Here is a 56561-nt window from a genome sequence, read left to right on the forward strand (position 1 = left end):
CCGCCCCGCCCCGCCTCCCCGAGCCCCCGCCTCCGCCCGCGCCCGGTGCACCGCCTGCGCGCGTCGAGTACCGTGACCGCTGAGCACGAGCGGCGGGAGGCACGCACCATCGACGATCGCTACCGCGACTGGGAGACGGCCTACCTGCTCGGAATCCTCGATCCGGCCGCTCGACGTGACTACGAGCGGCACGTGGTCGGCTGCGACGAGTGCGACGCGGCGCTGCGCGACCTGGCCCGGCTGTCGGGCGACGACGTGGAGTCGGCGCGCGCCGCCTACGACCGAGCGGAACCGCCGCTCGAACTGCGCACGGCCGCCGAGCACGCCCCCACCGCTACTCGGCGGCGGATGCGGCGACGCGTCTCGGTCGTGGTCGCCAGCTCCACGATCCTGGCGCTGCTGCTCGTGGGGACGGTGTTCGGATCGGTGCTGCCGCTCGGTTCGGGCGTCCCAGGGCCTGCCGCGGACACCCGCCCGATGCAGGCCGTGGGGCCGACCACGATGACCGCCCGCGTCCGCATCATCGCGGCCGACTGGGGAACCCAGCTGGCCTGGTCCGTCGACTACGGCGCCACCCTCGACGGCACGACCGACTACGAGATGGTGGTCGTCACCGCCGACGGCCAGTCCACGAGCGTCGCCACCTGGCGCGGCACCGGCCAGCGCGCGCTGGGGCTCGCTGCTGCCGTCTCCGCGCCCGTGGCCGACATCCGCCAGGTGCAGATCCAGGTGCAGGGGGCCTCGACACCCCTGCTGCAGGTCACGCCCTGACCGCGCCGATCGCCCTGATCGCGCCGATCGCCCTGACTGCACCGATCGACGTCGTGGCCGGGCGCCCGTGAGCAACCGGCTGGCGCAGTCGCTCAGCCCGTACCTGCGCAGCCACGCCGACAACCCGGTCGACTGGTACCCGTGGGGCGAGGCCGCCTTCGCCGAGGCGGCCCGACGCGACGTGCCCGTGCTCGTCTCGATCGGCTACTCCACCTGCCACTGGTGCCACGTGATGGCCAGGGAGAGTTTCAGCGATCCCGCGCTGGCGGCGTCGCTGAACGCCCGCTTCGTGGCGGTGAAGGTGGACCGTGAGGAGCATCCCGAGGTCGACGCGGCATACCTGGCCGCCGCCGGCGCCTTCACCCAGCACCTCGGCTGGCCGCTGAACGTGTTCGTGACCCCCGCCGGCCGTGCCTTCTATGCCGGCACCTATTCGCCGCCCCGCGCCGTCGCCGGCCAGCCGTCGTTCGCCCAGGTGCTGAACGCGGTGGCGGAGGCATGGACGCAGCGCCGCGACCAGGTGGAGGGCAGTGCGGCGCAGGTGATCGAGGCGCTGCGCGCGGCGGCGGAGGAGGCGACCGACGCTGCCGGGACGAGCGGACTTGCTCCGGCCGACTTCGCCCGAATCGCGCAGGACCTGGTCGGTTTCGAGGATCCCGTGCACGGCGGCTTCGGCGGCGCCCCCAAATTCCCGGTGGCGCCGGTGCTGCTGCTCGCCCTGGCACTCGACCGATCGCCGCTGGTGCACGGCGTGCCGCTGACCAACCGCTCGGTGAGCGGGGCGGCCCGGCCGGACGAGCCGACCGGCGCGGTGGGCGACGTCGCCACCCGTGCGCTGACCGCGATCCGCGACGGCGGCCTGCGCGACCCGGTCGAGGGCGGCTTCTTCCGGTACGCCACGCGCCGCGACTGGAGCGAACCGCACTACGAGCGGATGCTCACCGACAACGCCCTGCTGCTCCGCGCGTATGCCGAGGCGGGCGACCGGGCGACCGCCGCCGGCGTCGTGCGCTTCCTCGACCAGGTACTGCGCCGGCGAGAGGGCGGTTTCGGGTCGGCGCAGGACTCCGAGAGCACGGTCGACGGGGTGCGCGTCGAGGGCGATTACTACGGTCTCGACGCGGCGGCGCGCGCGGGCCAGCCGCCGCCCGCGGTCGACGGCAAGGTGTTGACCGGCTGGAACGGGCTCGCGATCGGCGCCCTGGCGCACGCGGGCGCGCTGCTCGGCGACTGGTCCTGGGTCGCGCTCGCCGCCGATACGGCCGACGCACTGCTCGCCCGGCATCGCGGCCCGGACGGCCTGCTGATCCGCGCCTCCCTGGACGGGGCGCCCTCGACCGCTGCGGCGACGCTGGAGGACTACGGGCTGCTGGCCGACGGCCTGCTCGACCTGGCGCTCGCCGCCGGCCGGCCCGAGTACGCCGTGGCCGCCCGTGAGCTGGTCACGGCGTGCTCGCAGGGCGCCGGGTTCGCCGTGCCCGGCGGGGGCGACGCCACCCTTGCCGCGTTCGGTCTGTCCGCGGAGGCGGACCTGAGCGAGGGCGCGGCGCCCTCCGGCCTCTCCGGAATCGCCCGCGCCGCCTGGCGGCTGTGGGCGCTGACCGGCGACGCCGCCCTCGACGCCCGCTCCCGCGCGGCGATCGCGCCGCACCTGCAGCGGGCGATCGAGCGCCCGATCGGGTCCGCCGCGCTGCTCGGGCTGGCGCTGCAGCAGGCCGAGCCGCTGACGCAGCTGGTCGTCGTGTCGGCGGACCGCGAGGCGCCGCTGGCGCAGACGGCACGCGGGGTGCGCGCCGCCGTGACTGCCGTCGTCGACGAGGCGGCGGCGCGGGCGTTCGCCGCCGCCGGGTTCGAACTGTTCGAGGGCCGCAGCGTGCATTCCGGGACGGCGACCGCCTACCTCTGCCGCGACTTCGTCTGCCGCCTGCCGATCACCGACCCGCGGGCGCTGGCCGCCGCCGGCTGAGACGGCGCCCATCGGATCAGCGGCCGGTCACCGCTCGCCGCACGCGCCGCCGGCTCGGCGGTCGGATCAGGAGCTATCGCAGCAGCGCCCCGCCGTTGATGTCGAGCCAGGTGCCCGTGACGTACGCGGCTTCGGGCGAGGCGAGGTAGTGCATGCCCTGCGCGATCTCCCGAGCGGTCGCCTGCCGCCGCACGGGGATGCCGCTGTCGCGCTCCGCTCGCAGATCCTCGACGGAACGGCCCGTCTCGGCCGCCGCGCGCTCCAGGGCACTCTGATTGATCGCGGCTTCGACGTGTGCCGGAGCGACACCGTTGACGGTGATGCCCTCCGCTGCCACCTCGAGCGCCAGGCTGTGGGTGAACGCGCGCAGTGCGCCCTTCGACGCGCTGTACGCGGCCAGGTACGCCTGCCCGATCTGCCCGGTCGCGGAGCCGGTGAAGACGATCCGGCCGCCCGGCCGGGGGAGCACGCGCAGCGCACTGCGGCTCAGCAGGAACGGGCCGCGCGCGTTCATCGCCAGCACCCGGTCCCAGTCGTCCGGATCGGTGGTCTGCACCGGTCCCACCTGCTGCATGACCGCGGTGGCATGGATGACGATGTCGAGCGAGCCGTGCTGCTCGACCGCGCGGGCCACGAGCGCGTCGCACGCTGCGGGGTCGCTGAGATCGGTCACGACCGACACCGTCTGCGACGACGGGAACGCCGCGGCGATCTCGGTACCGACCGCGTGCACCGCGTCCGTCAGGTCGGAGAGCACCAGCCGTACGCCGTCCTCGGCGAACACGTGGGCGGCGGCTTCGCCGATCCCCTGGGACGCTCCGGTGATGATCGCGACGCGTGACTGAGCCATGAGTTGTCCTTTCGACGGGCATCTCCAACGGTGGAGTTGCTGATGACCCTATGCTTCGCGGCGAGCAACTGCAACTTTACAGTTGGAGTTTGGCTAGGCTGCCCGGCATGGCATGGGACACGGAGGGTACGAGGAGCCGGCTGCGGGACGCGGCGGCGATCGAATTCGCGGCGCACGGGCTCGACGGCACCACGATGGCGAACATCGCGGCGCGCGCGGGCATCAACAAGGAGCGGCTCTACAACTACTTCGGCGACAAGCGGACGCTGTTCGACACGATCCTCGCCGAGGAGATGGCGCTGCTGTCGCGCTCGGTGACGCCTCCGACCGGCGGCTTCGAAGCGGTCGGCGAGTTCGCGGGCCGCACGTTCGACTACTACGCGGAGCACCCGCAGCTCGCGCGACTGCTCCTCTGGGAGGGCTTGGCCGACGGGCCGATCGCCGATGTGGAGCGCAGGACCGGCCACTACCGCGACAAGGTCGCGACCTATCGAGCGGCGCAGCGCGAGAGCAGCTCGGGGACGTTCCTCGACGCCGACCACCTGGTGTTCGTGGCGATCGCGCTCGCGGCGTGGTGGTTCAGCGTGCCGCAGCTCGCCTTCATGCTGACCGGAGCCGGCCCCGACGACGTCGACGAACGGGCGCGCCGACGAGCGACCGTGGTGGCGGCGGCCGAACGACTCGCACGCCCGGACGACCCCTCCGGCGTCGCGCGGTAGGTGTGCCCTCCCGCGGGGGGCGGAGCGGCGGGCGTGAGAGGCGCGGCCTGCGCTCAGCGGAAGAGACGCGCCAGGGCGAAGGCGACCGCCACGATCAGCAGCCGCACCACCAGGCGCTTCAGCTGCCGGCCTTCAGTGCGGCGAGGCGGGCCTCGACCTCGGACTGCTTGCCCAGGTCGTCCAGGCTCTCGAATTGGGCGTCGAGGCTGGAGGAATCGAGCTCCTGCTGACCGATCACCTTGGCCTCCTCGCGGCGCACCTTCTCCTCGAAGCGGCCGATCTCGCTCGTGGGGTCGAGCACGTTGACGCTCTTCATCGCGTCGTGCACCTGCGACTGCGCCGAGGCCAGCTTCTGCCGGGAGAGCAGCTCGTTGCGCTTCGCCGTCAGCTCGCCGAGCTTGCCGCGCATGCCTTCGAGGCCCGTCTTCAGCTTCTCGACGACCTCGTTCTGCGACGCGATCGTCGGTTCGGCCGTCTTCGCCTCGCGCTCGGACTGCAGCTGCTTGCCGATCGCGACCTTGGCCAGGTTGTCGAACTTGTCCGCGTCGGCGGCCTGACCCGAGGTGCGCAGCTGGTCGGCCTTGGCGCTGGCCGCCAGCGCCTTGCGGCCCCACTCGGCCGCGTCGGAGACGTCTTCGGCGTGGTCCTGCTCCATCATGCGCAGGTTGCCGATCGTCTGGGCGATCGCGTCCTCCGCCTCCGCGATGCTGTTCGTGTAGTCGCGCACCAGCTGATCGAGCATCAGCTTGGGGTCCTCCGCCTGGTCGATGAGGTTGTTCACGTTCGCTCGCACCAGCTGCGAGATGCGGCCGAAGATCGACTGCTTCACCATGGGATCCTTGTCCTTCATTCGTGTGGGTGTTCGTGTCCTGCGTGTGCACCTGGCCTGTGGCCGCCCGCCCACGAGTCTGCCGATCAGAAGCCTCCGCCACCACCTGAGTCGCCGCCTCCGAAGCCGCCTCCGCCCCCGTCGAAGCCGCCTCCGCCGCCATCGCCGCCGCCCCAACCGCCGCCGACGTCACCGCCCCAGCCGCCTCCGCCGCCCCAACCTCCGCCGCCGTGCCCACCGGAGAGGACCCCGCCGAGCACGCCGGCCAGCAGGGCGCCGGCCACGATGCCGCCGCCGCCTCCACCACCGATTCCACCGCCGCCGAAGGGTCCGCGGCCGCCACGGAAGTCGTCGACGTCCTGCTGCGCCAGTTCGTACGCCTCGGTGGCGCGCGCCTGGGCCGTCTGCGCGGCGGACAACGCTGCGACGGGGTCGCTCTGCTGCGCCTGCACGGCCAGGTCGAGCTGCCGCTGCGCCTCCGTGATCCGGGTGCGCGCGTCGGCGCCGACACCGCCGCGGCGGCTGTCGATGAAGCGGCGGGTCGCGTCGACGGACCGCTCCGCCGCGTCGAGCACGCGCGGCAGGGTCTGCGCCGCGCGCTGCAGCTGGGCGTCGCGGTCGCGGACGCGCGACAGGATGCGATCCAGTGCCGCGTTCGCCTTCTCGACCGCGGCGAGCGCCACCGGCGGTGCCTGCGTGTCGACGTCGGCGATCGCGGACCGTGCCTCCCGGACCGCGGTGTCGATCGCGGGGCCGTCGTCGCCGGCGCGACCCGATGCCGCCTGCGCCTCCGCGATATCCGACCGGGTGTCATCCACGGCCGCGTCGAGGCGCCGCTTGATCGCCATGAACTCCTCCGGCGCGGCGGTGATCCCCGCAAGCAGCGTGCCGGCCTGGGCGATCGACTGCTGCGCGGCGCGCAGGGCGACCGCGCCCTGGCCGGTGGTCGTGGCTGTGGCAGTGCCCGCGGTCCCTCCTGCGGCGGCAGTGGAACCGGCGGCGGTGGCACCGGGGCGGCCGGGATCGGAGGGTGTCCCACCGCCGGGTGCGGCGTCGCCGAGCGCGGAGCCCGCCAGCGTCAGCAGTTCTCGGGCCTGGTTCAGGTCGTCGGCGGCGCCGCGCACCGCATCGTCGCCGTACTGCGAGCGCAGCCGATCCAGGGTCGCCGCCGACTGCGCGGCCCGCGACTGCAACCGCTGTCGGTCGGCGTTCGCGGCGGCGACACCGGCCGGCAGCTGCTGCTCCAGCTTGCGCAGGTCGTCGAACGCCGCCTTCTGCGCGTCGAGCGCCCCGCGCGCGGAGCCGCACAGCTGGATGATCTGCTGCGTCATACTGCGCCGCTGGTCCGGCGTCTCCGGGATCTCGTCGTCCAGTTGCTGGCGGAGGGCGAAGGCCTGCTTCGCCTGTTCGCGGGCCGTGGCGAGCGCGGTCGTGAAGTCCGCGGTCGCCTGGTCGCCGAACTCCGCCTGGGCGAATCCGAGTTCCTGCTCACTGGCGGTCAGGGCGTCATCCAGGCCGATCAGGTCGCGGCTGGATCGGGTGTCCAACTCCTTCTGGTCGACCGGGGGTGGGCCGACGGGGCTCGGCTCGCCCGCACCGATACCGGCTGCGGCTCGGGCCCGCTGGCGGCGACGCAGCACGGCCACGACGATCAGTACCGCGGCGAGCACCGCCACCAGCAGCACGAGCAACCCGAGCCCGCCGCCGGCGGACTGGCCCGCGGCGGCAGTCCCGTTCGAGGTGCTTCCGTTCGAGGTGCCGCCGTTGGAGCCGGCGCCGTCCTCGGCCTGCCGCAGACCGGTCGCGAAGGCGGTCGCCGCCGTCGCCCAGTCGGAGTTGCTCAGCTGCGGCCGCACGTCGTCGTCGACGACCTGCTGCACGTCGGCGCGCGACAGAGCGAAGTCCGTCGATCGCGCGAACCCGTACTGCCGGCTCTGCACCGCGACGGCCAGCACCACGTCGCCGCTGCCCAGCCCGCTGCGTTCCGCGGTGGTCGTGGCCCACTGCTGGTCGTCGCTCGGGTTGGTGAACGTGTCGACGAAGACCACCGCCACCGTGCCGCCGACCGAGTCTGCGGCGGACGACAGTGCGGAGCGGACCGTCGCCTCCTGGCTGCTGGTGAGTGCGTCGGCCTGGTCGACCACCGTGGCGCCGTTCAGGTTCACCGGGTCGGCGGCGAGCGCGGCGGCCGAGGGGGCGAACAGCGCCAGCGCCGCGGCGAGCGCCAGCCCGGCGGCGACAGCACGCCCTCGGGCGAGTCGCAGACGCATCGAGCGGTCCTTCCGTGCGGCACCGTGCGGCGATGGAGCGGCTCCGGTGGATCAGGGCGATCGTACCGAGGCCCACCCCGGTACGAGCTATGAGCCCGTGCTGCGCACAGGAGGGTCGGTCGTCACAGCGCGGTCGTCACGACCCCACGCGCACGCGGTTCGGACACCGTATTCATCCAGCGACTGTTCACCGGATCTTCACCTCGACGGGCTGCGAAGAAAACGGCGCATTCCGAGTTCGGAGCGGTCGGGAACCTGGATTGGGGCGGGCCGGAAATCCGCCGAAATACTATTCGCTATTCGCTTCACGACGACGTACGGTGCGAGCAGGGCACCCACCGAACGGGGTGCCGGCGACGAGGCCCCGGGGGAGGTCTGTTCGCAAACCCAACGAACAGGAGACACCGTATGTTCACCAAACAATTCCTGACGACCGTGATCGATCGGAGTGCTGAGACGCCGCTCGACCGTCGCAAGCTGCTCACCATGACCGGGCTCGCCGGCGCCGGTACCGCCGCCGCGATGCTCGTTCCCGCCACCGCCGCATCCGCCGCCGACGCACCGAGCGACGCATCGATCCTGAACTTCGCGTTGAACCTGGAGTACTTGGAGGCCGAGTTCTACCTGCGTGCCGTGACGGGCCGCGGCCTCTCGGCGATCGACGGGAACGGCACCGTCGGCGGCGTGACCGGCGGTCGCGAGGTGCACTTCCGCACCAAGGCGATCAAGAACTACGCCCGCGAGATCGCGCAGGACGAGCGTGCCCACGTCGCGTTCCTGCGGGGAGCGCTCGCCGGCGCCAAGGTGGCGCGGCCGGCCATCAACCTGCGCGACTCCTTCACCGCGGCGGCGCAGGCCGCCGGTGTGGTGAAGAAGGGTCAGAAGTTCGACGCGTTCGCGAACGAGACGAACTTCCTGCTGGCCGCCTTCCTGTTCGAGGACGTCGGGGTGACCGCCTACAAGGGTGCCGCCGCGTTCCTCTCGAACAAGACCTACCTCGACGCCGCCGCGGGCATCCTGGCGGTGGAGGCGTACCACGCCGGCATCATCCGCTCCACGCTGTACGCGGAGGGCTACCACGCCTCGTCGATCTACCACACGGTGCAGAAGCTGTCCGACGCCAGGGACAGCCTGGACGGGCACAGCGACGACGACCAGGGCATCGGCAGCAAGAAGACCGGCAACCTGGTCCCGACCGACAAGAACAGCATCGCCTTCGGCCGCACCACGGGCCAGGTGCTGAACATCGTCTACCTGAACCCGGCCCCGGTGACCAAGGGCGGGTTCTTCCCGGCGGGCGTGAACGGCGACATCAACACGAGCGCCGACTCCCGCTAAACACGTTCCGATTCACGACGGAATACCGCACGCACCATGCGCGTGCGGTATTCCTTCGTACCCGGATGGGAGTTGCGCGTATTCTCCGCTGACGTACTGGTGCGCTTTCTCGCGACCCTTTGCTTCGACACTCGATATCCCCGATGCCGGATCGTCCTGATGCGGATCGCAGCAGGACATCGCGGCGCGTGCGGAACGGCGCGTGCGGAACACTGGGCGGATGCAGGGGCGGCGGGCGGAGGCGGGCTATCTGCTGGCCTCGGTACCGCTGCGCCTGGTCTCCAGCGGCACGGAACTGGGGCTGACCCTGGTCGCCGTCCGCTCGCTGCACGACCTGGCCCTCGGCGCCGCCCTGATCGCCGTGCTCACCGCGCCGAGCGTGATCGCGGCGCCCGCGGTGGGCGCCGTCCTAGACGCGGTGCGCTCACCCGGTCGGGCTATGACCGTCGCGGCGGTCCTGCTGGCGGCGGCGCTCGCGGTCGCCGCGTTCGCCGGATCGGTGCCCCTGCCGGTGGTGATCGTCACGCTCGGCACCGGCGGACTGGCCCTGCCGGTGTTCCTCGGCGGGCTGTCCAGCTTCGCGGGCGACCTGATGAGCCACGACGCTGCCCGCGGGTTCGCGATCGACGCCCTCTCGTACAACGTGGCGAGCGTCGCGGGACCCGCAGTCGTCGCCACGGCGGTCGCGGTCGCCTCCCCTCGGGACGCGATGCTGCTGCTCGCGCTCCTGGCACTCATCGGCGGCGCGCTGCTCGCCCTGCTGCCCATCCATCGGCGCGTCGGAACGGACGGCGGATCCGCGTCTGCACCCGCACCGACGCTCGGCGTACTCGCCGGGATCCGCGCCGGCGTGACGCACCTGCTCACCCATCCACCGCTTGCCCGGGCCACCGCCTCCGCGACGCTGACGCAGGTCGGTGCCGGCGCGCTGCCCGTCGTCGCCGTGGCGTTCGCGCTGCAGACGGGCGCTGCGGCGTCCGGAGGCGGGGTGCTGCTCACCGCGTTCGCCGTCGGCGGGCTCGCCGGCGCGGGGCTCGCCACCCTGCCGGCGATCGCCCGGCGTCTCTCCGCAGCGCGCGCCGAGGTCGTCATGGGCGCCGGCTTCGCCGTCATCGGACTCTGCACCCTGCTGGCGGCGGTCGCTCCGACCCTGCCGCTGGCCGTCGTGGCGTACGCGCTGTCGGGGTTGCCCGACGCGGCCGCGATCGCCGCCCTGTTCCGCATCCGCCGCTCCGAGAGCCCCGCCGCCGTGCAGGCGCAGGTCTTCACCGTCGGTTCGGGACTGCGCACCGCCGCCGCCGCCCTGGGCGCCGCGCTGGTCGGCCTGGTCGTGCACGCCGACGCGCGCCTGCTCACCGTGGGCGTCGGGGTCGTCTGGGTCGCCTCCGCCCTGCTGCTGGTGCGGCGACGCGTCCGCACGTCGGTGCGGCCGAACCCTGGGACGTGATTTCGCGGCAGCCCGTGCGGCCTGAGCCTGCAGCCCGACCCTGCAGCCCGAACCCGGAGCCTGATCCGGAGGGCGAGCGCGCCGCCCATACTGGGAGGATGGCCGATCGACCCCGCCGTGTGCTCGTCGCCCGGATGGACAGCATGGGCGACGTGCTGATGGCCGGGCCCGCGATTCGCGCAGTGGCCGCCCGGCCCGACACGGAGGTGTGGCTGCTCGCCGGCCCGCGCGGCGAGGCCGCCGCCCGACTGCTGCCCGGCGTGGCGCAGGTGCGGGTGATCGGCACACCCTGGATCACGGCCGTCGACCGGCCGGTCGACCGACTGCTGGTCGACGAGGTCGAGGCGCTCGTGACGGAGTGCGACCCCGACGAGGTGATCGTGCTCACCGCCTTCCACCAGTCGCCGCTGCCGATCGCGCTGCTGCTGAAGCTGGCCGGCGTCCAGCGGATCACCGGCGCCTCCGTGCAGGCCTCGGCCGGGCTGCTCGACATCCGGCTGCTGCCCGGCGACGACTTTCCCGAGGACATCCCCGAGCCGGAGCGCAACCTGCGCATCGTCGCCGCGGCCGGGTACACGCTGCCCGACGGCGACGACGGAGCGCTCGCCGTCATCGCGATCGACGACCCGCCCGCCGTGCTGGCGTCGCTCCCGCCGCGATACCTGGTCGTGCACCCGGGCGCACAGGTGCCGGCGCGGGAGTATCCGGCGCAGCAGCACGCGGCCGCGGTCGAACAGCTGACGGCGCTCGGCCACCCGGTGGTCGTGACCGGCGGGCGCCACGAGCGCGACCTGACCGCGCTCGTGGCGGGGACCACCGGCATCGACCTCGGCGGCCGGCTCGACCTGCGCGGCATGGTCGCGGTGATCGGCGGCGCCCGCGTGATGGTCGTCGGCAACACCGGCCCGGCGCACCTCGCCGCCGCCGTCGGCGTGCCGATCGTCGGCCTGTTCTCCGCCGTCGTCCCCGCGGTGCGCTGGGCACCGTACGGGGTCCCGACCGTGCTGCTCGGCGACCAGCACGCCGCCTGCCGGGGTACCCGGGCGCAACTCTGCCCGGTCCCCGGGCACCCCTGCCTGACCGGCGTCCCACCGGAGGCCGTCGTCGCGGCCGCTCAGCGACTCCTCGCCGAAACGGCCTGATCACCGCTCCGAGGCACGGGGCCTCCGAGCGGTCCTGGGCTCAGACGAGCCCGAGTTGCTGCAGGATGCCGAGCTGGTCGGTGGAACCCCAGCGTTCGGACATGCGGCCGTCGACGAACTTGGCCACCTGCACGTTCCGCACGGTGAACCGCTTGCCGGTGGCCGCGTGGCCCAGGAAGTCGCCGGTGTGGGTGGCCGTCAGGTTCATGACCGTGATCAGGTGCTCCGGTGTGGCGATCGTCTCGACGACCTCGCGCTCGATGTCCGAGAACGACTCCGCGAACCGGCCCCAGTACCACGCGAGCCCGCTGCCGTCCTCGGGCTGGCCGGGCGCCGGGTCGTGATCGACGAAGCCGGGGACGAATTTCCGGTCGAGTGGCAGCGACTGATCGCCCAGCGTGCCCATCAGGTCGAGCGTCGCCTGCCCGCCCTCCGTTACCTCGATCGCCATGGGCCGGCCTCCCTGTTCGGCTGCCCGTCGTCCGACTGCCCGTCGTCCGACTGCCCGTCGTTCGGCTGCCCGTTGTTCGGCTGCCCGTCGTTCAACTGATCGTCCAGTTACTCGTCGCCGAGCTTGCCGTCTGCCGCGTCGCGGATCTTGTCGATCTGCTCCTCGTGCGAGTCACCGGCCTTCGCCGAGGCCGCGCCTGCGGCTTTGTCGAGGGCGGAGTCGCTGATCTGCTCGCCCTTGTCGCTGTTCAGGAAGTTGCCTGCCACGTCGCCGAGACCAGCCATGAGTGTGCTCCTTCGTTCGCGTGATTCGTTCGCATGATTCGTTCGCACCGCAGTCTGCTGACGCTGGATGAACGTCGTCTCCACGCTCCCGTGAGCGCCTCGGCGGGTGGGCGCGGTCAGTCGCCCTGCGAACGGTACGGCGCCGCCACGGTGCCGAAGGTGACGGTCTGCTCGAAGATCGTCTCGACGGTCGTGTCCTCGACCACCTGCGCGACCCGGTCGCGCCAGTCGGTGCGGACCAGCTCGCCCAGGGCGTTCAACACGTCGTCCCGGTCTCCCTCGAACTCGAACACGGTCACGGTCTCGCGCTCGTGCACGGTGGAGTGCGACACGCTGACCCGGGCCCGGTACTCGTCCCGGTCGACCCCCTCCGGCATCCACGCCTGGATGTACTGATCGTCCGTGACGCCGGGCTTCAGCGTTCGGACGTAGACGGCACGCAGCATGCGGTGACTCCTTCGAGTTGGCTCGGTTCTGACCAGGCACGGTCCAGACCAGGCACGGTCCAGACCAGGCAGGTCCTTACCAGGCGTAGTCCTCAGGGGCGGTCTTGTGGCCGGGGAAGATCGCGTCGAGGCGGGCGAGGGTGTCGTCGTCCAGAGTCAGGTCGAGCGCGCGGAGTCCGGCTGCGAGCTGCTCGCCGGTGCGCGGCCCGATGATCGGCGCGGTGACCGCGGGCTGGTGCAGCAGCCAGGCGAGCGCGACGTCGCCGGGCTCGGCGCCCAGCTCGGCGGCCAGATCCTCGTACTGCTGGATCGCGTCGCGGTGCGCGTCGAGCGACTCCTTCGCCCGGCCCGACGTGCGCCTGGACCCGCTGCGCTCCTTGCCGAGCACGCCGCCGAGCAGCCCGCCCTGCAGGGGCGACCACGGGATGACCCCGATGCCGTTCGCCTGCGCGGCGGGCAGCACCTCCAACTCCACGTCGCGCACCAGCAGGTTGTAGATCGACTGCTCGCTGACCAGGCCGGTGAAGCCGCGGCGCCGCGCGTGCTCCTGCGCGGTCGCCAGGTGCCAGCCGGCGAAGTTGCTGCTGCCGGCGTACAGGATCTTGCCCTGGGCGACGGCGGTCTCCATCGCCTGCCAGATCTCGTCCCACGGGGTGTCCCGGTCGACGTGGTGGAACTGGTAGAGGTCGATGTAGTCGGTCTGCAGGCGGGTCAGGCTGGCGTCGAGCGCGCGCCGGATGTTGAGGGCCGAGAGCTTGCCGGTGTTGGGCCAGTCGTCGCGGCCGTTCAGGGGCATCCCGCCGTAGAGCTTGGTGGCCAGCACGGTCTTCTCGCGGCGGGCGCCGCCCTGCGCGAACCAGTTGCCGACGATCGTCTCGGTGCCGCCCGGACCGGTCTTGCCGCCGTAGCGGTTGGCGGTGTCGAAGAAGTTGATACCCGCGTCATGGGCGGCGTCCATGATCGCGAAGCTGTCGGGTTCGGTGGCCTCCATGCCGAAGTTCATGGTGCCGAGGCAGAGCCGGGAGACGGACAGGCCGGAGCGGCCCAGGTGCGTGTATTCCATCTGATCAGCCTGGCCCGCCCCCCTTGATCGGACCTGAGCGATGCTCCCCGGACCGGAGCCCGGACCGGAGCCCGTCCCGGACCGCACGGGCCAGTTCGGCGGCACGCGCGGAGGTGATGACGTCGTCGAGCAGGACCGGGCGGCCGTCCGGCCCGGCGAGCGGCACGCGCCAGTTCGGGTACTCGTCCTCGGTGCCGGGCTGGTTCTGCGTGCGACGGTCGCCGATCGCATCCGTCAGGGCGATGCTGAGCAGCCGCGCCGGCGTCAGGGTCAGGTACCGATGCAGGGCGGTGATCGTCTGCACCTCGGACGGGGACTCGGACGGGGACTGGGACTCGGACTCGGCGAGCAGTCCGCGCGCCGTCAGCTCCGCGAGCCAGGCCGCGCGCTCCGCGGTGTCGGCGGCCAGCTCCTGCTCCACCGGCTGGGTCAGCAGATGCAGCCGCTCCCGCAGCCGTACGTGGTCGCCCGCCAGGTAGCCGGCCGTCGGCGGTAGGTCGTGGGTGGTCACGGCCGCCAGGCACGCCTCGCGCCACCGCTCCGCCGGCAGCGGCCGGCCCTCGTCCCGCTCGAACCACAGAATGGAGGTGCCGAGCATCCCGCGGTCGCGCAGCACGTCGCGCACGACCGGCTCGACGACGCCCAGGTCCTCGCCGACGACCACCGCTCCGGCGCGATGCGCCTCCAATGCCAGCACGCCGATCATCGCGTCGTGGTCGTAGCGCACATAGACGCCCTCGGATGCGTCGCGGCCCTCCGGCACCCACCAGAGGCGGAACAGGCCGATGATGTGGTCCACCCGCACGCCGCCCGCGTGGCGCAGCACGGCGGCGATCAGATCCCGGAACGGCGCGTAGGCGGCCTGGGCGAGGGCATCCGGACGCCAGGGCGGCTGGCGCCAGTTCTGACCCAGCTGGTTGAAGGGGTCGGGAGGAGCGCCCACGCTCACGCCCGCGGCGTAGGCCTGCGGCGACCGCCAGGCGTCCGCGCCGCCGGGGTGCACACCCACGGCCAGGTCGTGCATCGTGCCGAGCGCCATGCCGGACTGCACGGCTTTCGCCTGCGCCGTCTGCAGCTGCTCGTCCAGCTGCCACTGCAGCCACACCGCGAAGTCGACCTCGCGCGCATGCTGCTGCGCGTATGCGGCGACCTCGGCGGAGGACGGGTCCCGCAGAGGCGGCGGCCAGGTGCGCGCGTCGCTGCCGTGCGCCACGGCGATGGCGCTCCAGACGGCGAAGTCCGTCAGGGCGTCGCCCTGGCGCTGCCGGTACGCCTGCAGGTCCAGCTCGCGGCCGAGGCTGCGGGGCACCGCGAAGATCAGCCGCAGCGCCGCCCGCTTGGCGGTCCAGGCGCTGTCGCGGTCGATCCGGTCGGCGTCGTCCGGCAGCTCCTGGCTCGGGGTGTGCTCCGGCTGCTCCTCGCGCCGACCGTCCGCCGGCACGTGGCTCCGGCCGTCGTCCCGCACGCGCCTCGCGAGGGCGTCGATCTCCTCGCGGGCGTCGAGTCCCAGGTCGGCGTACTCCGGGATGCGCTCGGGCCGCAGATACAGCGGGTTGAAGAAGCGCCGCGACGACGGCAGGTAGGGCGACGGTTGCAGCGGCGCGACCGGCTCGGCGGCGTGCAGGGGGTTCACCAGCACGAAGTCGGCGCCCAGCCGGGAGCCCGCCCAGACAGCGAGGTCGGTCAGGTCGGTCAGGTCGCCGACGCCCCACGAGGCGCGGGAGCGCACGCTGTACAGCTGCGCGGCGACGCCCCAGCCGCGCCGATCACCCAGGCGTTCGGGAAGGCGCAGCCGGGCGGGCGTGACGATGATCGTGGTCTGTGCGGTGATCGACCCGGACACTGCCGTCGCCTCGTGGTAGCCGAGGGGCAGGTCGGCGGGCAGGGTGAACGCGGCTTCGCCGACCAGGTCGCCGTCGATCCGTCGCGGTTCGACCGAGTGCTCCCGCTGCACGAGCTGCAGCGTCCGCCCCGCTTCCAGTCGCAGGGTCACCTGCACCGGGTCGCCGTGCGGCACGTGCACTGTCAGCCCCGCCTCGGTGCCGGCGATCAGGACGACGCAGGGCGGCAGCGTGCGCCGCCACGGCGCCAGGCGATGGCGCCGGAGGGCTGCGGCCGGGTCGGCCGGATCGACGTCGACCGCCCGCAGCACGGTGCGGATCGTCTCCGCGGCCACCTGCACGGTGCTGCCGCGCCAGTCGGTGAACGAGGTCGCGACGCCGTGGGTGTGGGCGAGTTCGACCAGGTCCGCATCGGGGTTCGTCACGCGGACGATCCTGGCGGACGCAGCCGAACACTCCTTTCGGGAGCCGAGATCTCTGCGCCCGTGTGCGGAAGGATTGCCCCGTGACTCCCGCCGCGCTCCGCCGCACCGACGCGGTGGCCGGCGGCCTGCTGCTGGTGGAGGCCGCCCTGCTCACCGTCGCCCTGGTGGCGACCGGCGGCAGTGTGCGTCTGCCGGTCACGGCCGGCCTGCGCGGCGCGAGCGGCACCGTCGATCGCGTGCAGCTGGCGCAGGTCGACGCTGCGGCGGCCGCGATCCTGCTGCTCGTGCTCACCGGACTGGCCCGCCTGCTGCTGCTCGCCGGCCCGCTCCGCCGACGCCGTGACGCCGCGCTCGCGCTGAACCACCATGACGCGCGCTGGCTGGAGTTCGCGTTCACCTCCTCCATCCGCATCTTCCTGATCGCACAGCTGAACGGCGTCGCCGAACTGGGTGCGCTCGTCCCGATCTATGCGATCACGAGCGGCCTGGTGCTCTGCAGCGTGCTGCAGGAGCGCGTCACGGTGACCGCGGGACATCCGCTGCTGCCGCTCTGCTTCGGCGCCGCGCTCGGCATCGTGCCGTGGGGGGTGATCGCGTTCCACCAGCTGGGCGCCGGAGTGGTCGGCGCCGGCCCCACCCCGATCGTGCGGGTGACCACTCTGGTGCTGCTCGCAGCCGCGTTCGTCTTCTTCATCACCCAGTGGCGGGAGCAGCGCCGCATCGCCGCGGCGGATGGCGCCGACCGCCTGCGGGTGCTGATCGCCGGCGAGCAGCGGTACGTCGTGCTGAGCGCGGTGGCGGCGACGCTGTTCGCGCTGCTCGTGGTACTCGGGATCGCCCTGCCCTCGGCCTGACGCCGCCGGGACGCCGCCCGGGTCGCACCCCGTCACTACTGTGACCGGATGAACGGACCCCAGCCGGTGCACGGCGCCGTGCACCTGGCGGACATCGACCCGCGCTCCACGCCCGGCATCGCCGGCAAGAAGGCCGCCGCCCGCGAGTCGGACGAGCAGGCGGCCGAGCTCAGCGACCTGCAGGAGCGCCTCTACGCGGAGAGCAAGCAGGGCGGCATCCGCTCCGTGCTGCTGGTGCTGCAGGCGATGGACACCGCCGGCAAGGGCGGCATCGTCCGCCATGTGGTCGGGCGGCTCGACCCGCAGGGTGTGCACCTGCACGCGTTCAAGGCGCCGACGGAGGAGGAGCGCTCGCACGACTTCCTGTGGCGCATCCGGCGGCAACTGCCGGACGCCGGCATGGTCGGCGTCTTCGACCGCTCGCACTACGAGGACGTGCTGATCGCCCGCGTGCGCGCCCTGGCTCCTCCGCCGGTCATCGAGCAGCGGTACGAGGCGATCGCCGCGTTCGAGCGGGAGCTCGCGGAGCGGGGCACGACGGTGCTGAAGGTGATGCTGCACCTGTCGGCGGAGGAGCAGCGCGAACGGCTGCAGCGCCGCCTGGACCGGGTCGACAAGCAGTGGAAGTATGACCCGAAGGACGTCGACGAGCGGTCCAGATGGGCGGAGTACATGACCGCCTACGAGATCGCGCTGACCCGCACGTCGACCCGCGAGGCGCCCTGGTTCATCGTGCCGGCGGACCACACGTGGTACGCGCGGTGGGCGGTGCAGCGCATCCTGCTCGACGGCCTGCGACGGCTCGACCCGCAGTGGCCGCGGGTGAACTTCGACGTGGTCGCCGAGCGGGCACGCCTCGCGGCCACCTGACGCTCGCCGCCTGACCGACAGTCCATCCGAAGGAGCACCGTGATCGTCGCCGTCTGGATCGTCTCCGCACTGCTGGCCGTGGTGAATCTGGGCGCGGGGATCTTCAAGATCGTCACGCCCAAGGCGAAGCTGCCGCGGCCGCAGCTGGCGTGGGTCGACGACTACTCGCAGCGGGCCGTCACCGCGATCGGGGTGCTGGAGGTGCTCGCCGCGATCGGCCTGATCCTGCCGCCGCTAACCGGGATCGCCCCGATACTGGCCGCGCTCGCCGCCACGGGCCTGGTGCTGCTGCAGATCGGCGCGCTGGTGGTTCACGTGCGTCGCGGCGAGCGGCAGATGCTGCCCATCAATGTCGTGCTGATCCTGCTGGCGGCCTTCGTGGCGCTCGCGCGCTTCGGAGCGTTCGGCACCCTGTAGCCGCGACGTGATCGGCCGTGATCGGCCGCTCCGGACCGCCAAGATGAGGCATGACCGTCGTCGGGCTCGTACTGGTGTCGCTCGGTGCCGTCTTCCACGGGTACGTCTTCGTGCTCGAGTCGCTCCGCTGGACGCGGCCCGCGACCCGTGCCGTGTTCGGTGTCGGTAGCGCCGAGGAGGCGGAGACGACCCGGCCGCTGGCGTTCAACCAGGGCTTCTACAACCTGTTCATCGCGGTGGTGACGATCGTCGGCGTGGTACTCGTGCCCGCCGGAGCACCTGCGGCCGGGTACGCGCTGATCCTCGCCGGCGCGGGATCCATGGTGGGCGCCGGCCTGGTGCTGCTGCTCTCCGATCCGAGCCTGCGGCGGGCGGCGCTGCTGCAACTGACCCCGCCGGCGCTCGGCCTGCTCGCGCTCGGGATCGGCGCGCTGCTGCGCTGACCGTCACCTCCTGGCCTTCTCCACCGTGCACATCGAGGGCGAGGGCGAGGGCGAGGGCCGGCGAGTTCAGTGCAGACTGCGGAAGCCCTCCGGCCTGCGCTGCAGTTCGCGACGCATGATCCAGCGGAGCCGACCTCCGCTGTGCGCCGACGTCTCGGCGGCACGGGTAAAGCCCACGCGCTCGAAGAGCGCGGTGGTTCCGACATATATGCCGAGATGACGTCGACCCTGCCCGGACCGGTTTCAACCGGGTAGCCCTCGATCACTTCGGCGCCATTGGCTGCGGCGTGATCGACGGCACCGGCGAGCAGCTCGGTCATCAGGCCCCGCCCGCGCCACCCCGGCCGCACGACGAAGCACACAGCGCTCCACGCGTCCCGTTCGTCGAGGAACGGGATGGTGCGGGATCGCATGAGACGGCGATAGCTGCTGCGCGGCGCGATCGAACACCAGCCGGCGACCTCGCCGTCGACGTAGGCGAGCACTCCGGGTCCAGGCTCCTGCTCGCACTCGGCTCGCATCGCCCGCGGTCGCTCGAGAGCGGGGGCGCTGGTGTCCCGGTAACTCATGCACCAGCAGCCGCGGGCGTCGGGGCGCTTGGTACCGACGACCGCGGCCACGTCCTCGAACCGGCCGAGTGCGGGTACGACCGCGATTCCCATCCACCCAGTATCGAGACGGGTCCGGACGCCCTCAACCCGCTGGATTCATGCGCCCTCTGACGAACGCACGTCACGCGGATGCGACCGAGGAGGTGCGGATCGAGCCAGGCCGCGGCTTCAGCCGATGCGGCGACCGCTGACCTTGGAACGTGGAAAGATTCCCGCCTTCGCCGTGCCCGCGAGCGTGTCGCCGGTGACCAGTACGTCGACGGCGACACGGATGCGCATCGGCTCGGTCAGCTGCTGCGTCCACCGCACCCGCTCACCGTCCCCCTCCGGCGTCATCGTGATGCCCTCCAGCTGCAGGCGCTGACCGGACCCGGCCGCGACGGCGGTGACGACGCCGTCGTGGGTCGTCACCGTCATCTCGATGTCGATCTGCCCGAGCGGCGTCGCCGCGTGCACGACCCAGACACCGTCCATCGAGTCGCTCACGGCACCAGATAGCCGGCCGCGGCGTAGAGGCGGTACCACTCGGGGCGGGTCAGCGACAGCTCCGATCCGGCGACCGCCTGCAGCACCCGCTCCGGCTTGGTGGTGCCGAGCACGACCTGCATGTCGGCGGGATGACGGGTGATCCAGGCCGTCGCGATGCCCGTAGGCGTCACGTCGTACTTGGCGGCCAACTCGTCGAGCACGTCGTTCAGGTCGGCGTAGTGCTCGCGGTCGCCGATGAAGGTGCCGGTGAAGAAGCCGGCCTGGAACGGCGACCAGGCCTGCAGCGTGATGCCGTGCAGGCGGCTGTAGTCGAGGATGCCGTTGTCGCGGTCGATGGACTGCGGCAGATCCTGCATGTTCGGCGTCACCCCGGTCGCGACCAGCGGCGCGTGCGTGATGCTGAGCTGCACCTGGTTGATCGCGAGCGGCTGGCGGACCGCGGTCTTCAGCAGGTCCACCTGCAGCGGCGTGTGGTTGGAGACGCCGAAGTGCCGCACCTTGCCCGCGTCGGCCAGCGCGTCGAACGCGGCGGCGACCTCCTGCGGCTCCACGAGTGCATCCGGGCGGTGCAGCAGCAGCACGTCGAGGTAGTCGGTGCGCAGGGCCGCGAGCGACGTGTCGACGGACTCCAGGATGTGCTCGGTGGAGAAGTCCCAGTAGCCGTCGCGGATGCCCACCTTGGACTGCAGCTGGATCGACTCCCGCTCACCCGCTGCGAACGCGACGGCCTCGCCGAAGCGTCGCTCGCACAGGTGGTCGCCGCCGTACACGTCGGCATGGTCGAACATCGTCACGCCGGCGTCGCGGGCGGTGCCGACCAGGGTGCGGATCTGCTCGTCGGTGAGCTCGGGGATGCGCATCAGGCCGAGCACGATGTTCCCGGCGTCGATGTCGGTCTGGGGGAGTCGCAGCGTCTTCATGCTGCGATCCTCCCGACCTCCGCTGGGCGTCGGCCGCACCGGCTCCGCCGCGGTCGCCCGCCCGAGGAATTCAGGCATTTTCGAGCAATGCAGGCGGATCGTGCGTGTCGCGCCTTCATTCCTCGATTCTCCTGAATTCCTCGGCGCGTATTCCTCGGCGCTCAGCGCATCGGTCGCGCGGCGGGACCCCGGAGCCGTCGTTCCAGCGGCCGCTCCACGAAGTGGAACGTTGCGCCTGCGATCGCGACGCACAGGGCGAGCACCGGCACCAGCAGCACGACCCTCAGTCCCTGATCCGGCACGATTGCGTCGAACGCGCGGAGCACGATCTGGTGCGTCATGAAGAGCGCGAACGACCACTCACCGAGCCGCACCCACGCCCGCCCGGCCAGCCGGGACGTGCCGTCGACGTCGCTCCGGCACGCCGCCGCGATCAGCAGGGCGAACGGAACGACGGTCACCGCGGCGAACACCCACCGCTCGGGGAACCCCGGCACGAAGCCGACCGCGACCGCGGCGCCGGCGATCACGGCGGCCGGCAGGAAGCCGATCGGCGGCCGCCACCCCGCCTGTACCAGCAGGGACACCGCGACCCCGATGACGAACTCCGGGAGCCGGGCCGGCGGGAAGATGTAGGCGAACGGCGGAGGGGGAGCGACCAGCGGCACGAGCAGGACGAGGCCCAGCATCGCGCCGACCACGATCCACAGGCCGCGTGCCGATGGGCGGTCCGGCGGCCGATCCATCAACCGACGCAGCAGCCGCAGCAGGAGCGGGAAGCACGCGTAGAACAGCACCTCGACCGACAGCGACCACGCCACTCCGTTGGCCGAGTAGGCGATCGCGCCGACCGGAACCCACGCCTGCAGCAGCACCAGGCTCAGTCCGTCGCCGAGCAGCGGCCCGAACGAGCCGCTGATCCCGGCATATACGGCGATCGCGACCGCCCAGGTGAGCAGGTGCACGGGCACGATCCGCGCGAACCGGCGGCGGTAGAACCGGGCGGCCGTGTCCCCGCTGGACGGCCGCCAGGCCAGGATGAAGCCGCTCAACACGTAGAAGAACGACACGCCGACCTCGCCGCGCTGCAGGATCACCGCCCCCGGCCAGATCGCCTGCAGGTGGACCACGACGACCAGCGCGGCGGCGAAGAACCGCAGCGACGTCAGCGACGGCAGCCGGGTCTGCAGGACCGGCTCGCCCTGCGTCGGGTTCATGCCGCCACCGGAATACTGGCTCGCCGCGGTGATCGGTCGCCGCAATCCGTGCGCCCGACTCGTCAGGCGCCGGCGTGCAGGTCGAAGGTCAGCACACCGGCACCGTCGGGTGCGACCAGCGGAGCCACGAACCGCTTGAACGCGTCGTGGTCCGGGTCGAAGTCGTCCGAGTCGCCGACGACGGGGCGACCCAGGTAGTAGTTGCGGTCGCCCTCCGAGGAGAACTCCACGACGAAGCCGAGCTCGAAACCGTGCCCGGCGTCCTCCGGGCTGATCTGCGCCCCGCTGCGGATCGACCGGATGTATCTGCGTCCGTGCCGCACGCCGTCGGCGAGCGCGTGGAACCGCCGTTCCACCTCCTGCCGTTCCTCAGCCGACGTGGAGTCGCGGAAGCGGAACAGCACGACGTGCACGATGGCGCCCGGCCGGTAGTCGGGGGAGGTGCGGAGCGGCGGTGCGGTCGTGTCACTCATCGTGAGCGACAGTACGACCGAACGCTCAGAGCCCGATTCGTCGACTCACGCCGGGGCGCCCGCGATGTTCACCAGCCAGGTCACCCCGAACCTGTCCCGCAGCATGCCGAAGCTGTCGCCCCAGGGCGCCTGCGTCAGGGGCTCCAGGATGGTCGCCCCCTCGGACAGCGCCGCCCAGTACCCCTCCAGCTCCTCACGCTCCACGCCGCCGAGCGACACAGAGATAGTGTCGCCGGGGTTGTACGGCATGCGGTTCGGGGTGTCCGACCCCATCAGCACGAAGCCGCTCGGCGTCATCAGCCGGGCGTGCATGACCAGGTCGTCCTCGCTCGGATCCTGGCTGGCGTGGAAGTCCTTGAACGTGGTCACATCCAGGTCGCCGCCGAGCGAGTCGCGGTAGAACTCCATCGCCTCGCGGGCGTTCCCGCGGAAGCCGAGGTACGGGTTGAGGACAGCCATCGGTACTCCTTCGTCCGGAGGTGTTCGTCGTGACGCATTCGTCGTGTCGTCGTGTTGCCGGGCCAGCGTGGCAGGGAGAGATGCCCGCTGGGAAGTCGCGCGTCGGGCTCGGTTGATGGCGCAGCAGCGTTGTGCCGCGCCATCCGCCTCGGTTGACTCGTCGCATGACCGAGGACGACTCCTTCACCGTCGACGTGTCCGCGGCGCGGCTGGCCGATCTGCGGCACCGCCTGCGAGCAACCCGTCGCGTCCCGCGAGTGCTGCCCGGATGGAGCGGAGGGACCGACCCAGACTGGCTGCACGGCTTCGTCGCCTACTGGGCCGACGCGTTCGACTGGCCGGCGGTGCAGGGCCGGATCGACGCACTGCCGCAGCGGATCCTGGCGGTCGCGGGCACCGCCGTGCATGTGATCGAGGTCCCCGGCGTCGCCTCCGCCGGTCGGTCGCCCCTGCCGCTCGTGCTGACCCACGGCTGGCCGAGTACGTTCCTGGAGTTCGAGCGGGTGATCGGTCCCCTCACGGACCCCACGGCGTTCGGCGGCGACGCCGAGGACGCCTTCACGGTCGTGATCCCGAGCCTGCCCGGGTTCGGCTGGTCCGGACTGCCGCCGGACGGCGCGGTGCAGCCCGCCCGGATCGCGGCGATCTGGGACGAGCTGCTCGTGCGGCACCTCGGCCATCCGCGGTTCGGGGCAGCCGGCGGTGACATCGGTGCACACGTCACGAACTTCCTGGGGGCGATGCATGCGGATCATGTCGTCGGCGTGGCCACCCACCACCCGCCGCTGCACCCGCCGATCGATCCCGCCCTGCCGCTCACCGACGAGGAGCGGGCGTACCTCGCCGACCGGGCGGCCGAGCCGGGCTACGACGCCGCCTACGCGGCGGTGCAGGAGTCGCGGCCCGACACCCTCGCCGCGGCCCTGGCCGACTCGCCGGCCGGGCTGGCCGCCTGGATCGCGGAGAAGTACCACGACTGGACCGACGGCGACGTCGACGAGGTCATCGGGCCGGAGACGCTCGCCGCGATCGTGTCGGTCTACTGGTTCAGCGGCTGCATCGGCAGCTCGTTCCGCCCGTACTCGGACGATGCCGCGACGCCGGACCTGCCGCCGATCGAGGTACCCGCCGCGGTGTCGCTGACGCCCGAGGACGCCGGCTACCCCCGGTCGTTCGCCGAGCGCAGCTACCGCGACCTGCGGCAGTGGCGCGGGCCGGATCGCGGCGGTCACTTTCTGGCGCTGGAAAACCCGGCGCGGTACGTCACCGACCTGCGGGACTTCTTCCGCCCCCTCCGCGCCTCCGCAGACCTGCTCTGACGCGGGCGATCGCCCTGCCCGGCGACCGTCCTGCTCGAGTCGGGGGCCCGCTCGATACTGCCGGCACTGCTCGAGGCTGTGGGCCGGCCGAGTTATGGCACTGATTGCCGAATATGTCCTGGCGGGTCTCGCGCGACAGGCCTACAGTCCGATTCAGGCGGTCCGTCCGAGATCGCCACGGCTCGACGCGGTGCCGGCGCTTCACATCAGACGCTTCCACGTCGAGTCATTGACGACGACGTCTGGAGGACGCCACATGAAGACACGTGCTGCATTGGTCTGGGAACAGCCCGGCAACTGGCAGGTGCAAGAGGTCGACCTGGACGACCCGGGTCCCACTGAAGTGCTCGTCGAGATGGTCGCGACCGGGCTCTGTCACTCCGACGACCACTTCGTCACCGGCGACATCCACGTCGGCGGACTGCCGCTGGTCGGCGGTCACGAGGGCTCGGGAATCGTCCGCAAGGTCGGCTCCGAGGTCCACGACATCGCTGAGGGCGACCACATCATCACCTCGTTCATCCCCGCCTGCGGCAAGTGCCGCTGGTGCGCCTCCGGCAAGCAGAACCTGTGCGACGCGGGAGCGATCATCCTGCAGGGCGACCAGCCGGCGGGCGGTTTCCGCATGCACGCGGACGGCAGGGACGTGGGCACCGCGAGCGCGCTCGGCACCTTCGCCGAGTGGCAGGTCTACGACCAGACCTCCGTGGTGAAGATCGATCCGACCATCCCGCTCGACGTCGCCTGCCTGGTCGCCTGCGGCGTGCAGACCGGCTTCGGCTCGGCGACCAACGCGGCCGAGGTGCGCTCCGGCGACGTCGTGCTCGTCATCGGAATCGGCGGCGTCGGCATCAACGCGGTGCAGGGCGCGGCACTCTCCGGCGCGGCGCACGTGATCGCGGTCGACCTGATCGAGCAGAAGCTGGACTGGGCGCGGCAGTTCGGCGCGACGGAGGGCTTCACCGACATCGACGAGGCCGTCGAGTTCGCCAAGTCCGTCACGAACGGGCAGGGCGCCGACTCCGCGATCCTGACCGCCGGGCTGGTGCACAACGACCTGATCGGCAAGGCGTACTGGGGCATCCGCAAGGCGGGCACCGTGGTGATCACCGGGGTCAGCCCGGACGCCGAGGACGCCCCGATCCCGGGCTTCAACGCCTTCAACATGGCGATGTTCCAGAAGCGCATCCAGGGTGCCCTCTACGGGATGGCGTCGCCGCGCGAGGCGATGCCGATGCTGCTGCGCGAATACCAGGCCGGCCGGCTGAAGCTGGACGAGCTGATCACGCACCGCTACTCGCTGGACGAGATCAACCAGGCCTACGCCGACATGAAGGCGGGCAAGAACATCCGCGGCGTGGTCGAGTTCCAGAAGGTGGCGCCCGTGGAGCAGGCCGCCGAGCGCGAGCTGGCCTCGGTCGGCTGAGCGCCCCACCCCGACTACGGAGCCCCGGCCCAACTACGGAGCCCCGGCCCAACTACGGAGAATGAATCCGACACGCCGTGTTCGGGTCTGGATCCTCCGTCGTTGTGCATGTCGCTCCGTAGTTGAGGTGGTGGGCTGGGTCCGAGGGTCCGAGGGTCCTCGACCGAGTCGACCAGACTGTTCCGGTGACGACGACCTCCGCCCCGAACGTCGTCCGGTGGCGGAACGGCGTCGGCGTCGCGTTCGGGCTGGGCGGGCTGAACCTGGCCACCTGGGGGCCGCGGCTTCCCACGATCAAGCACGACCTGCGGCTGGACGACGGCGCGCTCGGGCTGCTGGTCGCGGGGATGACCGTGGCGTCGATCGTCGGCCTGCTCAGCTCCTCCGCCATGCTGTCGCGGCTGGGCGCCCGGCGGGCGATCGCGCTGATGATGTCGCTGGTCGCCGTCGGGGTCGCGATCATCGGACTCGGCAGCGGGATCGGACACTCGCCCGCGGTGGTCGAGGTCGGGTTCCTGTGCGTCGGCTTCGGGCTCGGCACCTCCGACGTGATGATCAACGTCGAGGCGTCGGCGCTCGAGCGGGCCAGCGGCCGGGTGCTGATGCCGCTGCTGCACGCCTGCTGGTCGGCCGGCGCCGTGGTCGGCTCCGGGATCGGCGCCGCCGCAGCCGCGCTCGCCATTGCTCCGGCGTGGCAGTTCCTGGTCGAGTCCGTGCTGACGATCGTCGCGATCCTGATCGCCGTGCGGGGCCTGCCGGACGCCGAGCCCGCACCTTCCGGCGCGGCGGCGCCGGTCCGCGAACGGATCCGCACCTGGCTGAGCGGTTGGGCCGACCTGCGGCTGCTGATGATCGGCGTCGTGATGCTGGGCGTGGAGCTGGGCGAGGGGTCCGCGAACAACTGGCTGACCCTCGGCGTCGCGCAGGGCCACCGGCAGACGGACGCGATCGCGGCCCTCTTCTTCACCGTGTTCGCCGCCAGTGAGACGACCGCCCGGGTGCTGGGCGGCCCGCTCGTCGCCCGCCTCGGTCGCGTGAACGCCGTCCGCGTCACGACCGTGCTGGGGGCGCTCGGCCTGATCGCGTTCATCCTCGGCGGCCCGCCCTGGCTGGTGCTGCTCGGCACCGTCCTCTGGGCGATCGGGGTGTCGATGGGCTTCCCGCTGGGCATGTCCGCGGCGGCGGAGAGCGGCCCCAATCCTGCGGCCCGGGTCAGCGTCGTCGCCTCCCTCGGTTATCTGGCGAACCTCGGCGGCCCACCGGTCGTCGGGTTCCTGAGCCAGGGAGTCGGCCTGCTGAACGCGTTCTGGCTGCTGGTCGCCTTCATGGTCGTCGCGCTGCTCGCCGCCCCCGCGCTCGCTGGTCGGGTGCGTACGGAGCGGACCGCCGCCCAGGAGGCGCGTCGCTGAGCTGCCCGACATCGCCGTTCACCGCGCTGGTGGGGGCTCCACCACCCCTCGCCGGCTTCACTCGAAGCGCAGGGCGTCCACCGGTTGCAGGCGGGCGGCGCTCCGGGCGGGGACGACTCCGAAGACGACGCCGACGACCAGGCTGAAGCCCAGGGCGACCGCGATCGTCGTTCCCGAGATGGCGAACGCCCAGCCCGCGATCGCGGCGATCGCGGCACTGACGCCGATCCCGATGCCGAGCCCCAGGATCCCGCCGACGACGGAGAGCACGATCGCCTCCACCAGGAACTGGGCCAGGATCTGGCCGCGGCGCGCGCCGATGGCCCGCCGCACGCCGATCTCCCGGGTCCGCTCCCGCACCGACACCAGCATGATGTTCATGATCCCGATGCCGCCGACGACGAGGCTGATCGAGGCGATGCCGCCGAGCAGCAGGGACAGCAGGCTGCGCACCGTGTTGATCGAGCTGAGCAGCGACGACAGGTTGGTGGTGGAGAAGCGGGCCGTGTCGTCCGCGGTCAGCCCGTATCGGGAGCGCAGCAGCGAGTCGACGGAGGCCTGCACGCCGCTGACGTTCGCCGAGTCGTCCGCGTTCACGGTGATGCTGCGCACGTAGGGGGCCTGCGCGAACAGCTCGCGGGCCGCCGCCATGGAGATGCTCGCCGACCCGGTCGCGCCGAAGCCGTTCGCGTCGTCGAGCACGCCGACCACGGTGAAGGGCAGCCCGTCCAGGGTGACGGTGCCGCCGATGCCGTTCGCGGTGATGCCCAGCGAGTTCGCCGCGGTCGCGCTCAGCACGGTCGTGCGCGTGGGCCCGCTGCCGGGGAACGTCGTCAGGTAGCTGCCGACCGCGACCGTCGGCCCGGCCGCCGCGGCGTACCCGGGGGAGACGCCGGTCAGCGAGACGGCGGTCGACTTGGTGCCGGCCACCGCGGTGCCGCTGCCCGAGACGGTGGTCGCGACCGTCGACACGTGCGGCAGCGTGCCGATCGCCGCCGCATCCGCCTCGGTCAGGGCCGTCGCGGCGGTGCCGTTCACCGTGATCGTCGTCGCTCCGAGGCTTCCGAGCGAGCTCGTGATCGAGCCGGTGGCGCCGTTGGCGATGCCCGTCAGGGCGACCAGCGAGGCGACGCCGATGATGACGCCGAGCATCGTCAGGAACGACCGGGTCTTCGTCGCCCAGATGCGGGCGAAGGCGAGCGTGGTGATGGTCCAGGCGGTCATGCGGCCACCTCACGGTTTTTCGAGGTGGAGGCCGAGCCGGAGTCGGAGTTGGAGTCGGAGTTGCCCTCGGCGTCGGATGCTGCGTCGTCCTCGGTGAGCCTGCCGTCCAGGATGCGGACGCGGCGGTGGGCGACCGCGGCGACCTTCGCGTCGTGCGTGATCAGCACGACGGTGCGGCCCTCGGCGTTCAGCTCGGCGAGCACCGCCATCACCTGTGCGCCGGAGGCGGAGTCGAGGGCGCCGGTCGGCTCGTCGGCCAGGATCAGGGCGGGCCGCGTCACGATCGCGCGGGCGATCGCCACGCGCTGCTGCTGGCCGCCGGAGAGCATGGTGCGGTCGTGATGCAGTCGATCGCCGAGCCCGAGGTCCGTCAGCACCGCACGGGCGCGGGCGCGGGCCTCGCGCGGCCGCACGCCCTGGTAGAGCAGCGGCGCCGCGACGTTGTCGAGGGCGCTCGTCTGGGGCAGCAGCTGGAACTGCTGGAAGACGAAGCCGATCGCCTCGCTGCGGAGCGCGGTCAGGTCGTCGTCGTCCAGCTCGTCGACCCGGTTGCCGGCGACCGTCACGGTCCCCGCATCCGGCCGGTCCAGGCAGCCGATCAGGTTCATCAGGGTGGACTTGCCCGATCCCGACGGCCCGACGATGGCCAGGAACTCGCCGGCCGCGACGGTCAACGTGACCCCGTCGAGGGCGACGGCCACGGTGTCGCCCGTCGGATACTCGCGGCGCACATTCTCCAGAACCAGCACCGGCTCCTGCTGCGGTTGCTGCCCATCCGAATTCGCGTTCATGTCCGTCTCCATCGCCTTCATGTCCTGCTCGTTCGCCCTGTGCCTGCGCATCAGCCGGCCGGGGGTCGTTGGACGGTGGAGGCGGCCGGCACGGTGCCGGTGCCGCCGGTGACGACGCGCTGGCCGACCGTCAGGCCGTCGACGATCTCGACGGCGGAGTCGCCCACCAGTCCGGTCTCGACGCGGACCGTGTGGAGTGCTCCCTTGGCGTCGAGCACGCGGACGGCCGGCCGACCCTGCGAGGTGGTGACCGCCCCGGCCGGTACCGTCAGCACGTCCTGCCGCGAGTCGATCTCGATCGACGCGGTGACCGTCATACCGATGCGGGAGCCGGTGGGGATCGAGTCCGGAGTGACGAGCACCTGGTACTGCTGCACCCCGGAGGAGCCGTCGGGCAGCTGGGCGATCTGGCGCACCGTGCCCGTGAAGGTCGCTCCACCCGAGCCGAGCGTCAGCGCGACCGTCTGATCGGCGCGGACGGCGCCGATGCGGTTCTCGTCGACGTCGATCGAGACGAGCGCGCTGCCCGCACCGATCGTGGCGACGCTGGACGCCGAGGCGCCGACCGCGGTCGTCAGCGAGCGCACGTGCCCGGCGACGGGCGCCTTCACCGTGTGGTCGGTGCCGTCGCTGTCGCGGGCGACGGCGATCTTCGCGTCCTTGGCCACCTTCTCGCCGAGCGTGACCGCGATGCTGCGGGTGGTGTACCCGCCGCTGCCGCCTGACGAACTCGACGAGCCCGACGCGGCACCGGAGGCGGCGGTGCCGGATGCGGAGGCGCCCGAGGTGGAGGCGCCCGACCCGCCGGAGCCGGAGGTGGACGATGTCGATGTGGTCGAGGACCCGGAGGCCCCCGTCGCGATGCCGGCCAGCTCGGTGAGCACCGGCGTCTCACCGGCGGCGACGGAGTAGGTGTACTGGTCCACGAGCGAACCGCTCGCGGCGACCGTCGATGCCACGTCTGCCCGCTGCACGGTCGAGGTCAGGTAGCTGCTCGCGCTGCTCCTCGTGGGCCGCAGCAGCACGCCGGCACCCACCAGCGCCACGACCACAACGGCGATCACGACGCCGACGATGATCCGCCTGCGACGTCGTCTCGCCTGAGATGCGCCTGCCATCCGAATGCCTTTCGTTCGCGGGGACCGAAAGCGGTCCGCCGCGGTCCAGTCTCGGAACGGCGGCGCCCACTGTCGTCCGCCGGGTGGGGCATCTCCCATACCGTGATCGCGGTACTCCCACGTACCACTCCGGCTCGATGACAGCGCGACGGTCGGGGAGGATGCTTGCCCAGGACATGGAACCGCGAGAGATGCAACCGACCTTCGGTGACCGACGGCGGAAAGGACGGTTCGCGATGACGGCGAAGTCGAGCCTCGGTACCGCAGTCGACCCGTCCGAGCCGGAGTCACGGCCCGACTCGTCAGCGTCGGAGTCGTCGTCGGAGTCGTCGTCGGAGCCGTGGGCGGAGTCGCTGCCGGGATTCCGCCGCCGACGCACGCCGGCGTGGGCGATCGATCTGCTGATCGCGGTCGTCGTGGTGGGAAGCGGCTTCGCGCCGATCGGCGGGCCCGGGGTGGTCGAGCTGCAGCCGCCCGATCTGCGGGCCATTCCGGTGCTGCTGCTCGGCGCGCTCGTGCTGCCGGCGCGGCGCCGCTGGCCGGTGTGTGCGCTGATCGCCACCGTCGTGATCGCCTGCGCAGCGGCGCTGGCCGGGCTGTCGACACCCGCCTTCGTCATCCCCGTCGCTGTCTCGGTGTACGCCGTCACGCTGAGCCGACCCCGACGCGTCGCGCTCCCACTCCTGATCGGCTCCGCCGTGCTGCTGCCGCTCGCAAACCTGGCCACGGCCGTGCCGTCCGCCTTCTCCCCGTCCGCCTTCGCTCCGGCCGCGTTCCTCAGCGCGCGGGCGGTGCAGCTCATCGCGATCGTCGCCGCGGCCGCCGGCATCGGCGCCGCCGCCCGCGCCCGGCGCGCGACCATCGCCGCCATCACGGGACGCGCCCAGCGGGCCGAGCAGACGCGGGAGTCGGAGGCGCGCCGCCGTGTCGCGGAGGACCGGCTGGCCATCGCGCGCGACCTGCACGACCTGGTCGCGCACCAGATCGCGGTCATCAACCTGCAGGCCGGCGTCGCCTCGCGAGGGCTGCGGGATCGGCCGGACGAGGCGGAACAGGCGCTCGCCGCCATCCGCGAGGCCGCCCGCAGCGTGATCACCGAGATCGGCGACCTGCTCGCGCTGCTGCGCGCGACCGGTGGCGCGGCGACGTCCCTCGCTCCCCAGGTGGGCCTCGGCCGCCTCGACGCGCTGGTGGCCCTGTTCGAGCAGAGCGGCCTGCGGGTGCAGCTCGCGGTGGACCCGGCCGCCACTCGGGTAACCGACGCGGTCGGCGTGGTCGCCTACCAGGTGATCCAGGAGGGACTGACGAACGCGCACAAGCACGGCGCCGACCACGCCATCCGGCTCACGGTCACCCTGTCCGCCGACGCCCTGTCTGCAAGGAGCGCCCATGAACAGACCCTCGTCATCACGATGGAGAACGACGCCGCCGAGCGAGCCCGCCGGGTGCGGCCGGGCAACGGGCTGACCGGCATGCGCGAGCGCGTCGTCGCAGCCGGGGGCGAGATGCGGGCTGAGCAGGACGCCCGCGGCCGCTTCCGGCTGACCGTGACCCTGCCGCTCGCCCCGGCCGACAGCGCCCCCGACGACAGCGCCCCAGTCGACAGCGCCCCGCCGCAGGGCGTGCCCGTCGGCGGCCGGCCGGCTGCCTGCATGCCGACCGACGCCACACCCGTCGAGGCTGCACCTGTCCACGCCGCGCTCACCAGCCCCGCGCCCACCAACCCCGTGCCCGCGAACCCCGTGCGCACGCAGTGACCAGCGTCCTCATCGTCGACGACCAGGCGCTCATCCGCACCGCGGTCCGGGACCTGATCCAGCACGAGCCGGGGCTCACCGTGGCCGGCGAAGCCTCGGACGGCTCCGTCGCCGTCGCCGAGGCCCGCCGGCTGCAGCCGGACGTCGTACTCATGGACATCCGCATGCCGGTGCTCGACGGCATCGGAGCGACGCGGGCGATCTGCGCGGACGACGACCTGGCGGCGACGAAGGTGCTGATCCTCACGACCTTCGAGGAGGACGACTACATCGTCGAGGCCCTGCGCGCGGGCGCCAGCGGCTTCGTCGGCAAGGGTACCGAGCCGGCCGACCTGATGCGGGCGATCCACCTGGTCGACCGCGGGGAGGCGCTGCTGTCGGCGACCGCGACGCGCAGCCTGATCCGCCGGTCCCTGACCGGTGCGCGCCCGCCCACCTCCGGTTCCGCGCAGGCGCAGCTCGCACAGCTCACGGAGCGGGAGACGGAGATCCTCGAACTGGTCGGCCGCGGGCTGTCCAACCAGCAGATAGCGGAGCGGCTCGTCATCTCCCCGGCCACCGCGAAGACCCACGTGAACCGCACGATGACCAAGCTCTTCGCCCACGACCGTGCGCAACTGGTGATCATCGCCTACGAGTCGGGCCTGCTGACCCCGGGCGCCGACCAGTCCTGACCCGCCACCCCTGCCCGCCCCTCCGGCAGCACAGGCACTCGGAACTGGCACTCGGCGGCGCCGCGAAGTGTCAGTCCCGATCACGTGCGCGACGTCCGCGCCGGGCGGATGAGCGGCTCCTTCGCAGGGGACGCGGACACTCCGCTGTTAGCGTCGCGCGCCGGTCGACCCGGTCGGCCGGTGGCAGCACGAGCCGTGAGCAGTACGAGCCCTGGCAGCACGAGCCATGAGCAGCACGAGCCATGAGCAGCACAAGCCATGAGCAGCACAAGCACCGAGGAGACCGATCGATGGATCTGAACAGGCGCCGCTTCCTCACCACGGCGGGAGTGCTCTCGGCACCGCTCGCGCTCGCCGGCTGCGGCTTCGCTCCGGCGGCGTCGAAGCCCTCCACCGGCAGCAAGACCATCACGTTCACCACGTGGGGGACCGACAGTGAGCTCGCCGGGTTCAAGACGCTGATCGCCGGCTTCGAGAAGGCGCACGCGGGCACCAAGGTCGCATTGAACGCGGTGCCGTACGAGCAGATCTTCACGAACATCGACGCCCAGTTGCAGGCGGGCAACCCGCCGGACATCTTCCGCGTCCCCTACTACACCTTCGGCAGCTACGCCGGTGCCGGGCAGTTGCTCGACCTCTCAGGTCACGTGCCGTCGGGCTTCCAGGACCGCTTCACGCCCCAGGCGTGGGCCGCGGTGCAGAACGGCGGCAAGCAGTTCGGCATCCCGCACCACACCGACACCAACGTGATCTTCTACAACAAGACCGCACTCGACACCGCCGGAGTCACCAGTGTGCCCACGACCCTCGACGACGCCTGGACGTGGGACGAGTTCACGGCCGTCGCCGCGAAGCTGAAGGCGAAGCAGCCGAAGAACCGCTACCCCTTCGCCTACAACTGGCAGGGCAACGGAGTGACCCGGTGGCTGAACTGGCTGTTCGAGAACAACGGCCGGTTCCTCAGTGCGGATCTGAAGACGGCCGCGATCGACTCCGCGGCCGGTCGGGCGGCGATCGACTTCACGAAGTCCTTCTTCACGAAGCAGTTCGTCCCACGCAACGACTCCATCGGCTCCACCACCTACGCCGCCGACGACTTCGCCAACCAGACCGTCGCGATGGTGTTCTCCGGTGCGTTCGCGATCCCCGACACGAGCAAGCTGAAGTTCGAGTGGGCATCCACGTTCGCGCCCCAGAAGGTGCGGCACGGCGGCGACTTCGGCGGCAACGCCCTGGTCGCCACCAAGCAGGCCGCGGCCAAGGCCGACGTGATCGGCTCGTTCTTCGACTACGTGACGCAGGAGGCGCAGATGCGTGCGTTCTGCGCGGGCGCCTCGCTGCTGCCCACCCGGCGCGACCTGGTCTCCGGCGGCATCGACTTCACTGTGCGGCCCGAGCTCTCCAAGGTCTCGGTCGGGCAGGCGAGCACGGTGCAGGCGAGCGACTCCGGCCAGGTGGCGTCGCCGAACATGTCGAAGATCATCACGGTGCTGAAGAAGGAACTGGACACCGCCTTCGTCGGCGGTCGTGGCGCTGCAGCCACCGCGTCGGCAGCAGCGGCGGGCATCACGACAGCCGTCGGATCGTGAGGGCCGCAGCATGAGGGCCGCGTCGTGAGGGCCGCAACATGGTGGGCCGGGTATGAGGGCCGGGTCGTGAGGGCCGGAGCATGAGGGCCGGAGCATGAGGGCCGGAGCATGAGGGCCGGGGTATGAGGACCGGGATATGACGGCCGCGGGGGTCGCCCTCGGCAGGTCTGCACCGCCCCGCCGTCGCCGGCGCGGACCCCGGAGCGACCGGGCGGCGTACGGGTTCGTGGCACCGAACCTGCTGCTGCTCGCCCTGTTCGTGCTCGTACCGCTGGTCGGCACGTTCGTGCTCTCGGCGCAGCGGACCAACGGGTTCGGGTCGGGCGCCTTCATCGGTCTCGGCAACTACGTGCGGCTCTTCGGTGATCCGCTGTTCTGGCGCTCCAGCCTCAACACCGCGATCTACACAGTGCTCGTGACGCCCCTGTCGATGGGTCTCGGCCTGCTCGCGGCGCTCCTGTTGAACACGGTGCTGCCGGCGCGCGCCGTGTTCCGCTCCATCCTGATCCTGCCGATGGCCGTCTCCGGCGTCGCCTCCGCGCTGATCGGCAAGCTGGTCTTCGATGAGAACGCCGGTGTGCTGAACGGGCTGCTGCAGGCGATTGGCCTGCCGGCGGTGCGCTGGGAGTCGGGCTCCGTGCCCGCCTTCGCGGCCGTCGTGCTCGTGACGCTGTGGCTGCGCGTGGGCTTCAACATGCTCATCTACCTGGCCGGGCTGCAGGGCATCGGCCAGGAGTTGCAGGAGGCGGCCACCCTCGACGGCGCTCGCGGCTGGCAGCGGCTGCTCTACGTGACCATTCCGCTGCTCGGTCCGTCGACGTTCTTCCTGGTCGTCATCGACGTGATCTGGTCGTTCCAGGTGTTCGACATCGTCTTTGTCCTGACTGGCGGCGGACCGCAGGACGCCACGAGCGTGCTGGTCACCTACGCCTACGACAACGGATTCGTCACCCGCGATCAGGGCTACGCCGCAGCGATCGGGATCGTGCTGCTGGTCGTCGCGGTCGCCTTCACGGTGATCCGCTGGCGCACCAGCCGAACTCGGGACCTGACCGAATGACCGGCACCGAGATGACGGGCACCGAATGACGGGCGCAGAGATCGCCGTCGCGCGCCCGCGCACGGCCCGCGGGCCGAGGACGGCCCGCCGGGGACGGCTCGGCATGGTCGTGCGCACGCTCGTCGCCATCGTCATCGCGGTCGTGATCATCTTCCCGCTGTACTGGATGCTCGTCGTCGCGCTGTCCACCCGAGCCGACCTGCTGGGCGGCACCCTGCGCCTGATCCCCACCTCGCTGACGACGGCGAACTTCGCCCGAGTGCTCAGCGAGTTCCCCGTCGCCACCTGGTTCAGCAACTCGATCGCGATCTCGCTCAGCGTCTCGATCCTCACTGTCGTGCTGAACACGCTCGCCGGCTACGCGTTCGCCCACCTGCGCTTCCGCGGCTCCAACCTGCTGTTCCTCGCCGCTGTCGCGACGCTGACCCTGCCCGTGCAGGTGATCATGGTGTCGCTGTTCCAGCTGGTGACCGCGCTCGGCATCTACGGCAGCTACTGGGGCGTGATCCTGCCGACCGCGGCAAGCGCGTTCGGGGTGTTCCTGTCCCGCCAGTTCATGCTCTCGATCCCGCGCGACCTGATCGAGGCGGCGCGCCTGGATGGGGCCAGCCACCTGCGCGTGTTCCGCTCGGTGGTGCTGCCGCTGTCGAAGCCCCTGTTGGCGGTGCTGTTCTTCATGACGCTGCTCACGTCGTGGAACGACTTCGCCTGGCCGCTGATCGCGCTCAAGCAGAACCAGCTGTTCACGTTGCCGATCGGGCTGCTGTACCTGCAGAGCGAGAACGGGCCGGACTACAACAGCACCATGGCGTTCGCCCTCATCGACGTGGTGCCGATGGTCGTGCTGTTCCTCGTCTTCCAGCGCTACTTCGTGCAGGGCTTCGCGCGGAGCGGCATCCGCTGATCCGGAAGTCGTCGTCTCTGAACCGACGGAGGCGGCGCCCGGACTCAGTACCCGGACTCAGTACCCGGGGTTCAGTGCCCGGGGTTCAGTGAGGGAGCAGCAGCGGGTGGTCGACCGAGGCGGCCAGGCGCTCCAGTTCGGCCAGCGTGTCGGCGGGGACGACGACCAGCGCCCGCGCGTTCGCATCCGACTCCTCCAGCTCCACGAGCCGCAGCTGCGCCGACGCGAGCACGGAGTCGGCGGCCCGGATCGCGGCGCCCAGGTCGTCGGTGTCGGTCACCTCGTCCAGGTCGGGTTGCAGGGCGAACACCCGCGGCAGCTGCGCCAGGGCGTCGGTGAGCTCCATCCCGGTGTCGGCGGTGTCCAGGTACGCGAGCGCGCCGGCGTCGTCGAGCCCGCCGATCAGCGCCTCCCACGGGTCGTCGGAGGTCCGCAGCGCGGCCTCGACGCCGGGCCACAGGTGCTCGTCGTCGTCGATCAGGTCGCAGAGGCGGTGCCACGCGGTCGGTGCATCCATCGCCCCCATTGTCGGCCCCCGTCGTGAACCATCCCCGCCGCCAGCCGCCGACCGTCCCCGCGCGTCGTCCCCGCGCGTCGTCCCCTCCTCCGGCCCCCGGCCTGCCCCTCCGCCGCGAAGAATTCAGGCGATGTCGAGAACCGCAGCCCGGATCGGCCCGATTTCTCCTTCATTCCTCGCGATCGCCTGAATTGTTCGCGGGTCCAGGCCGGAGTGACGCCGCTCGGCCGCTGCTACAGCGCCCGCCAGCCGCCGGCGGCCTGCCAGGAGTCGGGGTCGAAGACGTAGAAGCTGCCCTCGCGGGATTGATCCAGCCTGCGACTGATGGGCCTGCCGAGCAGATCGGCGAGCAGCAGGCTGCCGACGGCGCCGTGCGAGACGTACGCCGTCGTGACAGATGAGAGGGCCGCGAGCCGGCGGATCGCCGCGATGATGCGCCGCTGGGCGTCGATCGCGCGTTCCCATCCGAGTACCGACTGCTCGGGTCGGGAGAAGAACTTGTCCGAGGTGATCTCGAACTCCGTCTTCGGCAGGTAGCCCGTGGACGCCCTGTCGTTCTCACCGAGCATGGGGTCGGTCTGGAGTTGCAGATCGCGTGCGCCGATGAGGATGCGGGCGGTCTCGATCGCCTTCGGCTCGGTGCTGCTGATGAAGCGTTGCACGTCTGCGATCCACGGCAGCGTCGCCGCTTCGGCGGCCTGCTGCTGCCCGAGTTCGCTGAGGTGCCACTGATCGACCGGGAGGTTCGGCGTGATCGCTGCCGGGGTATGCGAGATGAAGTACGACGTGCTCACGCGGGGGACGACCCGCTGCCCCGCTCGGCGAGGTGGACCGTCGCTCGGATGATCTGTCGCATGTAGTGACGATAGAGCGGCACGATGACACCCGCCACGATCGGCCGACGTCCGAATCGGGGCTTGAACTCCCAGGTCCAGCGGACCATCGAGCCGTCGCCGTCTGGCGTGAACGTCCACTCGCCGCGCACGCCGACGACGATGCGGTCGAACACGTCGGTGAAGCCGGTCAGCTCGTAGGCGAAGCCGACGCCCGCGGTGTACTCGATGATCGTCTCGGTCACCTCGCCGTCGTCGGCCAGTTGTGGGCGCCGCGTCTGCCCGACCGCATCCCAGCCGCCGGTCTGCGCCTCCACGCTGAGCACGGCCGGGAACGGCCCCCACCCGGTCCAGGTGGCGGGCAGGCTGATGGGCGCGATGACTTCGAGCGCCCGCGCGGGCGGCAGCGCGCTGCGCGCCGACACGGTGGAGGAGGGCCCGACGGCGGGCCGCACGAAGAGGGGCATGGGTGGATGTTCGGCGCGGATTCCCTAGTCGAAGGGGTGCCGCGCCGCGGGGAGCACGCAGCAGCCGGGAACGACTGCCGCCGGGCTGGTCACAGGCGCACTCATCGAACTGCGCTCGTTCAAGCCGAGTTCGTCACAGTGCCCAAGCGCAAGCGCGACCTGATTACCGCTAGCGACGGCGGCCCCCTGGCCACGCAGCCACGCACAGTACGGCCCGGCGTCGATCAGGCCGACGAGCGAAGTGGTGGATCGGTTGAGGGTGCTGTGCGTCGTCGTCCCATCTGTTGTCGTGGTTCGGGTGGTCCGGTCCAGTGGGATGGCACGAGGTGGGGGAAGCCCTGGTGCATCCGGATCTTCCACCGGGTGGTCGTATGGGCGAGGTGGTGGTGGAAGGAGCACAGCAGTACCCCGTTGGTGATGTCGGTCGGTCCGGTATCCCGATGCCACCATTCGACGTGGTGGGCGTCGGTCCACGACACCGGTGCCGTGCACCCCGGCCACGCGCATCCACCGTCGCGTGCGGCGATCGCGCGTTTCTGTGCCGGAGTGAACAGTCGAGTCCGCCGGCCGAGGGTGAGTGCCTCGCCGTGGTCGTCGGTGACCAGCAGTCGTGTGGTGCCGCTGCAGGTGAGCCGTTGGATGGTGGGGATGGAGAACCGGCCGAGGACCTCCTCCGCCCACCCGGACCCGGCGTGCTGGGTCAGGTCGGACACGGTGGCGTGCACGACGACCTCGTGGGGTGTGCTGCCGGAGTCACCCGTGCCGTCCTGTTCGGCGCGGATACCGGCGCGGACGAGGCCGAGCACGATGTCGTGGTCGAACTGGGGCTTCGTGCGCGGCTCCTCGGCGGCCTCATGCCAGCACGGCTCATCCGGGGTCCCGGTCACCCCGTCGTCGCTGGCTTCGGTCGTCCCGTGCTGCCAGGTGGACTTTCGGCGATGCGCGGTCAGCGCGGAGCGGATCAGGGCGGTGTCCTCACCGATGGTGTCCAGCGTCCACCGGGTCGTCCCGTCCTCCCGCAGGCGCCCCTGCCGGAACGCCCGCGCCCGCCGCTGCTCCACCTCGGTGGGCACCGGCCCGTCGGGGTCGATCCACGCCTCCACCCGCTGCAGCGTCTCCCGCAACTCCTCCGGAGGCAGCACCGCCGCCCGCTCGGCGAGGACCCGATCGGCCCGATCGATGTCGGTCGCCTTCGCCCGCCGAGCCGCACGGGTCAGTACCTCGGTCGCCGCACGGGCGGAATCGACGCCGATGTCACCCCGCTGGACGCCCTCGGCGAGTGCCGGGAACCGGGCAGGCAACTCCTCCCCGGTCAGGGTCAGTCCCGGCGCGAGGACCTTCCCGAGCTTCACCCGACGGGTCGCCTCCCGCGGGTCGATCCGCAAGCGACGGGCGAGATGCTCCACCCCGGTCCGATCGCCAGCCCGCTGCGCGAGCCCGTCCAACCCCGTACCGGGCAGGGAGCGCTGGTCGATCTCGGCCGCCACGGCGAGACGCCGGGCATCGGCCACCCGGCCGATCGCCTCCCACGCCTCCGCCTCAGCCAGCAGCTCATCATCGGCGAACGTCCGGCGCACGCGGGGTGCCGCGAGCACGACCGCAAGGGCCTCCCGCGTCGACACCACCACCGCTTCCACACCCCGAACACTGCCACCACCCACCGACAGTGGTTGGGCGCCGATATCCACTCCCTAACAGGGACTTCCCTTCACGACTTCTGGCGATTCTGAGTTCCGCGCACTGGACTGGTAGGGCGCGCTTACCGGGCGGAGGGGCGCATGCATCGAGCGCCATCCGAGGCGCGGCGGTACTCATGTCGACAACGACAGCCAACTACTGCTGTATCACCGGTGATACGGCGGTGATACCCTTCGCCGCATGGATCGAATCAGCGTTCGCGACTTGCGGAATCACGGCGGAGACGTGCTTGATCGCGTGGGATCGGGCGAGCGCTTGATCGTGACGAAGGACGGGACAGAGGTCGCCGAGCTTCGTCCGCTGGCGCGTCGTCCGGTGTCCGCGACCGAGTTGATCGCTCGACGGCGGACGCTTCCGTCGTTCGACCTCGACGCACTGCGCTCGGACATCGACGAACTGATCGACCCGTCGCTGTGAGAGGCGTCCTCGATACCTCAGTGGTCGTCGCGCTCGGCGATCTCGTCGACGCGCGGGATTTGCCGGACGAGCCGGTTGTCACCGCGATCACGCTCGCGGAGTTGTCGGTCGGGCCGCTCGTAGCCAAGACCGAACGCGAACGGGCGGTGCGGCAGGCGCATCTGCAGCAGGCGGAGGCCGACTTCCAATCGCTGCCGTTCGACGATGCGGCAGCTCGGGCGTTCGGGCGGGTCGCAGCCGATCTCCGCCGAGCCGGCCGCAAGCCCGCGGCACGGGCGTACGACGCCCTCATCGCTGCGATCGCGGTGTCGACCGGCCTCGACGTGTACACCGCGAGTCCGGAGGACTTCTCGGGTATCACTGGCCTCACCGTGCACGAGGTCGAGCTCGCCCCAATTTACTTCTGAAAGTATCTGCTGGGGCAGAATCGAAAATTCAACGGCCGCTGACTCCCGGGCCGGCTATTGGTGCTGGTCCCGCTTCGCCCTCCGCGCGTCCACGTCCTTCTGCACGCTCTCCGGAATCAGCGCCGCGAACCGCGCGGTCTGCTTCGGCTTGGTGACGAACTCGTCCACGACCCCATTGATAGCCGTAAAGATGGCGTCGACCGCCTCCGTCGTAGACCTGTCCAGCACGAGCACAGTGGTGTCGTCGGGCACCTCATCCACATGCACCGCCGAGTTCCCCACGTGGCGAACGTAGGTCAGTAGGTCACCGAGTCCGCTGCTGACTTTCGCGTCCGCCAGATCGATCAAGTCAACGAGCCGCAGCCGTGATGTGGCGTCCGGCAGCACCTGGCGCAGCAAGACTTCCAGCGTGGAGCGCGCCATGGCGGCACCGGCGCGACGGGAGACACCGACAACTGCGCGAGCCTCGTTGTAGAGGAGCACCACATCATCGGGCATGTCCTCGTGCGGTACCGCGACGGTGCTGGCGGCCGGGTAGACCAGGTGATTCCCGCGCCAGGTGGAGAACATGCCGCACGCGCTGCACTGGGCCTGCGTCCAGTCCGCGTTCGACACTCGAGTGGCGAAGAATTTAATTATGTCGACACCGCCGGTCGGCGCCGGTCGCGGGTTCTACGCGAGTTCGGCTTCGGTGTTGCAGATGTTGTCCCAGCTTCTCGGGACGAACTCGCCGGCCTCGTTATACCCATCCTCGTCGTCGCGACCGAGCGCGCACCAGGTCTGATGCGCGAACGCACCGCAGTTCGGGCAGTCGAACGAAGCCTTGCGCAGTCCCGGAGCACGGTCGTCAGTAGCGGGCACGATGCGACAGTAACGAGGCTCTTCGCAGTCGATGGTGTGGGTCGTTCGCGCGAAGGTGCGGAGCGGGGCCCTGCGTGCGAGCCGTTCGAATGGCGGCCGACCATTCTGCAGGTTTTCGTCGCCGTTACCGCTGCCCAGACTGCGGTCCAATCTGGCGACAAGACACCACCGCTTGGCGGCGCCCGGCGAAGCTCACCCGCGCGGCGGTCTGATGGGCGCTGGAGGCGCTGGTGGTCGAGAAGCTGATCGTCGCTCTGGTCCCTGACGCGCTCGACGTGTGGCATTGAAGCGGAACGTCGCCAGTTGTTCGCTGGGCTCGAGCACGCAGAGATGCCTCCCTGACGCAACCGCATCGGGCGTGGCGAGTCGGCAACGCCTCGAGCACCCCGAAAGTACGGTGGTTGCTTACGGTCAAGACCTCCGCGACTGCGCGGGCTCGGGGATCGTTAGTGGAAGAAGCGACGTGCAGCTCGAGGACCTCAAAGCCCAGACGCAGGTGACGGGGATCGACCCCGTCGGTCCCGTTGACATCATCGCGGCGTGGATGCGAGGCGTTGACGCCGTCGAGGTGACGTACAAGGGGTCAAGCGGCGCGATTACCCAGGTCATCGTGTACCGGCCCGACGAAGCGAGGCTCGCACTGCACCTGGAGGCGGGGCGTCCGTTCGACGCGGATGCCCGGGACTTCAGGCTTGCTGCTGAGGCTCAGCGCATCATGCTCGCGGGCCTTCACGACCCGATGCTTGCCGTGGCCACCAGTGATGTGCAGCCGCTGCCGCACCAAATTCGCGCCGTGTACGGCGAGCTGCTGCCTCGCACACCGCTGCGCTTCCTCCTCGCCGATGACCCCGGAGCCGGGAAGACGATCATGGCCGGGCTCTACATCAAAGAGCTCATCCTCCGAGAGGACGTCAGGACCTGCCTCATCGTTGCTCCGGGCGGGCTTGTGGAGCAGTGGCAGGACGAGCTCGCACTGAAGTTCGGTCTCGACTTTGAGATCCTCGCTCCGGGTGCCGAGGACGCAGGTCCTGGGCACACAGTGTTCGAGCAGAAGCGTTTGCTCATCGCCCGCATGGATCAGCTTGCGCGGAACGAAGTACTGCTCGATCAGATCTCTCAGGCCGAGTTCGACCTCGTCGTCGTCGACGAGGCGCATCGAATGAGCGCGACCTGGTTCGGCGGGGAGCTGAAGGCCTCCAGGCGATTTCAACTCGGGGAGTTGCTGCGAGACCAGTCACGGCATTTCCTCCTGATGACAGCGACTCCGCACAACGGCAAGGAGGAGGACTTCCAGACCTTCCTGTCTCTTCTCGACCGCGATCGCTTCGTGGGTCCAGGCGGAAAGTACGCCCAGGCCGGCGCCGCGGACGGACTGATGCGCCGCATGGTGAAGGAGAAGCTGGTCACCTTCGAAGGCCGACCGCTCTTTCCTGAGCGCATCGCGGAGACCGTTGCGTATCAGTTGTCGGACGCCGAGCAGTACCTGTACGACGAGGTCACGGACTACGTCCGTAACGGGATGAACCTTGCCGATCGGCTGGAGGGCAAGCGCAAGAACACGGTCGGGTTCGCGCTCACCGTGCTTCAGCGACGCCTCGCGTCCAGTCCGGAAGCGATCTTTCAGTCCCTCCGGCGGCGCACGGAACGGCTCGAGCGCACCCGCGCCGATCTGCTCAGCGGAGTGACTCTTGCAATCGAGGCGCCCGCATCACTCGTGGGTGATGACCACGAGACTGCCGATTTCGACACTGATGAGTTCGACGCGGCGGAACTCGAGGAGGCAGAGGACGAGCTGGTCGACGCAGCCACCGCCGCCCGCACCGCAGCAGAACTCGAGACCGAGATCATCGACCTACGTCGCCTCACGGCCGAGGCACGCAGGCTTCTCGATTCACAGCAGGACGTCAAGTGGACGCAGCTGCGCCAAGTCATTGAGAGCCAGGTCCTGGCGCACACCGACGGAACGTCCCGCAAACTCATCGTCTTCACCGAGCATCGCGACACGCTGAATTATCTGGTGAACCGAATCACTCTGCTCCTTGGCAAGCGCGATCCGGTCGTTGCGATCCATGGGGCGGTGCCTCGGTATGAGCGCCGCCGGATCACCGCTGAGTTCACGTCCAACCCCGAGGTGCAGATCCTCATCGCGACCGATGCGGCCGGCGAGGGGCTGAACCTGCAGGCAGCGCACCTCATGGTCAACTACGACCTGCCGTGGAACCCGAACCGCATCGAGCAGCGCTTCGGCCGTATTCACCGAATCGGCCAGACAGAGGTCTGCCGACTCTGGAACCTCGTCGCCAACAACACACGGGAAGGCGAGGTCTTCATCCGCCTACTCGGCAAAATCGACGAGCAGCGCGCTGCCTATGACGGTGAGATCTTCAACGTACTCGGCACGTCGCTGGGTGACCTGTCGCTGACCCGCGTACTCCGCGAAGCGATCCGGTACGGGGAGCAGCCCGACGTCCGAGCCAAGATGTGGGAGGTGATCGACGCGGGCGTCTCGGCTGGCCTGAAGGAGTTGCTCGACGAAGATGCTCTCGCTGGCGAGGCACTCGCGCCCTCTGATCTAGAAGCGCTCCGACGGCAGATGGATGACGCGAAGGCCCGTCGCCTCCAGCCGCACTTCATCCGCGACGCGTTTCTGGAGGCCTTTGAGAGAGCGGGAGGGCGCATCTCTCGGCGTGAAAGGGGTCGTTACGAGATCACGCATGTGCCGGCGGCAGTTCGCGAGCGTGCGGGACTAGCGCCGGTCTCTCGTCGGTACGAACGCATCGCCTTCGACATCACGGCGTTGGATGTTCAGGGCTCTCCGCGAGCCGAGCTGCTCGCCCCCGGTCACCCTCTGCATGATGCTGTGCTCCAGCTCGTGATCGATCAACACGGCCGAACCCTCGATCGCGGGACCGTTCTCACGTCCGACGCGGTGACGGAGCCGACCCTCCTCGTGGGCGTGCTGAACGAGATCCGGGACGCGGCCGGCCAAACCGTCGGCAAGCGGTTCGGCTATTCACTTGTCGGCGCAGATGAAAGCCCGACGGAGGCAGGCGCGGCGCCCTACCTCGACTTCGCACCAGCTGACGATGCGCAGCGCGACGCTGGAAAAGAGCTTTCAGACCTCAGCGAGCGTGAAGCGCAGGCGGTCTCGTGGGTTATCGCCGAGCAACTTCCCGGCTTCGCAACAGACATCATGACGCGGCGCACTCTTGAGTACGAGCGAGTGAGGGAGCGCGTCGCGCAACGCCTGACGCAGGAGGTGAATCGGCTCGATACGGAAGCGCTCAAGACTGATGCCGACGCGGCCGCTGGAAAGCGTGTCCGCTACTCGGCCGAGACGCTCCGTCGGCGCGCTGAGGATCTCGAGCAGCGCCGGAAGTCGCGCCTCGCCCTCATCGATCGACAACTTGCGATGGCGCCGGTCACGCCGCGCATCACTGCGATCGCACTCGTAATGCCTGCGGCGCGCGAAGCGACGAACGTTGGTGCGTTCTCCGCCGATCCTGCCGCGCGCGCGAAGATCGAGCGCCGCGGTGTTGATGCCGTCTTGGCCGCAGAACGCCAGCTTGGTCGGACACCAGAGGAGCAGCTGCACAACAACCCAGGCTTCGACGTCCTCTCGCAGTCCCGCGACAGCGGAAGCGTTCGTATCGAGGTCAAGGCGCGGATCGAAGGCGCAGACACCTTCACCATCACGCGCACAGAGGTCCTGACCGCGCTCAATACCGCGCCGGACCACAGGCTCGCGCTCGTGCGCGTGGGCAGCCTCGGCCCGGAGCACGACACGGTTCGCTACATCGGCAACGCCTTCAATGGTGTTGAACCGAGTTGGCTCACGGATTTCGACGTCGTCTCCCAGAACCTCTCCTGGAGCGAATGGTGGGCACGCGGAGCGCAGCCGTTCTGATCCAGTGGCGCGGGGTGGGGCAGGGTTGAACTGAGTCAGCACCACGCGCTCGTGCGGCGGAGCGGTGTCGGATCAGGTCCGTAGGCTCGAACATCGCCCCCCAGTTATGTGCGTGCCCATCGGAGGAGCTCAGTGGTTGTGAAGCGCAAGTTGATCGAGGTGTCGATCCCACTCGACGAGATCAACAAGCAGTCGGCCCGCGAGAAGTCGATCCGGCATGGGCACCCAAGCACCATGCACCTGTGGTGGGCACGGCGTCCGCTCGCAACCGCCCGGGCGGTGCTCTTCTCGCAGCTTGTCGACGACCCATCGGCACGCGAGGACGAATTCCTCGCTGAGGCTCTCGAGACTGGACAAGAAGACCCCGAGGCCTGGGCCGCTGCCCGCATCAAGCAGGAGCGAGATCGCCTGTTCGACCTAATGACACGGATGGTCAACTGGGACAACCTGGGTGACGAGGCGCTATTCGACGCCGTCCGTGCCGAGATCATGAGATCGACGAACGGCAATCCGCCCGCGATCCTGGATCCGTTCGCAGGTGGAGGAACTATCCCCTTAGAGGCTCAGCGCCTCGGGCTCGAGGCCCACGCGAGCGACCTTAATCCTGTTGCTGTCTTGATCAACAAAGCGCTGATCGAGATTCCACCAAAGTTCGCCGGGCACGAGCCGGTGTTCCCGTGCGCTGCAGGCACACGGACCGACTGGCCCAGGGCAACGGGTCTCGCAGAAGATGTGCGGCGCTACGGGGCATGGATGAGGGACGCCGCCGAGAACCGCATCGGACAGCTGTATCCAAAAGCGAAGCTCCCAGGGGGCGGGGAGGCGACCGTCATTGCGTGGATTTGGGCGCGTACCGTCACCTGTCCAAACCCAGCGTGCGGTATTGCGATGCCGCTCGTGCGCTCCTGGTGGCTTGGCAAGAAGAAGGGCAAGGAGGCCTACGTCGTTCCCACCGTGGTCGACCGAAAGGTGAGGTACACCGTCGGGCGCGACATGAAGCAGGCACCGCGGGCGAACGAGGACGGGAGCGTTGGTCGCACTGGAGCAGTCTGCATCTCGTGCGGTTCAGCCGTGGCGCTCGAATACATACGCGAGACGAGCCGGCAAGTCGGGCTCGGCTCGCAACTCATGGCTATCGTCGCAGCGGGCAGCCGGTCGCGTACATATCTTGCCCCAACACCCGAACAGGTTGTTGCGGCAGACGTCGCAGCACCAGGTGATGTTCCGCCGGGTGAACTCTTCGACTGGCCGGGACGTATCAACGTGTACCGATATGGACTAACCGAATTCAGGGACCTCTTCACAAACCGGCAGCTGACGGCGCTGACGACTCTCAGCGACCTTGTCTCGGATGTCCGTGGCAGAGTCTTCGCCGACGCGCGGAAGGCAGGGCTATCTGAAGGTGATCGTCTGGAACCGGGAGGCATGGGCGCGGCGGCTTACGCCGACGCGGTCGCCACCTACCTCGGGTTGGCGGTAAGCAAGTCGACGAACGTGGGCTCGAGCGTGACGAGTTGGATGAGTGACCGAGGTGCATTTCGCGAGACATTTACGCGGCAAGCAATCCCGATGGTCTGGGACTTTGCAGAGTCGTACCCGCTTGGGGATGGTGGAGGAACGTTCGCCTCCGCGGTCGAACGCGCAAGCGACGTTCTTGATGCGCTACCCGCTGGAACCTCGGTAGTCGTCAAACAGGCGGACGCGTCAACGCTGGCGTTCCAGCGCACCCTCATTTCGACAGATCCGCCATACTACGACAACATCGGTTATTCAGACCTCAGTGACTTCTTTTACGTCTGGATTAGACACTCGCTGGGCACGGTGCACCCGACGCTCCTGAGCACGCTACTCGTCCCCAAGGCCGATGAACTCGTTGCGAATCCATATCGCCACGGAGGCAAGGACGGCGCGAAAGCTTTCTTCGAGACTGGGTTCGAGCATGTCTTTGCACATGCGCGCGAGTCAGCGACAAATGACTATCCGATCACTGTGTACTACGCGTTTAAGCAGACTGAAGCCGACGAGGGCGGCGACGGCGGCGAGGCATCAACTGGCTGGGAGATGATCCTGGGAGGTATTGTTCGGGCTGGATGGTCTGTTACCGCCACATGGCCTGTCCGAACTGAGGGTTCGGGTCGCATGCTAGCGAGGGGCACGAACGCCCTCGCCTCGTCTGTTGTACTTGCGCTGCGACCGCGACCCGATGGCGCGCCCACCATGGACCGCCGCGGCTTCATCGCCGCGATGAAGCGCGAGCTTGGTCCGGCGCTGCGGGAGTTGCAGCAGGGCGGGATCGCGCCCGTCGACCTTCCGCAGTCAGCTGTCGGTCCGGGCATAGCGGTGTTTTCACGATATGCAAAGGTCATCGAGTCAGACGGGTCGGAAATGACCGTGCGAGCTGCGCTGTCGCGAATTAATGAAGTTTTGGACGAGCTTCTGACGGAGCAGGAGGGCGACTTCGACCCGATCACCCGCTTCGCAATCGCTTGGTATCGAGGCAACGGGTATGAAGCCGGGGCCTATGGAAGTGCGGAGGATTTGGCTCGAGCCCGCGCGACGGCGGTGTCAGCCATGGAACAGAGCGGTATCTTGACTGCTCGCGCGGGGAAGGTGCGGCTCCACAAGCCCTCGGGCCTACCCGGCGACTATGACGTGGCCAAGGATCAGCACACCTCTGCGTGGGAGGCGCTGCAGCACACGATTCGCATCCAGGAGACTAAGGGCATCACTGCCGCAGGCGCATTCCTCTACCAGGCGAGTCGACGATCCGACGGAGCAGTCGACCTCGACCTCGTGAAAGAGCTGGCCTACCTGCTGTTCCAGGTAGCTGAGAAGAACGGCTGGACACGCGACGCGATTTCTTTCAATGGCATCGCGACGTCGTGGTCGGAACTGCTCGACTCAGGGCGCACGCCCGTTCAAGTCATCACTGCGAGGACGCTCGACTTTGACGACGTGGTCTAGGCGGCAATAGCGCGCAAGCACGACGGCAGACCCCTTCCCGGGAGCTGAAATCACCCTCAAGGCGGAGGAACACAAAATGGCGACATCGAATCGCGATCGCATTGGCCGAATGTTCGAGGTTCTCGCGGAAGCGCTCGACCTGTTCATCGCAGAGGCGCTGGAGCCGCAGGTCGGTACCTCCGACTGGGCTCTCGTGGTCAAGCTGGCCGACCAGGAGAAGGGCATCACTGGCAAGTCCTACAGCCGCAACGACCCAGCGCTGCAGCTCCGGATGTTGACCGAGGGGCTCACCGGCCGGGTGAAGCAGGGATGGTTTCCGTTCAAGGGCGTCGTCACCCGCGAGCACGAGGCTTACGCCAGCCTGCTCCGCGAGACACGAAACCGGTGGGCTCACAACGCCTCGTTCGACGACGACTCCGCACTACGCGCACTCGACTACGCCCGACTGCTGCTCTCCGCGGTGGGGCAGACGTTCGCCGCCGACAAGGTCGACGCAATCCGCCTCGACCTACGTCGTATCGCGACTGACAAGCAGGACTCTCGGACGCTCAAGTCGTTGACCGTCGTGCCCGGAACGTCAGGGGTGGCGCCGTGGCGGCAGGTCTTGAAGCCCCGGGATGAGGTGGCTACTGGCAGCTTCCAGTCCAGCGAGTTCGCTGCGGATCTCTACAAGGTCGCGCAAGGCTCGACCTCGACGAGTGGTGAGTACGCCGATCCCGCGCAGTTCTTCGCCCGCACCTACCTCACAGAGGGACTGAGCGACCTGATCGGGCGGGCCGTGCGGAGGCTCTCTGGCGATGCGAATGCCTCACCGGTAGTCAACCTTCAGACCAACTTCGGTGGCGGCAAGTCCCACTCAATGCTCGCGCTGTGGCATCTGGCCGGACGCTTGCCGCTGGACCGGTTCCCGCAGGCCGCGCAGGAGCTGTTGACGGCGAACGGTTACCCGACCGATGGGATCGAGGCGACTCGGGTTGCGCTCGTCGGCAATCACTTTGCCCCACAGGGCGAGACGAAAGACGACGGCACTCGCGTTAACACCCTGTGGGGCGAGCTTGCTTGGCAGTTGGGCGGGCGTGGTGGTTATGAAATCGTTCGGCAGCACGACGAGAAGCACACGAACCCCGGGGGAGACCTCCACGTGCTTCTGGCGAAGCACGCACCCGCGGTGATTCTCATCGATGAATGGGTCGCCTACGCACGTCAGCTGTACGGGCGCGAGGACCTGGCGGGCGGCACGTTCAGCACGCAGTTCACCTTCGCGCAGTCGCTCACGGAAGCCGCGAAGTCGACTCCCGGTGTGCTTCTCGCGATCTCCATTCCCGCATCGCACGACGGTGACGACAGCGGAGATGTCGTCGGCGTTGCCGTAGAGGTAGGTGGGTCAAATGGCATGGAGGCGTTGAAGCAGCTGCAGAACGTTGTCCGTCGCGTGGCTGACCAGTGGCGGCCCGCCTCCAGCGACGAGGCCTATCGAATCGTGAAGCAGCGTCTATTCGAAGCGGAGGATGCAAAGGCCCTCGCTCAGATCGCGGCCACCTCGAAGGCGTTCAGCGACTTCTACCGTGACAACGCGACGGAGTTTCCGAGAGAAGCGAGCGATCCGCAGTACGCGCGACGCATTCAGCAGACCTACCCGTTGCACCCAGAGCTATTTGACCGGCTGTACGAGGACTGGTCGTCGCTCGAACGGTTCCAGCGCACGCGCGGCGTGCTGCGGTTGATGAATGCCGTGATCCACGCCCTCTGGGCGGGCGAGGACCAGGGGCCGTTGATCCTGCCTGGCTCCGTCCCGCTCGCTGTCGCCTCTGTGAACGCAGAGCTGACGCAATACCTCCAGGACTCGTGGAAGGCTGTTATCGACGCAGATGTCGACGGAGCGAATTCCGAACCGGCCCGAATCGACAGCGAAAAGCCGGTGCTTGGTCAGCGATCAGTGACGAAACGTCTCGCGCGCACGGTATTCTTCGGCGCAGCGCCCACCATCGGCACCGCGCATAAGGGCATCGATACCCAACGTGTCTTCATTGGAAGCGCAGTGCCCGGCGATGTCGTCGGCAACTTCCACTCCGCGCTCACGCAGCTCGGCGATCGCACTACGTACTATTACTCGTCCGCCGGCAAGCACTGGTACGACACCCACGCCAACATCACTCGCCGGGCGAAGGACGCTGCAGAGGCCCTACACCCCGAGGACGTCTGGGCGGAGATCGTCAAGCGTCTACGCGGCGAGGAGCGCGCGCGGTCGGACTTCGCTGGCGTGCACGTCGGGCCGAGCGACTCAGCCGACATCCCGGACACCGATCAGGCAAGATTGGTCGTCCTGCACCCGCGGTACCAGCACCGCCGCAAAATCGCCCACTCCGCTGCTCACCAATTTGCGCAGCAGGCAACAGAGCGCCGTGGAACTGCGAACCGGACGAACCGGAACATGGTGGTGTTCCTAGCGCCTGACGAGGAGCGCTTGGCCGAGCTGGATCAGGCGACCCGTTCGTTCCTGGCGTGGAAGGAGATCACCGACAAGGCGAACGACTTGAACCTCACGCCGCAACAACTCGCCCAGGCGAATGAGAAGTGCCAGCAGTTCGGCCGCACGGTCGACGACCGGCTTGTTCTCACATACGTGTGGGTGCTCAACCCGGTCTCGCCCGACCCCGGCTCGCCGTTTGGTTTGGAGGAGGTAAAGGTTGACGGGCAGGCAGGCTCGCTCGCGGAGCGCGTCGCTAAGAAGCTCGGCAGCGCGGGCGCCTACTCAACGCAGCACGCGGCTCGCTCGATCCGCCTCGCTCTCGAGACGCAGGTTCCCGCCGCTTGGACGAACGGACACATTGCTATCGGCGCGCTGTGGGGCTTGTACTCGCAGTACCCATACATGCCGCGTCTGCGGTCGCGCGAGGTGCTGATTGACGCCATTGACAACCAACCTCTGCTGTGGCAGTTGGAGGGCTTTGCTGTCGCCGACAGGTACGACGAGTCAACTGGTCGCTACATCGGACTGTGGTTCCCGGGTGAGACTGGGCGCGCCCCGGTGTCCGACGCGACCTTGATCGTCAAACCGATGCGGGCTGAAGTGCAGCGCTCCGCTGATCTGGCCTCGCTGGCGACGAAAAAGGAACCCGACACGGTCGCACCCTCAGCACCAGACTCCACGACACCGACGGTTGTGGAAGATCAGACGCCAGCACATTCTGGTCAACGGGCCGTGACCCGTTACGTCGGGAGCGTGCCCATCAATGCTGATCGTTACTCGGCCGATTTTGCCAAGGTCGCTGTCGAGGTGCTTGCAAACCTCGCCGCATCGGGCGCGCAACTCACGATTTCGCTCGCGGTTGATGCCGTCCTCCCTGAGGGCTTCACCGAGCAGCAGCTTCGAACTATTCGGGAGAACGCATCCACCCTGAAGTTCACTACAAATGAATTTGAGGCGGAGTAACAAACCAGGTAGCCCTTCGCGGCGTAAATCGCGGGGACCTGCCCGGTCTTGACCTGGCGCGTACGGTGCTTGGCGTCGTTGAGATGGTCTTCGCGGTCGACCTAGCGCGGATCGTCGAGGTCCTCGCGCAATAGCCCTACTCCTTCGCGCTGGAGGAGCGGAAGTCGTTGAAGGCGCGGAGCAGCTTGATCGTCGCCTCGTAGTCGAGCTTCTCGCCGTCGTACCGGACTTCGTACAACCCCTGCAGATTCGAGGGGAGCTGTGCGCCGTTCTCGACCAGCAAGATGAAGTTCCGGCCAAATAGTGCCATCGCCGCGCCGATCTCGATTAGCACGTTCTGGTTGAGACGTGTCACCTCGTTGCCGGCGGAGTCTACGAATTTCTCCTCTGCGCCGACATGCACGATCCCTGCACCGCACGAGCGCATGTCGTCCATGACCTTGTCGGGGACCGGCTTCGACACGGTCTCGTTCTCCGCGGCGACGACTGGGTCGAAGCCCCCGAATGACAGCAACTCCTTCAATTGTCCAACGATGGCGGCGTTCTTGCCGTGGCTCACAAAGACCCGCTTGTTAGTGGCCAAGTCATTGGCCGCCTGGATAGGGGCGGGCGTCGACGGCACGGCCGCTTCTTGGCCGGCTTCCGCGATCTTCTGGTGCAAGATGTCGGTCGCGCCTTCGCACTTCGAATCCTCCTCGTTAACAGGTTCGACGGGGTTGGCGGCCACCGGCGTCGGGCTCTGGAGGTTGACGTAACGGTTACCACTGATCTCCTGCAGGAACCCAACCGCCTCGGCGTTGTCGATGATCATCTCGAGTGCACGCGTCGACGCCTCAACGGGCACCCCCATGTCCTCCAACACGTTCTTAGCGATCGTCGTAGTTGGTACCCGATTGGAGTCGTACTTCTGCAGGAACTCCCTTACGACGCGGGGTTGCATGACAGCCTCGCGAAGTGCGGCTATGTCGTCGCCTTCTTCCGTCGGCGCGATCGCGCGGCGTCCCAACGGGGTGAGCGCGACGCTGTCACTTTGGGCAGCGCCGTCGGTGAGTCCGTAGGCAACCGCTGCGCCGCTCACGGCTCGGAAGGTGCTTCCTGTCGGCGACATCTCCATAGCCTTCGCGACCATGAACGGGCGCGTGGCCTGCTTCCCGTACTGGTCTCGCAACACGATCGGCACACGAAGCGCTTCCTTCACGGATCGGCTCGGAACGTCTGACTGGCTCAAGCGCTTCCGCCGCCCAACGTCGCCGGTCACCTGGTCGTCATCCTTAGTCCCGCTCACTTGCCCTCCTGCATATCCATGGCAGGACCGTAAGCGTAGTCTTGTCGTGGAGTCAAGAAGAGAAGTGCGAGAAAGCAGCGCACTCCCGGGCGCAGAACCATGGGGAAACAGGGTGTCTGGCCGTACAACGCACTTCCGCACGGCTTCACGGCCCTGCGGACGACAGGAGCTATCTTGTAGATGGTTTAAGCAGATTGCCATGTAATTGCAGTGTCTACCTGATCGGGGGCGTATTTTGGCATGCGCGTCGATGGAGTGGAAAGCCTTCAAGCGGGCGATCTGATCGTTGCAGTCGATATCTCGCGCGGGTGTGCGGGTCGACTCAGAAACCCTGAGCGCACGGTCGACTGGCGCGGCGCGGCTTGCGCAACCGCTCCGCAGAGGTCCTGCGGACGGTGTCCGACGGCATCCCTGCCACCGCGACCCTGACCGGCACGGCCGTCGGAGAGCAGGCGGTGCGTAACGCGCGCCCGCAGTTCCTCTCCGAAGCCGACGTCGTTCGGTTCGTCGCCGCCCAGCAGGCCGACGCCTGGCTCGCTCGAGATCTCGAGCGGCTCTCTGGCGCCATTACCGACGAGCTGGATGCAGTGTGAACGGGCGCGCGGGAGGGTGTTGATCGCCCGCGAGAGCGTGTGCGCTCCGACCCGACGCGCTGTCGGATCGGTCAGCGGTGAGCGGTGTCACTCGGGACGAACAACACGTGGACACGCTGGCCACGGGTGACATCGCGACGCGCGCCCGCTGGCTCGCAAATACTCGAGGCGGTCGCCGGCGTACCGCGGTCGAACCTCTGAGTAACCGAATGTGACGGGGGCGTCACTCCGCAGACGTCATCGCCCCAGAGCCAAGGCGACTTATCCGGCAGCCGACGGCAACGAGCAGATTCCAGTGTCGTAGGGGCCGCTTAGCCTCGCCGCCATGAGAGGTGTAAGTGTCCAATGAAGCGAGCCCCCATCGAGTCGCGAATCGAGGCGGCCTCGATCGCTGCGCGCGTCACGAAGGGCGCCGAGGCGGTCCACTGCCAGTACTGCGGCTTTTGACACGTGGTCGGGTTCGGGTCACCAGTGGAGCGGCCGAGCGACCCAAAGAAGCGACGATGACCAGCGAACATCTTCGGGCCCGACGCCCGTGAAAGTTCAAGTCGACGCGCCAGCAGCGTGGTTCCTCTTGCCAGCGTCGGAGGCGATCGTCACCGACCCCGATCTCGACGATGACCCTCCTCGGTACGCCGGACAGCTGCGCGGAGGGTGGGGCGCGGTCGGCGACTGCATCTTCGAGGTCATGACAGCGATCGACTCCGCGTCCCTGGATCCGCTTGAGCTAACCGTCGAGATCCAGTGCGCTGGCGCGGACGACCTCAACTCGGATCAGCAGCGTGTCATTGATTCGTGGTTTCGTTTGGGCGAGCTGGAGCTGAGTGCTCCGGAAGCGCGTTGGTGCGAGGGCCGCCATCGAAGCTGGGGGCTGAAGGCGGCAGGCTTCGCCGCGATCCCCGTACAACTCGCGCCGGTCTCAGATGCAATCCGGTTTTGGTACCCGGACCCAACCGGTTGGGGTCCCTTGGACCGCGAGTCCGTCGACGCACTCGAGGAAGTTCGAGACTGGTGGCACGGAGACCCGATCGCGACTTGGCGGGCAATAAATCCGTGCTACGGACAACGACTCGACGCCATCATTCGACACTGGCGCGTTCGGCTGGGCCAACTGTGAGCCGCTGCCTCAACTTTTTGTAACTCAATGACCGGTGTTGCCGGTGGTGTGGTTACGAGGGCTCACCGTGGGACAGCCTGGTCCGGCGCCTCGCGCACGAGCCGTACGGTTGGCGCCCGACCGTGCTGCACGTCGTCGTGCGCCGCTGGCGCTGTCCGGGCTGCGTTGGCAGATCACACCAGCACGCGCAGCACCACCTCCGGAAACTCGAGATGCGGCGAGTGGCCGCAGTCCGCCAGTGCGATCTCCTCGTACGCACCTCCTGCGGCCGCGTAGCGGTCGAGCACCGCGCGGGTCTGGGTCACCATCGGCTGCGGGGGAGCGGCGTCCTCGCCCGGCCATCCGGGCACGACGCCCGCCTTGCCGAGCATGTTGAAGTCGAAGTACGTCGCGTCCGAGACGATGGCGTCGTCCTCGCCGCGGATCCAGACGATCTGCGGCTTGTTCGGGATGTCCACGATGCCGGTCAGGTCGAGGTTCGTCGGCGCCATCGTGTTGAGCACCCCGCGGGTACCGGGCGCGAAGCCGGGCCACGACTCCGACGGGGTCGAGTCGCCCGGGTAGTTGTCGAGGCCCGTCTTCGTCGTGAGCATCGACTCGACCCAGAGGTCCTCGTGGTCGGGGTCCGGCGTCTTCACGTACGTCGTGCGGTAGACGGTGCGCGGGCTCGACGGGCCGTCGCCTGTGTCCTGCGCCTCGACCGCGGCGACGAACGCGGCATTCACCGCGCCACCGCCCGAGCCCGCGCCCCCGTTCAGGATCGTTCCGTCCGGCCTCGTGCCGCCGAAGCCGAACGGGCTGACCGGGGACTCCAGGATTACGGAGTCGACGAGATCCGGACGGTCGAGCAGCAGCTGCAGCACGACGCCCGCGCCCATGCTCCAGCCGAGGATCCGCACGGGGCCGGTGCCCAGCGCATCCAGCACGCCGGCGACGTCGTCGCTGAAGTCCCGCAGCCCGCGGCTCGCGTCGACCGGCAGGGTCTCGCTGTCGCCGAAGCCCCGCAGGTCGATCGCCAGCGCCCGCACGTCGGCGGGCAGGGCCAGCATCAGTGGCTGGAAGAACAGGCTGCTCGAGACGTTGCCGTGGATCAGCACCACGGTGCGGCGCGGGACGCCCGATGCGGGGCGCTCGATCACGTTCGCCCTGAGGCGGTCGGTGGGCACCTCGTGCACGGTGATCCCGTCGAGGGTGGTCTGCATGTGAACTCCTTCGTTCTCGGTCAGTTGTTCAGGGCGGTGCGGACCGCGGCGGCGACCTCGTCGACGCCGGGGCTCGCCATGACGATCGTGTAGTGGTTGACGCCCGGGACCTCGACGATCCTCAGCTGCGGCAGCTCCTGACGGGCCGCCTCGAGCGCGCCCGGCGGGTAGAGGCCGGGCGGCTGCGCCTGCAAGCCAAGCGGCGCCCGCAGCACGACGACCGGCTGGTGCACCGAGTGCAGCGCCTCGACGTACCACTCGGGGCCGAAGAGCTCGCGCTGGTCCGCGGCGACCGCGTCCGGGACAGCGGATGGGCGGAACCCGCCTGGCACCTCGTCGAGGTCGTAGTCGACGTACTCGGCGAGGTCGTCGCTCCACTGTCCCGCGAACGCCGGATGCCCGATCCAGAACTGCTCGTACTCCGCGCGCGACGGGAACACCCTGGTGAGGCGCTCGAAGGCCGGCCCCAGCAGCGCCTTCGGATCGATCGCGTCGAGATCGACACCTGGCGGGGGCGTCAGCGGCAGCCCGCCGTCGACGAGCACGACGGATGCGATGCGCTCCTGCTCATCCGCGGCCGCGAGCAGCGTCACGAAGCCGCCCATCGAATGGCCGAGGGCGACGACCGAGTCGAGGCGCAGCGCATGCAGGACGTGGCGGACGTCCTGCGCGTGACGGCGCAGGCCGTACGGGCCGGGCAGGTCGTTGCTGCGGGCGCGGCCGCGCAGGTCGGGCGCGACGATGCGGACCTCGGGCAGCGCGCCGACCAGCGCCGCGAACGAGCGGCTCGACGCGGTGATCCCGTGGATCGCGAGCAGGACCGGGCCGTCTTCCGGGCCGGTCTCCGCAACCGCGAGATCGCCTCCGTCGACAGCGACGGCGTGGGTGCGCCACTCGGTCATCCGGCGCTCCGCTGCCGTCGCGTGCCACCTGCTGGACGCGTCACTTCGCGCTCCATCCGCCGTCCATCGTGTAGGAGGCGCCGTTGACCATC

General features: G+C 69.6%; 51 protein-coding genes and 2 pseudogenes (1 of these 53 running past the window's edge). 26 read left to right on the forward strand and 27 right to left on the reverse strand.

Going from position 1 to position 56561, the window contains the following annotated elements; genetic code table 11:
- Together ACFE7H_RS00005 and ACFE7H_RS00010 are read left to right on the forward strand one after the other, a co-directional pair.
- A partial coding sequence (locus ACFE7H_RS00005; protein WP_375399138.1) for a hypothetical protein occupies positions 1 to 771 on the forward strand: 771 nt, incomplete at its 5' end.
- 67 nt (positions 772 to 838) lie between these two features.
- Positions 839 to 2737 (forward strand): thioredoxin domain-containing protein, encoded by a 1899-nt coding sequence (locus ACFE7H_RS00010; RefSeq protein ID WP_375399139.1) that lies wholly within the window; start codon positions 839 to 841, stop codon positions 2735 to 2737.
- A gap of 73 nt (positions 2738 to 2810) precedes the next feature.
- Here the strand turns inward: ACFE7H_RS00010 and ACFE7H_RS00015 are convergent, their stop codons facing one another.
- Complete coding sequence (locus ACFE7H_RS00015) at positions 2811 to 3587, reverse strand: SDR family NAD(P)-dependent oxidoreductase (protein ID WP_375399140.1); 777 nt, start codon at positions 3585 to 3587, stop codon at positions 2811 to 2813.
- A gap of 107 nt (positions 3588 to 3694) precedes the next feature.
- Between ACFE7H_RS00015 and ACFE7H_RS00020 the strand changes: the two genes are divergently transcribed.
- The gene (locus ACFE7H_RS00020; RefSeq protein ID WP_375399141.1) at positions 3695 to 4306 is read left to right on the forward strand and encodes a TetR family transcriptional regulator; all 612 of its coding nucleotides are present in this window, start codon (positions 3695 to 3697) and stop codon (positions 4304 to 4306) included.
- A gap of 118 nt (positions 4307 to 4424) precedes the next feature.
- Here the strand turns inward: ACFE7H_RS00020 and ACFE7H_RS00025 are convergent, their stop codons facing one another.
- Positions 4425 to 5138, reverse strand: a complete 714-nt coding sequence (locus tag ACFE7H_RS00025) for a PspA/IM30 family protein (RefSeq protein ID WP_375399679.1) — start codon at positions 5136 to 5138, stop codon at positions 4425 to 4427.
- A gap of 83 nt (positions 5139 to 5221) precedes the next feature.
- On the reverse strand, positions 5222 to 7405 hold the full coding sequence (locus ACFE7H_RS00030) for a TPM domain-containing protein (RefSeq protein ID WP_375399142.1): 2184 nt from the start codon (positions 7403 to 7405) through the stop codon (positions 5222 to 5224).
- A gap of 408 nt (positions 7406 to 7813) precedes the next feature.
- Here ACFE7H_RS00030 and ACFE7H_RS00035 point away from each other — a divergent pair, with 408 nt between their 5' ends.
- The 3 genes from ACFE7H_RS00035 (at position 7814) to ACFE7H_RS00045 (ending at position 11332) form a co-directional block, all read left to right on the forward strand.
- On the forward strand, positions 7814 to 8743 hold the full coding sequence (locus ACFE7H_RS00035) for a ferritin-like domain-containing protein (RefSeq protein ID WP_375399143.1): 930 nt from the start codon (positions 7814 to 7816) through the stop codon (positions 8741 to 8743).
- 220 nt (positions 8744 to 8963) lie between these two features.
- On the forward strand, positions 8964 to 10190 hold the full coding sequence (locus tag ACFE7H_RS00040; RefSeq protein ID WP_375399144.1) for an MFS transporter: 1227 nt from the start codon (positions 8964 to 8966) through the stop codon (positions 10188 to 10190).
- Between the two features lie 98 nt (positions 10191 to 10288).
- Positions 10289 to 11332: a glycosyltransferase family 9 protein gene (locus ACFE7H_RS00045; RefSeq protein ID WP_375399145.1), complete on the forward strand. Its 1044-nt coding sequence runs from the start codon at positions 10289 to 10291 to the stop codon at positions 11330 to 11332.
- Between the two features lie 40 nt (positions 11333 to 11372).
- Here ACFE7H_RS00045 and ACFE7H_RS00050 read toward each other — a convergent pair whose 3' ends face one another.
- The 5 genes from ACFE7H_RS00050 to malQ form a co-directional block, all read right to left on the reverse strand.
- Complete coding sequence (locus ACFE7H_RS00050; protein WP_375399146.1) at positions 11373 to 11783, reverse strand: ester cyclase; 411 nt, start codon at positions 11781 to 11783, stop codon at positions 11373 to 11375.
- A 107-nt stretch (positions 11784 to 11890) separates the two neighbouring features.
- Entirely contained in the window at positions 11891 to 12067 is a 177-nt protein-coding gene (locus ACFE7H_RS00055; RefSeq protein WP_375399147.1) for an Rv0909 family putative TA system antitoxin, read from the reverse strand.
- Positions 12068 to 12183: 116 nt separating this feature from the next.
- The gene (locus ACFE7H_RS00060; RefSeq protein WP_375399148.1) at positions 12184 to 12513 is read right to left on the reverse strand and encodes a hypothetical protein; all 330 of its coding nucleotides are present in this window, start codon (positions 12511 to 12513) and stop codon (positions 12184 to 12186) included.
- Positions 12514 to 12589: 76 nt separating this feature from the next.
- Positions 12590 to 13576: an aldo/keto reductase gene (locus ACFE7H_RS00065; RefSeq protein WP_375399149.1), complete on the reverse strand. Its 987-nt coding sequence runs from the start codon at positions 13574 to 13576 to the stop codon at positions 12590 to 12592.
- A gap of 4 nt (positions 13577 to 13580) precedes the next feature.
- Positions 13581 to 15842, reverse strand: coding sequence for a 4-alpha-glucanotransferase (gene malQ, locus ACFE7H_RS00070; RefSeq protein ID WP_375399150.1), 2262 nt, complete (start codon positions 15840 to 15842; stop codon positions 13581 to 13583).
- A gap of 80 nt (positions 15843 to 15922) precedes the next feature.
- Here malQ and heR point away from each other — a divergent pair, with 80 nt between their 5' ends.
- From heR to ACFE7H_RS00090, 4 genes are read left to right on the forward strand one after another with little or no spacing between them, the layout of a single operon-like run.
- Positions 15923 to 16696, forward strand: coding sequence for a heliorhodopsin HeR (heR, locus tag ACFE7H_RS00075; RefSeq protein WP_375399151.1), 774 nt, complete (start codon positions 15923 to 15925; stop codon positions 16694 to 16696).
- A 48-nt stretch (positions 16697 to 16744) separates the two neighbouring features.
- Entirely contained in the window at positions 16745 to 17566 is an 822-nt protein-coding gene (locus ACFE7H_RS00080; protein WP_375399152.1) for a PPK2 family polyphosphate kinase, read from the forward strand.
- Positions 17567 to 17605: 39 nt separating this feature from the next.
- Complete coding sequence (locus ACFE7H_RS00085) at positions 17606 to 17983, forward strand: DoxX family protein (protein WP_375399153.1); 378 nt, start codon at positions 17606 to 17608, stop codon at positions 17981 to 17983.
- A gap of 50 nt (positions 17984 to 18033) precedes the next feature.
- Complete coding sequence (locus ACFE7H_RS00090; RefSeq protein WP_375399154.1) at positions 18034 to 18426, forward strand: DUF1304 domain-containing protein; 393 nt, start codon at positions 18034 to 18036, stop codon at positions 18424 to 18426.
- A 320-nt stretch (positions 18427 to 18746) separates the two neighbouring features.
- Here the strand turns inward: ACFE7H_RS00090 and ACFE7H_RS00095 are convergent.
- The 6 genes and pseudogenes from ACFE7H_RS00095 to ACFE7H_RS00120 form a co-directional block, all read right to left on the reverse strand.
- Positions 18747 to 19088: pseudogene (locus ACFE7H_RS00095) on the reverse strand (GNAT family N-acetyltransferase); the annotation flags it as partial.
- Positions 19089 to 19205: 117 nt separating this feature from the next.
- Positions 19206 to 19523, reverse strand: coding sequence for a hypothetical protein (locus ACFE7H_RS00100; RefSeq protein ID WP_375399155.1), 318 nt, complete (start codon positions 19521 to 19523; stop codon positions 19206 to 19208).
- Positions 19520 to 20446, reverse strand: a complete 927-nt coding sequence (locus ACFE7H_RS00105; RefSeq protein ID WP_375399156.1) for an aldo/keto reductase family oxidoreductase — start codon at positions 20444 to 20446, stop codon at positions 19520 to 19522. The genes ACFE7H_RS00100 and ACFE7H_RS00105 overlap by 4 nt, the downstream gene beginning before the upstream one ends.
- Positions 20447 to 20607: 161 nt before the next feature.
- A complete protein-coding gene (locus ACFE7H_RS00110) occupies positions 20608 to 21663 on the reverse strand; it encodes an acyltransferase family protein (protein ID WP_375399157.1) in 1056 nt (351 codons plus the stop codon).
- 62 nt (positions 21664 to 21725) lie between these two features.
- Entirely contained in the window at positions 21726 to 22136 is a 411-nt protein-coding gene (locus ACFE7H_RS00115; protein ID WP_375399158.1) for a Dabb family protein, read from the reverse strand.
- A 45-nt stretch (positions 22137 to 22181) separates the two neighbouring features.
- Entirely contained in the window at positions 22182 to 22595 is a 414-nt protein-coding gene (locus ACFE7H_RS00120; protein WP_375399159.1) for a VOC family protein, read from the reverse strand.
- A 164-nt stretch (positions 22596 to 22759) separates the two neighbouring features.
- Here ACFE7H_RS00120 and ACFE7H_RS00125 point away from each other — a divergent pair, with 164 nt between their 5' ends.
- The 3 genes from ACFE7H_RS00125 (at position 22760) to ACFE7H_RS00135 (ending at position 26749) form a co-directional block, all read left to right on the forward strand.
- Positions 22760 to 23914 carry an epoxide hydrolase family protein gene (locus ACFE7H_RS00125; protein ID WP_375399160.1) on the forward strand — a complete coding sequence of 385 codons (1155 nt, stop codon included), beginning with the start codon at positions 22760 to 22762 and terminating at the stop codon, positions 23912 to 23914.
- Positions 23915 to 24170: 256 nt separating this feature from the next.
- A complete protein-coding gene (locus ACFE7H_RS00130) occupies positions 24171 to 25340 on the forward strand; it encodes an NDMA-dependent alcohol dehydrogenase (RefSeq protein WP_375399161.1) in 1170 nt (389 codons plus the stop codon).
- Between the two features lie 185 nt (positions 25341 to 25525).
- A complete protein-coding gene (locus ACFE7H_RS00135) occupies positions 25526 to 26749 on the forward strand; it encodes an MFS transporter (RefSeq protein ID WP_375399162.1) in 1224 nt (407 codons plus the stop codon).
- Positions 26750 to 26806: 57 nt separating this feature from the next.
- Here ACFE7H_RS00135 and ACFE7H_RS00140 read toward each other — a convergent pair whose 3' ends face one another.
- From ACFE7H_RS00140 to ACFE7H_RS00150, 3 genes are read right to left on the reverse strand one after another with little or no spacing between them, the layout of a single operon-like run.
- Positions 26807 to 27973, reverse strand: coding sequence for an ABC transporter permease (locus ACFE7H_RS00140; RefSeq protein ID WP_375399163.1), 1167 nt, complete (start codon positions 27971 to 27973; stop codon positions 26807 to 26809).
- On the reverse strand, positions 27970 to 28785 hold the full coding sequence (locus ACFE7H_RS00145) for an ABC transporter ATP-binding protein (RefSeq protein WP_375399164.1): 816 nt from the start codon (positions 28783 to 28785) through the stop codon (positions 27970 to 27972). Before ACFE7H_RS00145 ends, ACFE7H_RS00140 begins: the two co-directional genes overlap by 4 nt.
- Before the next feature lie 29 nt (positions 28786 to 28814).
- On the reverse strand, positions 28815 to 29882 hold the full coding sequence (locus ACFE7H_RS00150) for an efflux RND transporter periplasmic adaptor subunit (protein WP_375399165.1): 1068 nt from the start codon (positions 29880 to 29882) through the stop codon (positions 28815 to 28817).
- A gap of 236 nt (positions 29883 to 30118) precedes the next feature.
- Between ACFE7H_RS00150 and ACFE7H_RS00155 the strand changes: the two genes are divergently transcribed.
- The 5 genes from ACFE7H_RS00155 (at position 30119) to ACFE7H_RS00175 (ending at position 35866) form a co-directional block, all read left to right on the forward strand.
- Positions 30119 to 31639, forward strand: coding sequence for a histidine kinase (locus tag ACFE7H_RS00155; protein ID WP_375399166.1), 1521 nt, complete (start codon positions 30119 to 30121; stop codon positions 31637 to 31639).
- The gene (locus ACFE7H_RS00160; protein ID WP_375399167.1) at positions 31636 to 32313 is read left to right on the forward strand and encodes a response regulator; all 678 of its coding nucleotides are present in this window, start codon (positions 31636 to 31638) and stop codon (positions 32311 to 32313) included. Before ACFE7H_RS00155 ends, ACFE7H_RS00160 begins: the two co-directional genes overlap by 4 nt.
- A gap of 290 nt (positions 32314 to 32603) precedes the next feature.
- Positions 32604 to 33902: an ABC transporter substrate-binding protein gene (locus ACFE7H_RS00165; RefSeq protein ID WP_375399168.1), complete on the forward strand. Its 1299-nt coding sequence runs from the start codon at positions 32604 to 32606 to the stop codon at positions 33900 to 33902.
- Between the two features lie 136 nt (positions 33903 to 34038).
- Positions 34039 to 34962, forward strand: a complete 924-nt coding sequence (locus ACFE7H_RS00170; protein ID WP_375399169.1) for a carbohydrate ABC transporter permease — start codon at positions 34039 to 34041, stop codon at positions 34960 to 34962.
- A gap of 25 nt (positions 34963 to 34987) precedes the next feature.
- Positions 34988 to 35866 (forward strand): carbohydrate ABC transporter permease, encoded by an 879-nt coding sequence (locus ACFE7H_RS00175; protein ID WP_375399170.1) that lies wholly within the window; start codon positions 34988 to 34990, stop codon positions 35864 to 35866.
- 85 nt (positions 35867 to 35951) lie between these two features.
- On the opposite strand, the gene ACFE7H_RS00180 is transcribed toward ACFE7H_RS00175, so the two are convergent.
- The 4 genes from ACFE7H_RS00180 to ACFE7H_RS00195 all read right to left on the reverse strand — a co-directional run bounded on the left by ACFE7H_RS00180 (position 35952) and on the right by ACFE7H_RS00195 (position 39311).
- Positions 35952 to 36383, reverse strand: a complete 432-nt coding sequence (locus tag ACFE7H_RS00180; RefSeq protein WP_375399171.1) for a hypothetical protein — start codon at positions 36381 to 36383, stop codon at positions 35952 to 35954.
- 233 nt (positions 36384 to 36616) lie between these two features.
- Positions 36617 to 37177, reverse strand: a complete 561-nt coding sequence (locus ACFE7H_RS00185) for a histidine phosphatase family protein (RefSeq protein ID WP_375399172.1) — start codon at positions 37175 to 37177, stop codon at positions 36617 to 36619.
- Positions 37174 to 37683, reverse strand: coding sequence for an SRPBCC family protein (locus tag ACFE7H_RS00190; RefSeq protein ID WP_375399173.1), 510 nt, complete (start codon positions 37681 to 37683; stop codon positions 37174 to 37176). The genes ACFE7H_RS00185 and ACFE7H_RS00190 overlap by 4 nt, the downstream gene beginning before the upstream one ends.
- Positions 37684 to 37907: 224 nt before the next feature.
- The gene (locus tag ACFE7H_RS00195) at positions 37908 to 39311 is read right to left on the reverse strand and encodes a DUF222 domain-containing protein (protein WP_375399174.1); all 1404 of its coding nucleotides are present in this window, start codon (positions 39309 to 39311) and stop codon (positions 37908 to 37910) included.
- Between the two features lie 250 nt (positions 39312 to 39561).
- On the opposite strand from ACFE7H_RS00195, the gene ACFE7H_RS00200 reads away from it, so the two are divergent.
- Together ACFE7H_RS00200 and ACFE7H_RS00205 are read left to right on the forward strand one after the other, a co-directional pair.
- The gene (locus tag ACFE7H_RS00200) at positions 39562 to 39798 is read left to right on the forward strand and encodes a type II toxin-antitoxin system Phd/YefM family antitoxin (protein ID WP_375399175.1); all 237 of its coding nucleotides are present in this window, start codon (positions 39562 to 39564) and stop codon (positions 39796 to 39798) included.
- Complete coding sequence (locus tag ACFE7H_RS00205; RefSeq protein ID WP_375399176.1) at positions 39795 to 40205, forward strand: type II toxin-antitoxin system VapC family toxin; 411 nt, start codon at positions 39795 to 39797, stop codon at positions 40203 to 40205. Before ACFE7H_RS00200 ends, ACFE7H_RS00205 begins: the two co-directional genes overlap by 4 nt.
- Positions 40206 to 40259: 54 nt before the next feature.
- Here the strand turns inward: ACFE7H_RS00205 and ACFE7H_RS00210 are convergent, their stop codons facing one another.
- Entirely contained in the window at positions 40260 to 40775 is a 516-nt protein-coding gene (locus ACFE7H_RS00210; protein WP_375399177.1) for a DUF4145 domain-containing protein, read from the reverse strand.
- A 102-nt stretch (positions 40776 to 40877) separates the two neighbouring features.
- Complete coding sequence (locus tag ACFE7H_RS00215) at positions 40878 to 41216, reverse strand: hypothetical protein (protein WP_375399178.1); 339 nt, start codon at positions 41214 to 41216, stop codon at positions 40878 to 40880.
- A gap of 313 nt (positions 41217 to 41529) precedes the next feature.
- Here ACFE7H_RS00215 and ACFE7H_RS00220 point away from each other — a divergent pair, with 313 nt between their 5' ends.
- The 3 genes from ACFE7H_RS00220 to ACFE7H_RS00230 all read left to right on the forward strand — a co-directional run bounded on the left by ACFE7H_RS00220 (position 41530) and on the right by ACFE7H_RS00230 (position 51370).
- Complete coding sequence (locus ACFE7H_RS00220; RefSeq protein ID WP_375399179.1) at positions 41530 to 44973, forward strand: helicase-related protein; 3444 nt, start codon at positions 41530 to 41532, stop codon at positions 44971 to 44973.
- Between the two features lie 138 nt (positions 44974 to 45111).
- On the forward strand, positions 45112 to 47937 hold the full coding sequence (locus tag ACFE7H_RS00225; protein WP_375399180.1) for a DUF1156 domain-containing protein: 2826 nt from the start codon (positions 45112 to 45114) through the stop codon (positions 47935 to 47937).
- 76 nt (positions 47938 to 48013) lie between these two features.
- On the forward strand, positions 48014 to 51370 hold the full coding sequence (locus ACFE7H_RS00230) for a DUF499 domain-containing protein (protein ID WP_375399181.1): 3357 nt from the start codon (positions 48014 to 48016) through the stop codon (positions 51368 to 51370).
- A gap of 136 nt (positions 51371 to 51506) precedes the next feature.
- On the opposite strand, the gene ACFE7H_RS00235 is transcribed toward ACFE7H_RS00230, so the two are convergent.
- Entirely contained in the window at positions 51507 to 52655 is a 1149-nt protein-coding gene (locus tag ACFE7H_RS00235) for a TIR domain-containing protein (RefSeq protein ID WP_375399182.1), read from the reverse strand.
- A 395-nt stretch (positions 52656 to 53050) separates the two neighbouring features.
- On the opposite strand from ACFE7H_RS00235, the gene ACFE7H_RS00240 reads away from it, so the two are divergent.
- The 3 genes and pseudogenes from ACFE7H_RS00240 to ACFE7H_RS00250 form a co-directional block, all read left to right on the forward strand.
- A complete protein-coding gene (locus ACFE7H_RS00240) occupies positions 53051 to 53248 on the forward strand; it encodes a hypothetical protein (protein ID WP_375399183.1) in 198 nt (65 codons plus the stop codon).
- Positions 53249 to 53783: 535 nt separating this feature from the next.
- On the forward strand, positions 53784 to 54365 hold the full coding sequence (locus ACFE7H_RS00245; protein WP_375399184.1) for a hypothetical protein: 582 nt from the start codon (positions 53784 to 53786) through the stop codon (positions 54363 to 54365).
- A 29-nt stretch (positions 54366 to 54394) separates the two neighbouring features.
- A pseudogene (locus ACFE7H_RS00250) lies at positions 54395 to 54529 on the forward strand (ISL3 family transposase); the annotation flags it as partial.
- Positions 54530 to 54538: 9 nt separating this feature from the next.
- Here the strand turns inward: ACFE7H_RS00250 and ACFE7H_RS00255 are convergent.
- The 3 genes in view from ACFE7H_RS00255 to ACFE7H_RS00265 are tightly spaced (at most 40 nt apart) and all read right to left on the reverse strand, a layout consistent with a single transcriptional unit that may run on beyond the window.
- Positions 54539 to 55567 carry an alpha/beta fold hydrolase gene (locus ACFE7H_RS00255; protein WP_375399185.1) on the reverse strand — a complete coding sequence of 343 codons (1029 nt, stop codon included), beginning with the start codon at positions 55565 to 55567 and terminating at the stop codon, positions 54539 to 54541.
- Positions 55568 to 55587: 20 nt separating this feature from the next.
- The gene (locus ACFE7H_RS00260; protein WP_375399186.1) at positions 55588 to 56469 is read right to left on the reverse strand and encodes an alpha/beta fold hydrolase; all 882 of its coding nucleotides are present in this window, start codon (positions 56467 to 56469) and stop codon (positions 55588 to 55590) included.
- 40 nt (positions 56470 to 56509) lie between these two features.
- On the reverse strand, positions 56510 to 56561 hold the end of the coding sequence (locus ACFE7H_RS00265; RefSeq protein WP_375399187.1) for a 3-hydroxybutyrate dehydrogenase. The gene runs 695 nt beyond the window's last position; only the last 52 of its 747 coding nucleotides appear in the window; its start codon lies off the right edge, out of view — the gene reads right to left on this strand; the stop codon is at positions 56510 to 56512.

Origin of the sequence: uncultured Amnibacterium sp. (assembly GCF_964250715.1) — a bacterium.
In the GTDB taxonomy this organism is placed as follows: domain Bacteria; phylum Actinomycetota; class Actinomycetes; order Actinomycetales; family Microbacteriaceae; genus Amnibacterium.

Excerpts from the sequence above, each read along its gene's own strand:
- ACFE7H_RS00115 (WP_375399158.1), bottom strand. The coding sequence starts at position 22,136 with ATGAGTGACACGACCGCACCGCCGCTCCGCACCTCCCCCGACTACCGG.
- ACFE7H_RS00145 (WP_375399164.1), bottom strand. The coding sequence starts at position 28,785 with ATGAAGGCGATGGAGACGGACATGAACGCGAATTCGGATGGGCAGCAA.
- ACFE7H_RS00090 (WP_375399154.1), top strand. The coding sequence starts at position 18,034 with ATGACCGTCGTCGGGCTCGTACTGGTGTCGCTCGGTGCCGTCTTCCAC.
- ACFE7H_RS00015 (WP_375399140.1), bottom strand. The coding sequence starts at position 3,587 with ATGGCTCAGTCACGCGTCGCGATCATCACCGGAGCGTCCCAGGGGATC.
- ACFE7H_RS00180 (WP_375399171.1), bottom strand. The coding sequence starts at position 36,383 with ATGGATGCACCGACCGCGTGGCACCGCCTCTGCGACCTGATCGACGAC.
- ACFE7H_RS00065 (WP_375399149.1), bottom strand. The coding sequence starts at position 13,576 with ATGGAATACACGCACCTGGGCCGCTCCGGCCTGTCCGTCTCCCGGCTC.
- ACFE7H_RS00060 (WP_375399148.1), bottom strand. The coding sequence starts at position 12,513 with ATGCTGCGTGCCGTCTACGTCCGAACGCTGAAGCCCGGCGTCACGGAC.
- ACFE7H_RS00080 (WP_375399152.1), top strand. The coding sequence starts at position 16,745 with ATGAACGGACCCCAGCCGGTGCACGGCGCCGTGCACCTGGCGGACATC.
- ACFE7H_RS00040 (WP_375399144.1), top strand. The coding sequence starts at position 8,964 with ATGCAGGGGCGGCGGGCGGAGGCGGGCTATCTGCTGGCCTCGGTACCG.
- ACFE7H_RS00130 (WP_375399161.1), top strand. The coding sequence starts at position 24,171 with ATGAAGACACGTGCTGCATTGGTCTGGGAACAGCCCGGCAACTGGCAG.
- ACFE7H_RS00150 (WP_375399165.1), bottom strand. The coding sequence starts at position 29,882 with ATGGCAGGCGCATCTCAGGCGAGACGACGTCGCAGGCGGATCATCGTC.
- ACFE7H_RS00125 (WP_375399160.1), top strand. The coding sequence starts at position 22,760 with ATGACCGAGGACGACTCCTTCACCGTCGACGTGTCCGCGGCGCGGCTG.
- ACFE7H_RS00045 (WP_375399145.1), top strand. The coding sequence starts at position 10,289 with ATGGCCGATCGACCCCGCCGTGTGCTCGTCGCCCGGATGGACAGCATG.
- ACFE7H_RS00255 (WP_375399185.1), bottom strand. The coding sequence starts at position 55,567 with ATGCAGACCACCCTCGACGGGATCACCGTGCACGAGGTGCCCACCGAC.
- ACFE7H_RS00260 (WP_375399186.1), bottom strand. The coding sequence starts at position 56,469 with ATGACCGAGTGGCGCACCCACGCCGTCGCTGTCGACGGAGGCGATCTC.
- ACFE7H_RS00030 (WP_375399142.1), bottom strand. The coding sequence starts at position 7,405 with ATGCGTCTGCGACTCGCCCGAGGGCGTGCTGTCGCCGCCGGGCTGGCG.
- ACFE7H_RS00035 (WP_375399143.1), top strand. The coding sequence starts at position 7,814 with ATGTTCACCAAACAATTCCTGACGACCGTGATCGATCGGAGTGCTGAG.
- ACFE7H_RS00020 (WP_375399141.1), top strand. The coding sequence starts at position 3,695 with ATGGCATGGGACACGGAGGGTACGAGGAGCCGGCTGCGGGACGCGGCG.
- ACFE7H_RS00140 (WP_375399163.1), bottom strand. The coding sequence starts at position 27,973 with ATGACCGCCTGGACCATCACCACGCTCGCCTTCGCCCGCATCTGGGCG.
- ACFE7H_RS00200 (WP_375399175.1), top strand. The coding sequence starts at position 39,562 with ATGGATCGAATCAGCGTTCGCGACTTGCGGAATCACGGCGGAGACGTG.
- ACFE7H_RS00055 (WP_375399147.1), bottom strand. The coding sequence starts at position 12,067 with ATGGCTGGTCTCGGCGACGTGGCAGGCAACTTCCTGAACAGCGACAAG.
- ACFE7H_RS00105 (WP_375399156.1), bottom strand. The coding sequence starts at position 20,446 with ATGAAGACGCTGCGACTCCCCCAGACCGACATCGACGCCGGGAACATC.
- ACFE7H_RS00110 (WP_375399157.1), bottom strand. The coding sequence starts at position 21,663 with ATGAACCCGACGCAGGGCGAGCCGGTCCTGCAGACCCGGCTGCCGTCG.
- ACFE7H_RS00230 (WP_375399181.1), top strand. The coding sequence starts at position 48,014 with ATGGCGACATCGAATCGCGATCGCATTGGCCGAATGTTCGAGGTTCTC.
- ACFE7H_RS00175 (WP_375399170.1), top strand. The coding sequence starts at position 34,988 with ATGACGGGCGCAGAGATCGCCGTCGCGCGCCCGCGCACGGCCCGCGGG.
- ACFE7H_RS00165 (WP_375399168.1), top strand. The coding sequence starts at position 32,604 with ATGGATCTGAACAGGCGCCGCTTCCTCACCACGGCGGGAGTGCTCTCG.
- ACFE7H_RS00050 (WP_375399146.1), bottom strand. The coding sequence starts at position 11,783 with ATGGCGATCGAGGTAACGGAGGGCGGGCAGGCGACGCTCGACCTGATG.
- ACFE7H_RS00120 (WP_375399159.1), bottom strand. The coding sequence starts at position 22,595 with ATGGCTGTCCTCAACCCGTACCTCGGCTTCCGCGGGAACGCCCGCGAG.
- ACFE7H_RS00170 (WP_375399169.1), top strand. The coding sequence starts at position 34,039 with ATGACGGCCGCGGGGGTCGCCCTCGGCAGGTCTGCACCGCCCCGCCGT.
- ACFE7H_RS00210 (WP_375399177.1), bottom strand. The coding sequence starts at position 40,775 with ATGTTCTCCACCTGGCGCGGGAATCACCTGGTCTACCCGGCCGCCAGC.
- ACFE7H_RS00025 (WP_375399679.1), bottom strand. The coding sequence starts at position 5,138 with ATGGTGAAGCAGTCGATCTTCGGCCGCATCTCGCAGCTGGTGCGAGCG.
- ACFE7H_RS00155 (WP_375399166.1), top strand. The coding sequence starts at position 30,119 with ATGACGGCGAAGTCGAGCCTCGGTACCGCAGTCGACCCGTCCGAGCCG.
- ACFE7H_RS00190 (WP_375399173.1), bottom strand. The coding sequence starts at position 37,683 with ATGCCCCTCTTCGTGCGGCCCGCCGTCGGGCCCTCCTCCACCGTGTCG.